Consider the following 57,671-nt stretch of genomic DNA (forward strand, 5'->3'; position numbering starts at 1 on the left):
AAATGTAACTATATATGATAAATTGCATAACGAAATTTATTCTGAGGTTGCTACCGGTAAAGCTGGTATTATGAAAACCTATAGTCTTGAGGAATTTCCTGATGGTGTTTATTTTTTGGAAGTGGAAACAAACTTAAAAAAAGTAACACACGAGATTGTGATCTCAAAAGATGTGCCTTCATTATCTAGAAAAGCTATTGCAGAAGTGTATAAAGGTAATCTAAAAATGAAAAATCAAAATGTAGTAACTTTGAATTAATAAAGTCATACGTTAAGAACACTATTTACTTCGAATTTATGAAAAACAGCTCTTATATGGAGCTGTTTTTTGTTTTAGTATATTTATTTTAAAACCAATAAAAAGGTTATGAAAACTAATTTGCATGAGGGATGGAAATGGCATCTCCCGATTTAGAAAAACAAGGCTTTTTGCCGTAGTTTTTGTTAATCGGGAATACAATGGACAGCCCGACCTTGTTGTTTGAAAATGATGTTATTTGCCCAAAATGATCTGCAACAAGGACATGCCCAAATTTTATTTTTTGATTGTAAAGAAAAGCCACCTAAAATAATTTGATGGCTTTTAAAACTATACTTTTTAAAATAACTTTCACGAAATATTTATTTAAAATTTAATAAAAATTCTTCGCTTGAATCTTTAAAAAAATTATATAGAGAACTAATTTTAGAATTATACCATAGTAATGCAAGCGTATCTAAAGTAGAAAAAGATGAATAATTTAATTGGATAACATATAATAAAAAGAGATAGTCAAATGCCGGGGATTTGAGTATTACTGCGAAAATTGATGCAGTTGATTATCAAAAAATAAAATCTGAATATAGGAAAATTAAAAATTTACTAAAGATAATACTCAAATATTTTTTAGATGATATGCAAAGTGCTGAAAAGAGGATTTTCAATCACCCAAAAAACACATTTCCAACAAACCTTAACTGTGATGTATTTGGGACTGATTCGGCCGATCAGTTCTTAATTTCAGAAGTCTAAAGCTAATATTTTTTTTAAAAATGTATTTTAGATTATATATTTCAGTATGAAAAGAGTGGTAATTAATTTAATTTATAATCATATTTTTGCGTCATAAATATCATTTTAGAGATTAATTCAAGACTATTAGTCAAGGATAACATATTGAATTTAGAATAGATTTACCTTTTAGAAATATATTTCTTTACCGTCACAAGAGTAATAAAAAAAAGCCCTTCAGAATTTCCGAAGGGCTTTACATTGAAATCTTATTTTTTTGATTCTTCAACAGAAACTTTTCTAAATTCTTTTAAAAGTTTTTCCAATTCCAAAGTCGATTTACGGGCTCTTGGTCCAGCTGCTTTGGTTCCTTTTTCAAGTAGTGATTCAGATTCGGTTTTGAATGTTTCGAATTCGGCGTTGATTTTTGCAACTAATTCTTTCATGATAGTACGGTTTAAATTAGGGTGCAAAAATAGAAGTTTACTGATGGGATTGGAATAAATTGCTGTTAAAATTGATATAAATGAACGAAGATTTTATTTTTTATTATGCTAAAACGAACTCATATAATTGTAAGTAGTTGGTGCATTTAGGCTTACTTATTTCTTAGTCCATAAAAAAACATGAAGTTGGTATAGCTATTATGTTAAAAAGCATTCGCAAACCGATGGGTATTGCTAAATACTGCTACTTCTGAAAGCGTTTTTATAATTTTATTTATATATACAACACGTTGTATTTTAAGTGATTAATAACTTTAGGGATTAAAACCAAAATTATAAAACGGGATGTTTTTCATTTTTAATATTTTTTTTAGGTCCTCTAATACCAATAATTCGTTAATGAAATATTTACTTAAAATAGCACTTTTTTAGGATTTCAGTATGTTTGTAATTATTGAGGAAGCCATTTTATCAACCTCAATAATATATACCTTACTATTATTCATGTCTAATTGTTTCCTTCTTTCCAATAAGGATTGACAATTTTCTTTTTACTTAATTGTATTAAAATGAACGCTGCCAGTAAGCAAAAAACAATTGCTTGTACTGTTCCTTCCGGACCAAATTCTCCACCAGTAATTAAATCACTTCCTGAGATTTTAGTAGTTAATAGGCTAGATGTTTTTTCATTACCAGAGGTAATTGCCCCAAAAATTCCTGATTGCATAAAATTCCAAGAAAAATGTATAGCAATCGGGAACCATAGATTTCTTGCATAAATATAAGCAGCTCCCATTAAGAATCCAGCTTCGATACCCACACACAACCCGGATTGTAACGTACTATTTGGGTTGGCTAAATGCAATGCTCCAAAAATTATTGCTGTAATTAGCAAGGAGATGTAACTACCTAATTTTTCTTCCAGTATTCTAAAAATGATACCTCTAATTAAAATTTCTTCAAAAATGGCAACTGAAAAAGCTACCGTGAACGGAATGATCATATTAGAAATAGGATTAATAGAAACTATTTCAAAACCACCACTAAGGGTAATAACCAATATTGTCAAGCATTGTAATACTATCCCTATTAGAGTTCCAATGATGATATATTTGGCTATTCCTTTTTTTGAAAATTCTGTTATTTCCCTTTTTTCATATTTTTTATAAAAATAACTGTAGGCTCCAATGACTGCTGCAGATGAGATTATACCTTTTATCAGATTTCTATAATTCTTATCTAAAGTGGTTAAATCAAGTAATTTTCCAGTCAATTGCTGTGCAAGAATAAAAGCTATAAAACAGACTAAAAGCCCGAATAGGATTCTGGTTATTGGTGCATTTAAAATTCGTTGTTTGGTGGTAATTGCTTTCATAAGTTTATTTTTTTTAGTTAATGTTTGATTACAAATAAATGTTAAAAGTACTTTAAGAAGTAAAGTGACAGATAGGATAAAAATGAAATTGTATAGGACTTATGTGGAATTAAATATGAATTTCCATTACAATTATTGAATGGTGTAATTTGTCACATCGGCTTCGCTTAACCTGAAATAGCCCAGTGGATAGTTGTCAAAATTTGTTTCGTTTTTAATATTTCCTTTGACAGTAGCTGGTGGGGTCTGAAATGGTCCGCCTCCTGAACTTCCTGACACGCTCAATAGTATGGTCATGTAATTGAAATAGGCCTTTGAAATACCGTAGTGTGTAATTTCAACCTTTTCACCTGGTTTTGTATCTTCTTCAAGTACCAAACTATAAAATGTATTCCCCTGAAAAAAGAGATCATCATCTAACGAGTACTCCGGTTTTAGGTTTTTTGTAAATTTATATTTATAGAGATAATAATTATTGGCGTCTGCAGGATCATTAAAAAAAGTTTTGATTTTTAAGAAGTCTGTTCCTAATCCTGTTTGAATTTCTTGCGTTACCGACGTTATTGCCGCAACTGATTTTAAGGTTTCTGCGGCAGTATACTTCTGTCCGTTATGGATCACTGTCAAAGTGTAGGTTTGGTCAATAACTGGAACAAAATTGGAACAAACATACATTCCAGTATTGGGTGTTTCAATAAAATTAAAAATGATATTTGAACTGTTTGTTATAAAAACGGTTGCGCCTGAAACCACTGGTATCACGTTTGTATAAAAATCGGTTGTTGTAGACAGTTTTATGGTTTGGTTATTGCCGAGTGATCCTTTTATCCAATTAATGTTGGCATCAATTACTAATCTTGGTTTGTCCGTATTTAAAGGAATGTCGACCACATCCTGACAGCTGTTAAAAAAGAAGACTGTTAGTATTCCTATTATGAAATAAAATTTATTTTTCATTTTTGTTTATTTTTAAAATTTGAAGTTATAACTGACTGCTGGAACTATACCGAAAATGGAGGTTCTTAACGCTTCATTATTTCCAGTATCAGCATTTTGCTGAAAGCCAATCGAAGCGGCGTTTTTACGATTGTACACATTATAAATACTGAATACCCATTCTGAATTCCAGCTTCGGTTGTCGTTTTTATGAGGTGTTAGAGTTGCCGAAAGGTCCAAATGGTTATAAATTGGCAATCTATTTTCGTTTCTTAAGCCATAGCTGGGTACTAAAATGTCTTGATAGGTGTATTGGCCGTTTGGATAGGTTACGGGTTGTCCCGATTGAAGAATAAAATTGGCTCCAAAACTCCATTTTTTGTTTAAATTATAACTGCTTGTAACGGCGAGGTTGTGTAATTTATCGTAAGCGGAGCTGTACCATTTTCCATTATTGATTCCAATTTCTGAACTGTTTCGTCCTGGAGTTTGCTGCTCTGATTTTGATAAGGTATAGGAAATCCAACCGGTAAATTTCCCTTCGTTTTTGCGAAACATCAGTTCTAGGCCATAAGAACGCATTTGTCCATTGAGGATTACCTGTTCAATGGCTTCGTTTGCTATCAAATCTGCGCCGTCTATGTAATCCATTCTGTTTTGGATTTTTTTGTAAAAAGCTTCCGCCTCGAAGGAATACATTTCCTCGTTGAAATTCCTGAAATAACCCAAAGCTACTTGGTCTGCAATTTGTGGTTTGATTAAGTTGTCACTAGGCATCCAAATATCAAGTGGTGTCGGTGATGAAGTATTGGAAACCAATTGTAAATACTGAACCATTCTATTGTAACTTGCTTTTAGAGACTGATTTTTATCTATACCATAAGCGACAGAAAACCGAGGCTCTAAGTAATTATAGTGCTGAATTACTTTGTTTTTATCATAAAATTTAGAGCCAATAGGAGTTGCTTTTTCATAAATCTGTAGCTCTTGATTGAAAGTTACAGGTTCATTATTGGCATAAACATTTGTAGTTGATTGACCTAGCCTATAAAACAGGCTGTATCGTAAGCCATAATAAAGGGACACTTTTTTGGAAATTTCCTGTTCGGCTTCAATATATAGTGCAGGTTCAAAAGCATATTTTTTATCCAATTGACTAAAATTTATTCCTGAATTTGGATTTGTCGGATTTATTGTTCCAGGATTGAAATCATAATAAATGCTATTTACACCAAAATTCAATTTGAATTTATCCGAAATATAATTCTTGAAATCATATTTTATATTGTAATTTTTAATTCCGGAATCCCATTTGAAACCAGCTAAATCTAGATCTAAACCAAAATAATAATCGCTATAGATTACAGATAGATTTGAAAATAATTTGTCATTAAATAAGTGATTCCAACGCAAGTTTAAAGTTGAATTGCCATAAGTGTTTGTGAAACTTTTGTCTAAACTAAAGACATCCCGACCAAAATACCCCGATAGAAACAAATTATTGTTTGGGTTTAGCTTATAAGATAATTTAGTATTCAAATCATAGAAATAGGCAGCATTATTCTTCTGTTCTTGTGATAGTTTTAAAAATAGATGTGCATAAGAGGCACGACCACCGATAAGAAAAGAACCTTTGTCTTTCACTATTGGTCCTTCAGCCAATAACCTACTGGAAATTAATCCAATTCCACCATTCATGTGAAAACCAGTGCTGCTTCCATCTTTCTGATAAATATCCAGAACCGAAGAAGCTCTTCCTCCGTATCGTGCAGGTATTCCGCCTTTATAAAGTTTCAAATCCTTAATTGCATCAGGGTTAAATACCGAAAAGAATCCAAAAACATGCGAAGAATTAAATATGGTGGCTTCATCCAATAGAATCAAATTTTGATCCGCACCACCGCCTCGAACATTAAAACCAGACGCACCTTCGCCCGCGTTGGTGACTCCCGGCAATAGTAAAATAGACTTCAGGACATCAACTTCTCCCAATACTACAGGCATTTTTTTTATTGTAGCAATAGATAGTTTATTGATACTCATTTCTGCTTTTGCAATATTGGTCGCCTTTTTATCAGTTGTAATAACTACTTCTTGTAATTGCTCTCCAATGCTTGAAAGTTTGAAATTATTTTTAGTGTTTTTCTCCAAATTGACATTTTCGGTTACCGTTTGAAAACTTACGTAACTTACTTGAACTTCATAATTGCCTTTAGGTATCGTGATGGAATAAAAACCATATTCGTTCGTAATTGTTCCTGTTTTTAATTCAGGGAAATATACGTTAACGCCAATTATGCTTTCATTGCTTTTAGCATCAGAAATGGTTCCGCTTAAAGTATATTTTTTCTTCGCCAGTTCGTTTCCGCTCTTGTCTTGCGAATAGATACTACTAAAAAAGAGTAGCAATATTAGCGTTAATAGATAAATTATTTTTGTGTTCATTTTTTAGTTTTTTATATAAGATTGTTTTAATGCTAAACTTGATCATGTGCTTTTGTAATCAATTGTTTAGTGATACTATTTAGTTATTCTATTTTACCATTTTCTCTATTTGGTTCTGGGTTAATTTTTTCAGATTCAAGGGAAAAAAGCACACTTGTTATTTTCCATTTTCCGTTTATTTTGACAAGCCCCCAACTTTCTTTACCCCAATTTGTTTTTATTTTGCTTTTCCAAAAACTATAATCAAATGTTACTGCTGCAATACAACCGTCTTCATTAATTGTTATGTTGTAAAACTTTTCTTCATCGGTACCCGTATCTGAAATAAGTCTATAGAATTCTTGATAGGTACTTTCAAAATAATTTTTCCTGGTGCTGTCTTTTTTCAGCATGACTTCATGCGTTTTGTTTTTAATAACTCCAATCCAAACTATTGGATCATTATGAAAGAGATTATAAAACTGTATGCTGTCCTTTTTTATAATACAGGTCATAAATGTGTTTATAATCTGCTTTATTTCTTTTGGATCATTTGTTGCTTTGTTTTGGCTAAAAGATATATTTGAAAGAAGTACTGCGGTAAAAAGGAGTGCTATTTTTTTCATTGATTTTCGGGATTAAAAGGGTTTATACGTCCTCATTATTTTGACGTGATTGTACAAGAATAGTATGCTAATTGTCTTTTGGATACTATATTTCCACTGTAGGGTAAGTTAGAAATGGGGTGACAGTTTTGGTTTTTACATTTTTATCCATAGTGATTAGGCTGAGGCAATACATCAGTATAGATAAAATAACAATAAGGGAATAGGGGTAGATAAGCTTTTCCATAATGGTTCCTTTTGTATAAATTGATATTATTTTATACAAAAGTCTAGGAATAAGGTTAGGGCTACAATTTTATTATGCGAAGTAGGTGAAGATGTCTGCAAACTATAATTTTAGGTCTGCAAGGCAATTGCTGAATATTTAAATTCTATTGTTTATTATCTTAAAAAACAGCTCTTTATACGTTTCAGAAATTGGGATTATCTGATTGGAAATTTTTATTCTCATTCGTTCAATAGAATCTATTTTGTTAATTCCAACCATATAGGATTTATGAACTCTACAAACCAAATTGGAGGGGATAATTTGTTCTAGTTCACTAAAATTTTGTAGCGTCATAATCTTTTTACTTATCGTATGAATTCTGCGGTAATCGCGCATACCTTCAATAAATAAAATTTCACTTAAATTTATTTTCTCCAAGCGATTTTCCGTCTTCACAAATATAAAATCTTGTTGAGGGTTCGAAATGGGCTGGACTATGTTTTCCTGAGCTTTGTTTACTGCTTTTAGAAACCGATCAAACGTAAAAGGTTTTAATAAATAATCCGTTACATTGAGTTCATAGCCTTTTATGGCATATTCTTGATAGGCTGTGGTTATGATAACTTGGCTTTCAATTTTGGAACTTTCAAGCAATTCAATTCCAGACAATTCATCCATATTGATATCTAAAAAAAGCAAATCGACTTTATTTGATTTTAAATAGGACAAACCATCTAGTGCATTTTCAAAAGTACCACATAAATTCAAAAAGGGTATTTTGCATACAAAACTCTTGGTTCTTTCCAGCGCCAAGGGTTCGTCTTCTATTATAATACAAGAATATCTATCCATTTTTGATTGTTAATTTTACGCTGTAAAGATTAATTTGTTTGTCTAATTCCAACAGATGGTGCTCTGGATATATCAAATGTAGCCGTTTCTGAATAAGATCATTGCCTAAACCGTTGCTTTCTTGTATTATTTTTCGATTGGGATCGAACTTGTTTTCACATACAAACTGGATATTTTCTTCATTAATAAATAGCTGAACAGTAATGGCATTGTCTATTTTCTTATTGGTACTGTGCTTAAAGGCATTTTCAATAAATGGAATAAAAACCATTGGTGCTATTGTTATACTGGCCGGATTACCTAGTACCTCAAAGCTTACATAATTTGCATTTGCCGTTCTTATTTTTTGCAATTCTATGTATTTCTCTATGTATTCAATCTCTTTTTTAAGCAAAATTTCATCTGTTTTCGTTTCGTAGAGCATAAAACGCAAGATATCCGATAGCTTATTTAAATAATTGGAAGCCACTGTCGCATCTTTTAAAATTAACACATCGATATTATTCAGTGTATTAAATAGAAAATGGGGATCCAATTGGGATTTGATCAAAGCCATTTCTGTTTCATGATTTTTTTGTTTCAACTCTTCTTTCAATTTTATTTCTTTTACCCAAGTAATAAAACCTTTAAGAATGAATGCTGCTAAACCAGCTATTGAAGCAATAAAGCTCATAAATAATATTGTTCGAACAGCAGTAGACCTTCCATTTACGCCTCCTTTATCCATGTCAATAAGTTGTCCTGATTCTATTAAATAGCGCATCAGGATATAGGCTATTGTCGAAGCAGCAATTGAAATTAGTATGCCGAAAAAAAAGGAAAGTAGAAACTTTTTTTGTTGTAAGTATTTTGTAAATAGTATTAAATAGCAACCATAAAATGTTAGAAACGAGGGGAGAAAAGCAAACAGAAAAAGGGATTTGAATGCATTTAATATTCGTTCTGTTTGATCTATTGCAGGATTACTACTTCTGTAAAAGACGGCTAATAGGATTCCTATTAACAGTAAATAGCAAAACCAAAAACCAATATGCAACAAAATAACGATTGATTTTTTCATAACTTCAAATTTAGGGATTTAGAAGAACAATATTCGATGATTTTAAAGGCATTAGAAAATATAGTATTCCAACTGGGAATATTCGTCTGCAAGATTGGGGAAGATTGCTGTAGATGGTTTCGAAAAATAGGCTTGCAATAGTATTACTAAAAAAGCCGAAACTATTTTCGGCTTTTTATAAAATATGTATCGTCCTAAAATCAGTAGAACATTTTCTATGGATGTTATTGTATCAAATGATATTTTAAAAAGTTTGACTGTTTTTTTTTACTTTTTTCATAATTTCCTTTGGGACAGCATTTTTATTGATCATCACCGAAATTGTTTTTAAAAGTAAATATTCTTTGGACATATAAAGATATCCTCCGCAATCCTTTGCATCGCCTGAATTTTTAACAATATAAAATCTATTGCCTTTTTCGTTCTCTGCAATACCAATAATGTGCATATTATGGATGTCTTCAGTGGTGCGATTATCAAATGCTGCCTGTCTAATCTGTTGCGTAATAATTTTAGTTTCACCCAGAACTGCAAATCCATCGTTAAAACCTTCATATATATCCCCATCCCAACAAACGGAATAATTATGCATTAGGGCATCATCAATTACAGTACTGAAATCATCGATTGGTAGATTTAAATAGTAATTGTTATTCCAGTTAGCCTCAATCTCCAATGCAAATTTTGAATAAAATGGATGGTGGTTGAAAGAGGTAATTTCTACATAATCATCTGGATTGATTCCAATCCTTTCTTTTGCAAAAGATTTAGCTGTAAATTGTTTGCCATCGTAAACAAAAGTATCAGGAATTTTTCCCAAAGTTTGTGTCAGTATTTCATCCATGTCTCTTCTGTAAATCTCAGGTGTCAGATCTCCATGTGAGTTTTTATAGAATTTAACTTTCTCCATTAATGCATTATTCATGTCCGCATGATCGTGTTTAGCATCCGAATCCAATTTTCCAGAATAGACATTTTCAGGAATGGCACCGAATTCTCTGTATGCTTTCAGTACACTAAAAGTTAAATCACCTTCGCCAAAAAAACTACTTCCATTCCTTCTTATATAATTCTCTGCTTTATTGATATAAGTAGGTCTAACAAAAAACATTGGAGTGAGTACTACTGGCTTTTTTCCTAGTCTTATGGCTTCTGTTTCAATAAAGGAAGTGGTGGCAAAACTCCAGCAATCACCAGTTGCTTGCTGGTCTTTAAGAGGGGTGGTTTCAATTAATTTAATTATTTTATAACCTGCTACTTGGGGGTTTGTATTTGTTTTGAGTTTAAATACATAGTTTGTTCGGCTTAATTGTAAAGGTGTACTGCCACCCCAGACACCGTCTATAACGGAGTCTCCTGGCATCATTACTCCTTTGAAAATTAATGGAGCCGTCTCAGGCCATCCTAGTGACTTTCTTGCATCTGCAAATACGCTATCCTTAACGCTCCAAACTTTATCTAGTGAGATGTCTTTTAATCTTTTATCCGGAAAATCCATATAGCCTTTGATTGCCTTTTTTTTCAATTCAAATCTAAATAGAACTAGTTCTGACATTGATAAGTCTTTGGTATTTGTTTTCCCCATCCAAGAACCTTCTAGTGAAGTTTCCTTTTTATTCTGCCCATTGATTATCATTCCGATACATAATAGGGTAATTGTAATTGAAATTTTTATTTTCATAGTACGATTGTTTAAAATATTTTTTTCATTTTGTAAAATAATTTTTGCTTAAAATTTATCTTGGTATTTTTCTTTTGAAAAATATTATTTATTCAGCAAAGGTATTTTAACGTAAAAACCACTTATTATAAAGAACTTCGTCAAAAGCTATTTTTTTTCTTCAATTAGCTGTATCAAAGATGCTCCAGTAATAGTTTTGCTGATTGATCCAATATTCATGATTGTATTTGGAGTAAAGGGTATTTTGCCCTCCAAATCAGCATATTCGTATCCTTTAGTCTAAACTAAGCTTTTGTTAATGATTTTAGCTGCTGCAAGTCCTACAATTCCCGATTCAATCCTTTTTTTTCGACGAAACTGTTAATAGAATCTCCTCTATTTTGGACAGTTTTGTTTGTTGCTAGGAATTTCAAATGTTGTGAGTATACGGTAGTCATCAGAAAAATGGTGATTATTACTGATGATTTCATTTTTTATTTTTTATTAATGAATTTAGTTTCTCTCTAGTTTCACTGATTTCTTTTTTTGCTAATGTTTTTTGATACCATACAATAGCATTCTTTGTGTCGCCGATAGTGTTATAATAATCACCAAAAGAATCCAGTAGGTTTGCATCTTCAGGAAAATTTAAAACATTCATTTCAAACAATTCTTTAGCTAATGCAAATTGTTTTTCATGTAGAGCACGATATCCAAAGTTGTTTACCAATGATTTTTCAGGCAGGACTTTGTAGCCCATTTGTTTAGAAATCGTATTATAATGGTCTGTAATTAGTGCTTTTAATTGAGGGTTCTCAGTAGTATAATTGGCATACTTGGGGAGTTCATAATAATCAAATAGAAAACGAAGTGCATCATATGCAGCAATAAATGTAACAGTGCTATGACTCTCATTTTCGTAATACTTATACTTAAAGCGCAATTTATTCTTTGGATGTTGTTTTATGTTATGTATTAACTCCAAATTATAGCGAATCAATTCTGTTTTTTCAGAAGTGTCCGATTGAACTGCTGTAGTGTCTATTCCTTTTTCCATTCGATTAGCTATCGCTAAAAACATTATTTTATTTTTATAATCGTTTTTTTCAAGAGCGACCTTAGCTTCTTTTAGTATTTTATGATCATCCCACCAAATAGCAGCATCAATGGGGATATAAGCGTTAAATAAATCGGTATGATGAATTAGTGTGTGCATTACCATTAATCCGCCCAGTGAATGCCCCATAAGAATTTTATAGGGTGCAGTAGGGTAGTACGATTCTATATAAGGCATCAATTCTTTTTCTAAAAAGGATATAAATTTTTCACCACCTCCCGTGTTTTTTAACCCATCGCTATTATTTTCAGATGCTGTAGGGGTTAAATCTCTGGTTCTATTCGTATTTGATATGCCAACGACAATCATTGGTGGACAAACGCCACTGTTTACTATGCGTTCCACGATTGCAGCTACAGAACGGAAATGATTTTCACCATCCAATACATATAGTACAGGATAGGTTTCCTTTATTGAAGGTTTTATCTTTTTATTGGCATATGAAGTGTAAATTAATAACTGACGCTGCTCGTTAAGAACAGTAGATTTTATACTGTCAGCAAAGCCCAGTGTAAAATCGGGTTGCGATTGTGCAATGGCTCCTTGAGCCAAAAGAATAAAAAAACAAAGATAAATGAGATGTTTCATAGTTTTTGCTAATTTTAATTAATGATGAAGCCGTCTTATTTAAATTGTTTTTTATGTAAAGATAATTTATATAAGAATCTAAATAGTTTAATTAAATTGTGTTTGATATTTAAATAGTTACATAAAAGCAGTAATTAGTCGTAAATCTGCTTTTCTAAAATTGTTTATTAAGTATAAATTGATAATTAATTTATACAAAAGTCTAAGGATAAAGTTAGAAGTACAATATTAATATGCTAAGTAACTGAAGATGTCTGCAAATTACTGCTTTAAGTCTGCAAGACATTAATTAAAAAACAATGCATAAATCTTGATTTGGTTAATAGACTATGAAATTTTGATTTAGTCAATTAACTTGAATAGCATTAAATGCAAGTAGGTGTTTTTTTTTATGTTATAAATCTAAAATTTGAATGTGGATTTAAAAGATAGATACGTTACATCTTTGCCTTTTCCGGTGGTTTTCGGATAACTTCCAGCGTCAAAATAAGAGGCATCAAAAGCGAAGGAAAGATTCTTTGTTTGTTGATAATTGGTTTCCAAAAGATAGAATTTACCCAGTGTTTTTTTGTCTGAAGCAAAAAGAGCAGTAGGTCTTGGTCTGTTTTCTATCATTCCAGGCGAATAGGTTCCGTCTTGATTGCTATTTCTAGACATAAAGAATACTTGTGCTAGAATGTTTAGTTTTTGGATAGGGTTTATTTTAATGTAAGGTGACAAACTAATGATATTGGTTGCACCAATAGGAATTGCTAGACCATAAGCAGGTTTTGCATATATTAAATTGTAGGTATTTAATTGGTTATCACCATTGTTTTTGTCCCCTGAAGCTACATTAGTTGCAAAACCAATTATTCCTTTTTTATTAGGCAATACATTCATATTTACATCAGCCAAAACACTATAGGCACTTATATTTAAATCATTAAACTTACCTGATTGATAACCGCCTTCGAATTCAAAATTGACTTTCTTATAGTTTGAAAATAGGCGTAAGCCGTAGGTTTGTCTGTTTTCAAATCCGCTTACATAATTATACTTTCTAGCTTTGGATTGAAAATCAACAACAAAATAATCCATTCCCATTTTGTGATTAGAAAAATACTGCGTTCCATATATTCCATATAATCCGTCATGCATGCTTTCGTCATCAAAAACATATTGTTTGGAAACTACTTTAGAAACTGCAAATAAATCGATTGCACCATTTTTGAATTTATGTTTTACGACAAGTCCGTCAAAAGCCTGTCTTGTGTTTGGTCCTTCTCGAACAGTAATCAGTCGATGATTGCCATAGTACATCTCTTGATAGCCTAACCTGAAATTCCAATTGGTCAATTTTAATTCTGCAAAAGCTTGATGAAGGCTTAATTGATTTTCGTCGATTTCGGGAACAATCGGGTTGTCATTCAAAAAGCGAAGCGTACTATTAAGTTGCACAAAAAAGCGAAAATGATTGCCTAATTCAATATTGGAATGCACCATTAATCGGTGCCAAAGTTGATTGGTTGAAATATCTTGAAAAGTGGGAGGGACATCTCCAAAGTTAATACTATTATAAACCTGAAATTGTTCGCGCAATTCACCTCCAAAAGAAATAAAATTGTTTTTTCCAATAGGAATATATTTTAGTTGATTGAACCCTTTTTTGACACTGTCTTTTTTTACCAGCGAAAAGTCATCTTCATAGCGCATTAGGCTGATTTTATTTTGAGCCTGTATTGATGAAACTGTCATTGAGACCAAAAAAGTCATTATAAAAATTAAATTTTTCATGAGTATTGTAATACGTTGGTACTAGTACCAACAATTATTTGATTAAATTTTGATTGTATCTCCAGTTACTGAAGCTCGATTGAAACTCATCCATAAACCGAAGGCCATTACCATTGCAAAATAATGACCCACGGATGCTTTCGCTTTCGCGAATAATAAGATTACGGTTTAATGATATGCCCTGTACCAGCTCCGAAAACACTTTTGCGGAACATAAACTCCAGTTGTTTCATAGTAGTTGGAATTTCTCCTGGGAAATATGGAAAATAATGAGGAGAATTTTCAATCACTGTTGGACTAACCGCATTAATACGAATTCCATTTTCAAGTTCAATGGCTGCTCCACGAACAAATGCTTCCACTGCTCCGTTGGCAGCTGATGCATTGGCGAAGTTTATTTGCGGTTCCTCTGTCAAAGCACCGGTAATTAAAGTAAAAGACCCTTTAGGATTGATATAATGTTGTCCGATTAGTACCAAATTAATTTGTCCCATCATTTTTCCTTCAACCCCTTTTCGGAATGTCTCGTCATTTAATTTCTTCCATGGTCCAACAAAAGTGGGTCCAGCTGTCGAAATAAGAGCGTCAAATGGACCTACCGCTTGAAAGAATTTTTCAATTTCTTCAGGCGAAGTAATGTCCACTTGAAAGTCTCCTCCTTGAGAAGCTACTCTGATGATTTCATGTTCATTTTCAAATGCACTTGATAAGTACGTTCCCATAGTGCCTGTTGCACCTACGATGATAATTTTCATTTGTTTGAATTTTAATTGATTATTTATTCAGCAAAGATATTTCAAGGGCTAAGGCACATGATAGGATAAAAATGAAGTTGAATAGGACTTATTTTAAATAGTACTTGAACGCTTTTAAAGAACAGCATTGGATGTGAATATTTTTGTAATAGTCTATCTCTATATTATTATCTTAAGTGATTTGTAAAATTTTAGAGCGCACTTTTTTTTATTTCTTAACTAAAGTCAATGGATGAGGAAAACAATGCTATTACATTTGTGCCGTTAAATAATTAACCCTAACATGAAAGCAATAGTTTACACACAATATGGTTCTCCAGAAGTTCTTGAATTGAAAGATGTCGAAAAACCAATTCCAAAGGACAATGAAATTCTGATACGAATTAGGGCAACAGCAGTCAATTCGGGTGATGTGAGATTGCGAAAAGCAGATCCTTTTGCCGTTCGATTATTTTTTGGACTTTTTAAACCAAAAACAAGCATACTTGGTAGTGTTTTTTCAGGTGAAATTGAAAGTATCGGTTCAAGTGTGCAACATTTTAAAGTTGGTGATGAAGTTTTTGGCCATACCGATATGAGTTTTGGCACGTATGCCTCCTATAAATGTTTTCCAGAAGATGGTTCTATAGCATTAAAACCTAATACTATTACACATCAAGAAGTAGCGGTAATTCCATTTGGAGGAACAACAGCTTTGCATTTTTTGAAAAAAGCTTCTGTTCAAAAAGATCAAAAAGTGCTTGTTTTTGGTGCTTCAGGAGCCGTTGGGACTGCTGCTGTTCAACTGGCAAAATATTTTGGAGCAAATGTCACAGGAGTTTGCAGCACTGCCAATATTGATTTAGTGAAATCATTAGGAGCAGATAAAGTAATTGATTATTCCAAAGAGGATTTTACTAAAAATGGAGAAACTTATGATTTGATTTTTGATTCGGTAAATAAAATGTCTATTTCAGATAGTTTGGACTCTCTGAAAATTTATGGAACCTTGATTTTAAGTGCAGCAGGATTATCGGAAACTTTACAAGGTTCATGGATATCAATGACTAATAGCAGAAAGATAAAAGTTATGACTGGTATAATTAGCCATAAAGCGGAGGATATCAATTTTCTTAAAACGCTTATTGAGGCTGGTCAATTAAAACCGGTTATTGATCGAACGTATTCATTAGAACAAATGGCAGAAGCACATACTTATGTTGAAAAAGGGCATAAAAAAGGGAATATAGCAATCGAGATTCATTAAATTGCCAATAAAATTTGAAATGAATAAAACGCTAAATTCGATACAAATATTGCTAGGAATGCTATTAATGGTGACTGTTTTTCACTTTTTCATAATGCTAAAACTTATTCCTTATGACATTGCTTGGGGAGGTCGTCTTACAAATGATACTGAAATGTATATATTCGAAGCAATTTCGATCTTGATCAATCTATTTTTAATTTCCATTGTATCAATTAAAGGAAACTATTTAAAATTGCGAGTCAATGAAAAAGTAATAAATAGCATATTGTGGATTTTCTTTATCCTTTTTCTTCTTAATACTCTTGGAAACCTATTAGCCAAGACAAACTTTGAAAAAATATTTTCTGTTTTGACGTTAATTTTAGCCTTATTGATTTGGAATATTCTGAAAAAAAATAAATACCATTGTTAAACGATACTTTATAAAAATATGGAATCATTATTCAATGAAACAATCAAAATTCAATTAGTAAGAACTTGAATTTTGATTGTTTTGAGCTATCCGCTTTCTTATTCTGCTCAATGATTCCGGTTTGACACCTATATAACTGGCAATTTGGTATTGCGGTATTATTTGAAATAATTCAGGTCTTGAATTTAAGAGTTTCACGTAACGTTGTTCAGGAGTATCAGTGGTATAAGATGACATTATTTCCTGTTGTTCTGTAAATACTTTTTCCATTACTTTTCTGGAAACGGTTTCTAGTTTTGGAAATCGACGGTATAAATCTTCTTCTTTTTCTCTATTACCAACCACAAGAATACAGTCTGTAGAACAAGCCATATAATGATTTGAAGGAAGGTTATTACTAAAACTGTTTAAAGAAATTACCCATTGTTCTTCGGTGAAAAAATTACCCGTTTTTTCTTCTGCATCAACAATAAAATACTGCCTCACACAGCCTTCTAAAACAAAATAAGCCTCTGTTGAAATCTGTCCCTCTTTAAGTAATACAGTACCTTTTTCATATTTTTTAATCACCATAGTGGCTGCAATAGCATCAGCTTCTTCCTTTGAAATAGACATTATTCTAGAAAAATAATTTAAGAGTTTGTCTTCCATCGTTTTGTTGTCATTAGATTTGTGGCAAAGTTGAGTCGCTTTTTTTAATTCCGATGGCTAATTTACAATAAAGATTTTATAGCCAAAGGGATGTTCAATTAAACACTAGTTGTCTTTTATTGTAAAACATAATTGATAGTACGACAAACTTTTAAATTATATAGGAATAAAAGGATTTATTCTATGATTAACAGCATTAAATTTTAACCATATAAGCCATATAAGATATTTTTTACTGTGCTTTAAACGAGCACCCTAAAGAGAATATAAGTTAAAACCCTTGATCCGACTACGAGCTTTGACTTAAATGAACTTAATTTTATGCGCTTTCTTAAAAAAGAAAACTTATATGACTTATATGGTCGAAAAATAGTAAACAAATGCTGTTGTTTATAGAATTAAGCGGAATAAAACTAAAATCTCTAAAATTCTATTAAAGAGAGCTATTTTTTCCTTCCAACAAACCGAATCACGGAACCTTTTCCGATATGATATTTGCCTTCTTCTAATGTGATTTCTTTTTCTTCTAATAGTAGGATCTCATAATTTTCGAAGTCGGCTGCTATTTCAGCAGTAGAAAATAGCATATTAAAATCTTTGGGGCCTCCCACTTTTGGATCACGTTCATTATAAACTAAGTGCAATTTACTAAAAGCCTCGAAAATAATAATACCTCCTGGTTTGACATACTCATTTAATTTTTTGTGCAAAAATGATTTCTTTTCTGCAGCAAAGTGGGCATAGATTAGTCCAATAGCATCAAATGATGCTGCTTCAAAATGAAGTTGCTCGATATCACCAACTCTATATTCTAGTGAGACATTCTTTTCTTTGGCCAATGCAAATGCTTTTGATTTCCCCTCTTCACTTAAATCAGTTGAAGTTACTTTCCAACCCAATTTTGCTGCAAAGACACCATTACGTCCCTCGCCATCAGCAGGCATTAATAGAGTACCAGGCTCAAATTTTTGAACCCATTCTTTAAAAAATAGATTGGGTTCTTTGCCGTACACAAATTCGTTTTCTTTGTAACGCTCGTCCCACATATTTTTATATTCATTATCCCAAGATGTATTCATAATTGTATTTTTAAAATTGTTCTAAAATCATTTTTTTACTAGCCATCATACCTGCAGCTGTTCCCATTGCTACAGAATTTGCGACTGAACGCATACGTGTTGTATTGTCACCGCAGGCAAAAACGCCATCGATAGTAGTTTCTTGAAAAGGATTTACTTTGATATAGCCTTCGTCATTTAATTCACAACCCAAAGATTCAGGAATAGTGCAATGTTGTTCAAATGAGTTGCGGGAATACATAGCCTTGACTTCTGCTTTTGTTCCGTCTTTGAAAATGATATTTTTAAGGTAACCATTATTGTGTTCCAATTTTTCAATTTCTGTATCAACTATTTTTATTTGATGTTTCTTCAGCTTTTCTGTTTGCTCCTCGGTCAAAGTTGATTTCCCATTGGTATATAACGTTAAATCATTTGTCCAATTTGAAATCAACTTGGCTAATTCATTGCCGTGTTCACCATTGCCTAGTATACCCGTTTTTTGATTTCGGACTTCGTATCCATGGCAATAGGGACAGTGCAACATTGATATTCCCCAACAATCTGAAAACCCTTCAATTTTTGGCATTTCATCTTTTATACCTGTTGCAAAAATTAATTGATCTGCTTGAAATAGTTCTCCAGAAGCCACTTGAATTTCAAATCCATTATCCGTTTTGCTTCCATTTGTTGCCAAACCATCAAAAAACGAAACGGTATCATACATTTCGACTTGTTGTTTGGCGAGAGTTGCAATTTCTCCTGGAGTTTTTCCATCTTGGGTAAGGAAATTATGGGAATGGGGTGTTGGCGCATTACAAGGTTTACCACTATCAATAATTAAAACTTGTTTCAAAGCTCGGCCTAAAGCCATACCAGCAGCAAGGCCTGAATAACTGCCTCCAACTATAATTACATCGAATTTTGTAATATTTTTCATTTTAGTGTCGTTTGAAATTTTTGTTTTGGGGAATGGCAATGTAAGTGCTACAATTGCCAGCCCACTTTGTCTAATGAATTTTCGTCTAGAAGAAAAGTGTAAAGTTTTCTTGCTAACTTTCATGCTAGATTATTTTTTGTTGACTTCAGTTGAAAGTTGACGCAGAATAAAATCTACAAAAGGAACACCTGCAAAAACGACCCAAGGCACGAGTATAAGAGTTAGAAATAATGTCTTAAGAAACAAAGGTAATTCCAATGACGATTTACTCAATAAATAAAGAAATAATGTGATAGAGGGATATATTACAATCCAGATTTTTAAGGCCGCTGTTAATTTCATTTTTGTTTTCATGTCGATATACTTTTTTTGAATATTTATATTATTTATTCAGCAAAGGTATAAGTAACAGTAAGCTGGTAGATAGGACAAAAATGAAGTTGGATAGGACTTATTTAAAGTTGTTTCGGAAAGCTTCCGGTGTATAATCAGTATGTTTTTTAAAAAAACGTATGAAATAGGAAATATCATCATATCCAAGCTGATCCGCTATTTGGTTCACTTGATTGGATGTTGCCAGAAGTTGTCTTTTTGATTCTAAAACAATGTGCTCATTAATAAGTTCAGAAGGTGTTTTATTTAGCGATGTCTTTGTAATAGCATTCAGTTGATAGGTTGAGATATTCAGCATATCGGCATATTGAGATACTTGTTTGTTTTTAGTAATGTTTGTTTCTAAAAGTTCTAGAAATTTCTCCAGTTGTTCCTGCAAATAGGGATTATTCTCTTTAGACGCCATTTTTTTGTTTTGACGATGTCTAACTAATTCGATAAAGAAAATACTCAAATTGGATTTAATAACCTCTTGATAGCCTTCTTGTTTTTCGCTGTACTCTTTTAATATATAAGACAAAATAGTCTCCAGCTTATTAAATCCATCACTATCAATGCTACAAAAGTTGATGTGACTAACCTTGCGTAAAAGCTCCTGTGCTAATTTGTTTTGAGAGTTAAAAAAATCTGTTTTAAATTGAAGCAAATACCCTGAACTGCCCGTTTTTAAAGTAAGTTGATGTACCTGTCCCGGGCGCATCAGGAATATAGTATGATTGCGAACTTCATATGGTTTAAAGTCTATCTCATGAGAGCCACTTCCTTTTTTTAAAACCAGTATATAGTAAAAATCATGCCTATGCAGCTCTTGAACCATATCTTTCTCCAATAGCAAGTTTTGAATATCTCTTACGCTAAAACTTCCAGACAAGTTTGGTTCTTTTGGGCCTTCATGAATATGTCTTATTGGAATAGTTTCCATTTTTTTTAGGTCTCTACTTATTTAAGCGTTGGTAAAACTTAGTTGGAATATTACTTTTTGTTTTGAAATTAGATAAATTATTAAATATGAATCTATTTCGGTATAAATTACATTTTATTTATTTAACGCTGTAAGTATTTATTTAATGAAATATTATATTTGGTTGTCTAAATATTTGTGTAAAGTTAATAATAAAAACTTTGTGCATTTGCTATTTAGTTTCTGTTTAATTTTTGGTCTTTGTTCAAAACTTTTGCACCTGATCCGTTTTTTTTAAAATAGTCGATGTGTTAGTAGTAAAATAGATAATAAAAAAAAACGGGACAAAAGAAGATTTTCTTCTTTGTCCCGTAGAGTGACCTTGACTGGATTCAAACCAGTAACCTCTTGAGCCGTAATCAAGTGCGCTATTCAGTTGCGCCACAAGGCCATTTTGCTTACTTATTCATTGTTTTCAAAGTTGTACATTGAACGTGTTTGCGGGTGCAAATATAGGAATAAATATGTATCTTGCAAGCATGAAATTACATAAAAATTAAAAAAAATGAGTTTAAAAGATTATATACGTGATATTCAGGGATTTCCAAAAGAGGGAATTGTGTTTAAAGACATCACTCCGTTATTAATTGATCCAAATGCAAGAAAAGAATGCCTCGAAATCTTGGTTTCATCGGTAAAAGGCAAAAAAATTGATAAAGTAATTGGTGTAGAAAGCCGTGGTTTTTTTTTCGGGATGCTTTTAGCGCAGGAATTGAACGTAGGTTTTGTTCCGGTTCGTAAACCCAATAAATTGCCTTTTGATACGATTTCGGCTTCTTATGATTTAGAGTATGGTACCGATACACTCGAGATTCATACCGATGCGATTCAAAAAGGGGATAGAGTTTTGATTCATGATGATGTTTTGGCCACTGGCGGAACGGCAAAAGCAGTTTGTGAATTGGTAGAACGATTAGGAGGTGTAATTGTACAATGCAATTTTCTGATGGAAATCACTTTCTTGAACGGAAGGGAAAAGATTGCTGGGAATGAGATTTTTGCGGCAATAACATACTAAATGCTTTTGGTCTAATATTGTTTAAGCAGAAGTAGTCAAAACAACATTAAACTTTAAACCATCCAATCAATTTTAAACTATTCAGGAATTTTTATCCAAGCGCTCTGGTAGTTACATAATAACGATATCCAATTATTGCCATTTGCCATTTTTTAGCTTTGGAAACATCCAATCTTTGTTTGGTGAAGCTTGGAAAAATAAGTTTGTTGATTTGGGCAAGGATTTTAAACATTGTTTAATTTTTTTCAAAGATATAAAAAAAGACGGTTTTGATGAGAAACCGTCTTTTTTTTGAATTTTAATAGAATTAATTATTTTCTTGATCCATTTTTGACTGATATTCCTCCATTTGTTTTTCGTAAACTTTCATTTTCTCTTCAAAAATTTCCATTTGTTCGTTGAAAGGCTCCATTTGTTTGTCAAATTCTGCCATTTGTTTGTCGAAAGCTTCCATTTGAGGTTCTAGTTTTTTCATTTTGGCATCATATTCTTCCATTTTCTTTTCAAACTCTTTCCAAGCTTTTTTATCTCCATTTATTGGGTCTCCTTTTGGACTTTTAGGTGCTTTTGGGAATGCAGGAGGAGCAGGAGTTTTAATTTTCATAACCGGCGGAGTAGGAGGTACAGGCGGAACAGGCATGTTTTTGTCTTGGTTATAGTTTCTGTTTTTTGTTATAATTCGGATTGTTTTCCCCTCCTTATTCACATCCATAGTTTCGATTGTTCCTTGATCTAAATTGTCTAAATCATTTTGTTCGACTTTTTTGCCATTGATATAAATGTCATTCTCGCTGCCTATTTTTGCGAATTTTTTTGTAGTAATTCTGATTTCTTGTTTTTCATTATTTTTATTGACATTTACTGTAGCAATTTCGTTTGGATCTAATTTGTCCATTTCGACTTTGTCTGATTTTGATCCGTTTATATAAATTTGAGTATCAGCTGAAATAGGTGTATCCGCCGAAACAATATTATTTACAACAACTAACTTGTCAACTGATTTATCCTCTTCGACAAAATCGATTCCCAGTATTCCTTTTGAATCTTTTGAAATAGCTATGCCAAAAGGTTTTATTGCCTCCGAACTAGCAACATTTCTATTACTGGAAATCTCTTTTCCTTTTTTCAATTCAACAGTTATAGCCGTGAGTTCGTTATTGGAGTTTCTTTTTGTATTTGAAAAAAGAACGGTTATGCCATAGTTTTTAGTGATTGTTTCTGCTTTTTCTTTTAATTCAGCTTCGGAGGTGTTCTTGGTAATTTTATAAACATCTTCATCATTTGAAGTTGAAGTCAGTTTTTCTGCTTTTGGAATCTGATTTTTCTCTTTTGCAATTACTTCCATTTGGAATAAAATTACAAACGCGACTAGAGCCGGAAGTACCAAAACATACTTCCAAGAATTCCATTTTTTTGATTGATTTTTGTTTAACATAACGATTCGTTTTTTGATTAATGATTGATAAAAATGATTGGTAAGCACAACACAATTTTCGTGCGCTGTTATTTTTAAAAGCGTGAGTTGATACGCTTTTTTATCGGATAAATTTTTGGTTGCTTCACTGTCTGCAATAAACTCCAAGTTTTGCAAAATGGCTTTTTTGTACAGCCAAACAAATGGATTGAACCAGAAAAGAATACAAAATAAACGCGTGATTAAGACGTCTATGGTGTGGTATTGTTCGCTGTGTACTTTTTCATGCTCCAGTATACTTTCCAGTTCGGACTGAGTATATAAAGTGGAGTTATAAACAATAGTATTGAAATAGGAAAAAGGAGCAATATTTTCTTTTAAGTCAATGAATTTATGGTCGGCTTGTTGTTGAATGGTTTTGCCTTTTAAAACGCGATTAAGGCTGTAAAAGTCAAAAGCAAATTGGATTAAAAACAACACCGTTCCAATACCATAAGCAGCAACCAAAACAAGTTGCCAATTGATTTCAAAACTTTCTTTTTGTACTGGAACACTATGAGGGATTTTGGACCAATCAAAATTGTTTGGTGTTGGTTCTACCCAAACAATAGTGGTAAAAACGATCCAAGGCAAAATTACAGAGGTGACCAATCCTGCCAAAAGATACCAACGATTTGCACTGAAGAAAGTTTCTTTTCGCAATAGGAAATAATAAGCGATATAGAACATTGCTATCAGTCCACTGGATTTTGCTATATTTAGGAATAGTGTTTCCATATTTGTTATTGTTTTTGCTCAATCATGGCAAGAATTTCTCTCAGTTCATCGGCGGTTATTTTTTCTTCTTTGGCAAAAAAGGAAACCATATTTTTATACGAACTGTTGAAATAATTATCAATGGCAGTATTCATAAAGCGTTTTCTGTAATCTTCTAATGTCACTATTGGGTAATATTGATGGGTATTTCCAAAGGCATTATACGAAACATATCCTTTTTCTTCAAGATTGCGAATAATAGTCGATAAAGTATTATAATGCGGTTGATCCTCTGTGATTTCGGCCATTACTTCTTTTACAAATGCTTTTTTGAGCTTCCATAAAATGTGCATGATTTCTTCTTCTTTGTTTGTTAGTTTTTGCATGATGATTTAATTTGAAACAAACTTACAACTATATTTCTAGTTTGTAAACTATAAATATAGTTATTTAACTAAAATTTTAGTTTTATATTGGTTTTGTTGGGATTGGGATTGGGATGTATAATTGTCCTAACAGGTTTCCAAAACCTGTTAGGTATTTTTATCAGATTATTTTAATATTTAAGCAATGTTTTTAAAATCTAAAAGTCCTGAAAAGTTATTGGAACTTATTAATGCTTATAGAATACAACAAGGAATACCTAACAGGTTCTGAAAACCTGTTAGGATACGTGTATAAAAGCGATATAATTACAAAATATCAAATGGAACACAACTTTTTTTTGCGTGAGTGATAGAAGCTAGCTACCGAAGTAGCGCGGATAGCACGACCCCATTAAGAAAAAGAGCCGAATAAGCGTTGCTATAAGTTGGCTCTTTTTCTTAATGGGGTCACGCCCAAATATAGCTTAAATTGTCGCTGAAGTAGGTTATTATTTTTGCTCGTGCTGTATCATTTTGTTGAGCCAAATGCCGCAAAGTAATGCTAAGATTCCAAGGCTTCCCATTATAAACCAATTGACAAAATAACCAAAATGAGCAATGATTTCGAGTCCCGTTTTTGAACTGGCAATGTGTGCCAAACTGAAACTCATGGTGTAAAGTCCCATATATTGACCTTCTTGCCCTTTTGGTGCTCGGTTGATGGCAACAGCATTGGCGAAAGGGAAGGAAAATATTTCGCCCAAAGTAAGTAATACAATGCTGATGACTAAAATACCTACCCAAGAATCGAATAACAAAATGTAATATCCTGCCGCAATGCATAAGGAGCCATAGCCGATGTTCTTGATTTTGTTGGCTTTTTTGCGTTCCAATCTACTGACGATAGGCATTTCTAAAAGGAAAACCAATAGTCCGTTGACGGAAAGGAGCAGACCGGTTTGGAATTCGCTTAAGCCAAATTTCTCATGATGGTATAAAGGAAGTGTGGTGAATATTTGGAAAAAAACCATCGCGGTGATAAAACTGATGAACAACAGCAACCAAAAAGGTTTGTCTTTGTAAATGGGTTTTGGGATGGTTTTGGTCGCAGCATCCTCTATGGCAATTGGGATTCTCTTTTTCTCTTTGATGTAAAAGGCAAATATCAAAATCGCAATGATGCAGGAACTTCCATCGACCCAAAAGAGACCGCGATATCCCATCCCTAAAATAATCAACCCGCCTAATGTGGGACCGGCCGTAAAACCCAGATTGACTGCCAATCGTACTAGGGATAGGGCTCGAACTCTGTTTTCGGGTTTTGCATACACGCTCAGGGAAACGAACATGGCGGGGCGAAACATATCAGAAATGGCCATGATGATAAACATACCAATACACAATCCCCAAAAAGAGGTGATGTATTGCAGGATAAAAAACAGTATTCCGCTCGTAAAAAGGCTGAAAATCATGATTTTATAAAATCCAATCTTATCGGTCAATTTACCTCCTAGCCAAGAACCCAGCATAGATCCCAAGCCAAAGGCGACCATAATCCATCCCACTTCGCCATAGGTAAAGTGTAAATTTTCTTTTAAATATTTGGATAAAAACGGCAGCACCATCGTACCCGCTCTGTTGACAAAAGTGATTAAAGCCAGTATCCAGACTTCACGTGTGAATCCTTTGAAATTGTTGATGTAGCGACCGAGAGCAGTTTTGAGCATGTAGTAAATTATTATATAGCAAATCTACAAAGTTTTTTAGGAGCTATTTCCAGCTATACACTGCAAATGTATTCACTGAACACAAAAAAAAATAAAAGCAAGTGAAGTAATCTTTTTATTTTTAAAGAAAAAATAAAAAGGATTTTCGTTTCAAACGAAGTTCACTGAACTCCAATGAAAATAAATTTTAAGTGAAGTAATCTGGGCTAGAGAGATATTTATTGTATTTCAAGATATTTGTTTCTCTAAATATAAACTTTGTAGCTTTCCAACTTTAAACTATTTTTGTTTAAAATTTTAAAATATGAGAGTTATACTGACTTTGGTTCTATTGACATTATTTAATGTAGACTTTGCCCAAGAAAAATTTGATGTGGCGGTTGTCGAAAAATTTCAAAAAGAGCTGAATGCTGAATATGCAGATGCCAAGACAAGTCCACTGTTAGCTGAAGATTTAGCTCGTTTCAAGGCGCTGGATTTTTATCCTATAAATGAAAAAGCTTTTGTGGTTGCTCAATTCATCAGAACTGAGAACGAAAAACCGTTTGAAATGCCAACTTCAACAACCAGAAAGCCAATGTATGTGAAATATGGGGAAGCTCGTTTTCAGATGGAAGGAAAAGAGTTCAAACTGAATATTTATCGTAATATTGAACTCTCCAAAAAAGAGGAATACAAAGACTATTTGTTTTTACCCTTTTCGGATTTGACCTCCGGTAAAGAGAGTTACATAGGAGGAAAGTATATTGACTTGAAAATACCATCTGGAAACACGATTGTTATTGATTTTAATTTATCCTACAATCCTTATTGTGCTTACAGCCCTAAATATTCTTGTCCAAAAGTACCTTTGGAAAACGATTTAGGAATCGAAATCAAAGCGGGAGTAAAGAAGTTCCATGATTAATGAAATATTTTAATTTACATACTCATCATTTTACGAATCAGGACACGGTTTTAGAACTCGTTAATCAATATCCGCATGAATTTGATGCAACTATTCCGTTTTATTCAATTGGGATACATCCTTGGTATATCGATGAACAAAGATTGGAGGCTGATTTGGAAATCATTGAAAATAAATTGCAGGAACCCAATTGTCTCGCTCTAGGCGAATGTGGATTGGACAAGCGCGTAGAGATTCCGCTTGAATTGCAACAAATGGTTTTTGAAAAACAATTGCTTTTAGCACAAAAACAGAATAAACCTGTTGTAATCCATTGTGTGGCGGCATTTCAAGAAGTAATTGCTACCAAGAAACGTTTGAAAATTACAGTTCCGATGATTATTCATGGTTTTTCAAAAAACAAACAAGTGGCTAAGGAAATGATTGATAATGGATTTTATATTTCGTTTGGTAAATATTTAATGCGCAATCCAGAATTGAAAGAAGTTTTCGAAACTATACCCAATGATCGATTTTTTCTCGAAACCGATACTTTGGAAGAAGGAATCGAAGAAGTGTATGCGTTGGCAGCCCGATATAAAAAATGGGACATAGATGAAATACAACAACAAATACAACGTAATTTTGCAGCAGTTTTTAAAAAGCAACTTTAAGAAATAAAATAAAAAGAATTAATATGGCAGAGTGGACAGAAAGAGCCGAACTATTATTTAAAAAAGAAGGATTACAAAATTTACAGAATGCCCACGTAATGGTCGTAGGGCTTGGCGGAGTGGGGTCTTTTGCAGCCGAATTTTTGGCTAGAGCAGGAGTGGGAACAATGACCATTGTAGACGGAGATGTGGTTGATATTACCAATATCAACAGACAATTACCCGCTTTGCATTCAACAGTGGGACAACCTAAAGTGGACGTTGTAGGAGATCGATTGATGGATATCAATCCCAAATTGAATTTGATACGAATAAAAGAGTTTCTTTCGCCAGAGCGCGCTTTTGAAATTGTTACGGATGAATATGATTATGTTTTAGATTGTATAGATAGCGTTACGCCAAAATTAAATTTAATCATTGCAGCCAAAAGAAAACGTGTAAGAATTTTAAGCAGTATGGGAGCGGGAGGAAAAATGGAAGCTTCTAAAGTAAAAGTTACTGATATTTCTAAAACAATCAATTGTTATTTTGCCAAAACCATCAGAAAGCGTTTGAAAAAAGAAAAAATTAATAAAGTGAAAGTGGTTTTTTCGTCTGAAATTCAAGATGAATCCAGTCTAAAAATGACTGATGGTTCCAATTTTAAAAAATCTTTCTACGGAACCAATAGCTATATGCCAGGTTTATTTGGTTTATATGCTGCAGAAACGGTAATTCGCTATTTGCTTAAGAAAGAATAAAAAGTTTACATTGTTTAAGAGTTTAAAAAGTTTAAGGTTGGGCTAAAACTAAATTTCAGAGAATGTTTTACCAATGTTAAACGACTTTCATTAAACAATTTGAAACTAAATAAAACTTTAAACAATTTAAACTAAAATTTTAATGATACAAACCGTAATTTTCGACATGGATGGTGTAATTGTTGATACAGAACTCGTACATCGTTATGCGTATTACCAACAATTTGGCGAACTCAATATTGAAGTTCCAGAAGAAATGTACACATCTTTCACAGGATTATCAACTCGCAATACTTTTCAGAAATTGAAAGAGCATTTTCAGCTAGAAAAAGATGTAGAAGATTTGATTTTGAGAAAAAGATCTATTTTTAATAATGCTTTCGATAGCAAAGAAGACTTGGCTTTACTGGAAGGGGTGGAGCATTTAATTAAAGATTTTCATCAAAACGGGATGCAGTTGATTGTGGCTTCATCGGCTTCTAAAGTGACTATTGATCGGGTTTTTCGTCGATTTGATTTACACCAATATTTTACCCATATCGTAAGTGGTGAAGATTTTCCAAAATCAAAACCACATCCTGCTATTTTTGAGCATGCGGCTTCATTATCTATTGCACCAAAAGAAAATTGTATCGTAATTGAGGATAGTACCAATGGTGTAAAAGCAGCTAAAGCTGCTGGTATATTCTGCGTTGGATACAATAGTTTTCATTCAAAAGATCAAGATTTAGTATTGGCTGATGTGGTAGTAAATCATTTTAATGAATTGAATTTTGAAATTGTTTCGAAATACTAAATCTGAATTAAGATATAATTAACATTTGGCACTTTCTGAATTTGTAAATTTGAGCAATTACTTAAACCAATAACATGAAAAAAATATGTATTGCTATAGCTTTTATTATAGCTCCTTTTATTTCTGAGGCTCAATTGAAAACACCTCAAGCAAGTCCAAAAGCCACTGTTTTCCAAACTGTAGGATTAACAGATGTTGAAATTGTTTATTGTAGACCGGCCGCAAGAGGTAGAGCCGTTTTTGGAAACTTAGTCCCATTTGGGAAAATTTGGAGAACTGGAGCCAATGAAAATACAACGATTTCATTTAGTGAAGATGTTGTCATCGATGGTAAAACCTTGCCAAAAGGGAAGTATGCTTTGTACACGATTCCCAAAATTGAAAGTTGGGAAGTAATTTTTTATTCCACTACAAACAATTGGGGAAATCCAGAAGTTTGGAATGAAGCAAATGTTGTACTTAGAACTACTGTGAAAGAAGAATCTTTGCCAAAAGCGGTAGAAAGTTTTACTATTGGTATAAATAGTCTGGATGCTAATTTCGCTTATTTGGATATGGCGTGGGAGAATTCTTCAGTTTCTATGAAATTTGAAGTTCCAACTCAAAAAGTAACTCTTGCCAATATCGAAAAAGCTCTAGCAGGGCCTACATCTGGAGATTTCTTTTCGGCAGCACAATATATTTTTCAATCGAATGGAGATAATACAAAAGCTTTATCTTATGTGAATAAAGCATTAGATATGAGCTCTGATAAACCATTTTGGTATAACAGATTGAAATCATTGATTCAAGCCAAATTGGGAGACAAAAAAGGGGCTATTGAAACAGCTAATCTTTCTCTTGCAGCTGCTGAAGTGGCAAAAAATCAAGATTATGTAAAAATGAATAGAGAAAGTATCGCTGAATGGAGTAAAAAATAGTTATTTTTTCAATGTAGAATGAATAGTTAGTAAGTTTGTTTTGAAACTTTACGATTGTTATTAAACTGAAATACCCCCAAAAAGGAAGATGCTTTTGGGGGTATTTTTATGAATAAAAATCAAGTATAAGGTATTAGAGCATGTATCGGGTATCCAATCAATATAATAGATTATTTCATTTATTTTTATGAAAGATTTTAATTATGCTTTTTAGAAAAGTATGAAATGATAAATTGTATTATTTGTATATACTATATTCTATTTTAATAAATTATAGCCTCTTTACTATAAATGGTATTAAAGAACTTTTTGTATTGAATATGAAAAGAAGTTTTTAACTTTATATTCAAAATAATAAACCAAAAATGGGTTTGATTGCTCAAACCCATTTTTGGTATAAAATTATAATGATACTATTTCATAGTTCTCATATAGGCAACAACAGCCCAAATTTCTGAATCACTTAATTTTTCTTTAAATGAAGGCATTGGTTTTCTACCTATTTTTGTTTTGTAGAACAATTCTCCATCAGACAATGATTGAAATTCTTTTGAAGAAAAATTACCACAACTAATATCAATTTTGTCCGCTTTTGTTCCATCACCAAGTCCTTTAACACCATGGCAAGATTTACAATCTTTTCCCCAAATGGCTTTTCCATCACTTATAGCTGTTGCATCTCCAGCTTTTACTGTACTTTTCTTGCTTGCATCAGCAGCAGGAACTTTCCATTCTTTACCTTTTGGTTTTGCTTGTGCATTACTAGTTTGAGTAAACATTAATACTGTTACTACGGCTATACCTAAAAGGATTTGTTTCAAATTTTTCATAATTGTAAATTTAATAGTTGTTTTAAAATTAATTTTTATACTCTGTACCTAATCTTTTTATTCTAAACACTTGTATTACGGAGTAAATTAAATATCCCCATACTAGACCAATAGCTAATAAAGAGGAAACAATAAAATAGATTGGAGCTTCATCTCTTCCGGCTGAGATTGAACGTTCTTGTACATTTGAGTTATCACTCACAACAATTTTACCCCAATTTACTTCAGCTCTTGCTTCAGTATTCATATAGTTTTCGTCGTCAGCTATTTTAGCAAATATAATCAATTTTCCGTTTCTAGATGGAATATCTTGAGGAATTTCAAAAGAAGCCACACCTGTAGAATCTGTAGCTACCTCTTCGCCTATGGGTAAATTACTGAATAAGCGCTTTACAGATAAATTTACAGGTACTTCAGAAACTGGCTGTCCTTCAGATGTTACTAAAGCTTTGCAAATGTAAAGAGAATCCGCTTTTTCAAAAGTTAAGGTGATTTTTGCTACTTTATCTTGTGCATTTGAAATTGTTATAGCAAACAAAATCAATAAGCAAGTTGTCATAAAATATCTATATTTTTCCATTTGGGAATTATTTATAATTAATGATTTCTTCTTTTCCTTCTAATTTTCCTTCCGCAACTTCCCATACAGATATGATTGGGAAAAATCTTGAGAACAAGGTTGTAATAAGCATGGTCCCGGCAATTGTTGCTGCTACTATAGTCATTTCAATCAAACTCGGTGTGTAATGTTTCCATGACGCTGGAACATCTTGTATAGGCAATAAAGGATGAGAGAGACCAGGTATTACAATCAAATAAAATTTAAACCAGCCTGCAATTAATACAGCGAGTGCTATAATTGTTAGCGGTAATGGTTTTCTCATTTTTTTGAACATCGGCAAAACACTTGGTACCAAAATTCCAAAAAACACAACTGACCAATAAAAAAAGGCATTATTACCAACAAATAAATCCAATAAGTGATTGGCATGCAAACCTGACATTTTATATGCAGGAACAAGATATTCATTGATGTTAAAGTAGGCATAAATTAATCCCATCAGTACCATTGCTTGACCTAATTTGTCAAAGTGCATTTCTGTTAAATATTTTTCTAAATGGTATAATTTTCTAAAGGAAGAAATAGCGATAATCATTACTGCAACTGTTAATAAAGCAGAACCTGAAACAAAGTAGGCACCAAAATTAGTACTATCCCATTCTGGTCTTAAGGTTGTTGAGAAAAGCCATGCGCTTACTGTTCTTAATGCAATTCCTAAAGGAATTAGTAAAACGGTCAAAATAAGAACTGTTTTTTTAAGTATTTTCCATTGTTCTGCCGTGCCGTGCCAACCAAAAGAAAGAATGTCATACATTTTTAATTGCCATTTCGGAAGATTTTTCAAATGATTTTTGCAAGTTGATAGAGATGGTATTAATGCAATAAAAAGGACCAATACACAGGTTACAAAATAAGTCGCTACAACTATAATGTCCCAAACAATAGGAGATTGTATTCGTCCATATATAAATAAATGATGCAGTCTATCTGGACGTCCCATTGAAATCATTATGCAGATTCCAGCCATGGTTATACTAGATAATGAAATCACATCTGCAATTCTAGAAAGAGGTCTGTACCATTCAAAATTCGTCAATTTTAATATTGCAGACATAAATACAGATGATAAACTTAAGGCTACTAAAAACAAAAAGTTGGAGATATAGATCCCCCACATGGTATAATCTCTTAAGCCAGTAGTAACATATTTACCCCTTGATTCTTGTAAATAATAGGCAACAACTCCTGCCAAGAATACTGCTGTTAGAAATGCAATCCATATTTTACCTGCTTTTCCAATCTTTTCAATTGGTCTGAGCAAGTCGTCTTTCATAATCATATACTCTTCCTGGGTAAAGGTTTCGTATTTTGTTGATTCGGGTATATTTTTTTCTTCAGACATAATTTTCTTTTTAAAGATTATTCTTTTGTGTTATGTGCTTCGGTTGCATCTTCAAACGGGAAATTACGAGCAACTGGAGGAAGGTAGTATACACGTGGTTTTGTACCTAATTCTTCAAATTCACGATAAGCTCCTCTATCTTGTAGAAGTTTTTTCAGTCTGAAAGTGTCTTCACCATTGGTAACTACATCTTCTAATTCGTCACCATGAAGTATGGCACCATTTGGACATTCTACTACACAAGCAGGCAATAGCCCTTTAGAAGATCTGTCAGTACAGAAATCACATTTTGCAACAGTTCCTTCTTGTGCAAAAGGCGTAGTACAGTGGTTTGGATCCGAAGTGTCGTTTTTATGTTCTTCGGTAAATTTTAATTGTTCTGGTCTTCCAAAATTAAAAGTACGGGCAGAATATGGACAAGCAGCCATACAGAATTTACATCCTATGCAACGATCATAATCCATGGCAACTATTCCGTCAGAACGTTTATAGGTTGCGTCAACTGGACATACTTTTGTACAAGGTGGATTGTCACAATGGTAACACATAGTAGGGAACCAGTATGGAGATGTTAATTCTGAATCTTGCATCTTTTTTACCTTGATATACTCAATAGGCGCTAATATGTTATGCGCTTTTTGACAGCCTTCAATACATTTTCTTTCATTAGCACATTTTGCTAAATCAATAACACGTATGAATTTTTTACCTTCAACCCCTTGGCGAATTTCTTCTTTGGAAAAGTTATCATTTGAAGCATGATGATCAACATGTGAGCTATCAACCTCGATTAATTTTCCATCAGCTGTAAGTACTTTTACTTTTTTCCCGGTTTTTTCTTTATCATCACATGAAATAGTACTTACTACTGCTGTTCCTGCTAAAGCTACACTACCTAAAGCGCCAAGTTTTAGGAAATTCCTGCGGGACGATTTGTTGTCTTCTTTTTCCATCTTATTTCTATTTATATGTAAATAATTATTTCAAAACATTTGAAGATTTATGTTTTTGAAAAGGGATAATGATGCGGAGTTTTATAAATAAAAAAGAGGATTACATATCGGGATGATATAAACCCTCTTTTATTAATAGTATTTTTAAAAACTGCCTACCAAGATTTTGTAATATTAAATCCTATCATGAATTCTCCATCAAAGAAATCATTAGAATTATACATAATGTTTTGTTGGTTAACAATTCCTTTAGAATTGCTTATAAACAATTGGAATGCATGCTGAACAGCACTGTATTCCAACCCAATACCAAAACCTGGTTTTGGGGTACTTTGCTCATACTTCATCAAAGGAGTAGTAGCATCAACAATAAGTGATATGTCTGGGATAAACATATATCTACCACCTGCACTAAAGGCTGCCATATCGTTTTTTATTGCCTTATCTACTCGATTATAGTGAGAATAGCTTGGAGCAATTTGAAAAGAAATTGTTTTGCTTACCTTTCTAGAAATTATTAATTGATTGTAAAAGGACCAACGATCTGAGGTGTGATAAAAACCCTCTTTCGGTGATGCATTAACAGTCCAGTTTCCATAATAAGTTAAATTAAAAGGCATTTTGTCATTTTTAGTTTGTTTAAAAATAGCTGCTTTTAAATTAAAATCTTGTAGTCTACTGTCTTTTGTAGAACCAAATCCAACGGTAATTCTATCTGTAACTGCATAACTTAAGGCTATGCGAATGTTGGTAGCTCCCCAAACTCCTATCATGTCATTTGTGCCAGTTACCAAACCAAAACGGTGATTCATAATAAATTCTATAGTACCTTTTGAAAAAACGCGATCAGTTTGGTTGTCTATCAAACCAGTACTTTCGAAAGCTGGTTTTTCATATTCAATCTCTACGGGTGCAATAGTATCTGTTTCCTCTTGCGCCAATAGCGAAAGGGGGAAAACAAACAGCGCTATATATATTAATTTATATAATTTCATTTCTGTTCTTTTTAAATTAGTTATTAAGAGCGCCATCATTAATCCATTTTTTGACCAATTCAATTTTTGAATCACTTAATTTTCCTGCAGGAGGCATTAGTGGTGCTCCCACACCAATTAAACATTTATATAAAATGCTATTTGCTGCGTCTGCTGGAACTACATATTTGTTGTTTTTTGTTAAAGCAGAATAGGAATTTGCAGCCGTTAAATCCGGTGCCGTTGATCCAGTCGAATGGCAATTTACACAATTTTGATTCCACAATGGTTGAACATCTTTTGCATATGAAACAGTGTCTGGAAGAGGAGTAATTGCTTCTGGTGGCACTTCGTCATAGTAACAGGATGTGGCCATCAAACTCACTGTTAGCATCATTATATATTGAATTATTTTTTTCATCTTTTTATTTTTTAATTGAATAATTGTTTTATAAAGTTTTATTCAACAATTTTCATTGTCAAAAGATTTAAAATTTCGTAAACAATCGCTATGTAACTAAAGAAAGAGTGTTATGCCAAATTTTATTTCTTTTACAAATTTCAAATTTTGTTACTCATACAGTATAATTGTTTGCTAACTTCCAAGTAATATTTACATTCTCGATTTGTTCAATTTACTGTTTTGATTTTGATATTGTTTCTAGAATTATTTTCTACATAATAACTACTTTCATTAATAGTTTCAGTAGCAACTACCATTATAAAGAAGTGTTCAATAAAAAGAACTCTAGCAATCAATGGAATAACGCATCTTGCTGATTAAGATTCCTATATTCAATAGTTATATTAGAATGTAGTACTGTTTTATTAATACCTCCGGGTTTTTGCCCAGAGGTATTTTTATTATTATATTTTTTTATTTTAAAGCTTCAATAGAATTTTGGATTAAAGCCATTGAGTAAAGTGGATTGTGAACTCCTTTACCTTCATCTCCTGTTACTAGTTTGTAATTCCAATAAGCTTGTACATATTTTAAAGGAAAATCTGTTCTTGATTGATACCAAGTTGTTGCAGTTGTTGTTCCTGAAGCTGGTGTTGTTGGGAACGGAGTATTGCCATTAGCGCTATCATATGCTATTATACTTACACTAGATCCAGAAACTTTAAAATAAGTTGGTTTTGATGCGAATGCAGCTACTAATTTAGAAACTTCAGTATCAAATTTTGCATGGAAAGTTTCTAATGTGGCTTCTGGAGTAGGATGACATGATACGCAAACATTAAAAGCAAGTTTCATTGTGTGTGAACCCGTATTTGTAGTTCCAGTTTTTGGAGTATCCATGTGGCATTTTACACATGAAACAGATTTGAAGTGAGCAGCCGTTTTAGAAGCAGGTAAGTGTGTAGTTGTTCCTTCAATATCAATACCGTTGATTCCCATCCATAAATCTCCTTGTTCTGAAGCGTGTACTCCAGTACCAGTATTAGAGTAATTTTTGTAATAGGTAGTACCTGCTGGATAAGGAGCAATTGCATCTGCCAGTTTTCTTTGAGACCAAAATCTATATAAAGGACCTTTTACAGGATCATTAGTTATGACAACATTCCCAGAAGCATCTTTTTCTGCCATTTCAATAACGGGTCTTTTGTAATATCCATTTGAATCTGGTCTTGCTTGGTGACATCCAATACAAGTGTTTGCAGAACTAACACCATCAGTTGGAGATGCATTTAAAAAGAAACCTGGATTCGTTTTTTGAGGTACAGCATCTATATTTCTTAAACCATAATCATTTCCGTCGGTTGTAAAATTAAGGGATCTGTGGGTAGTTCCATGACAACCAGTACAAGAGATTGAGGTATAATTGTCATATCCTCTAGGATTTGGTTTTCCATACATTTTTGTGTCTATATATCCTTCTTGTGAGTGACATTGAGAACAAAATGCTCGATTGCTATTTAAAGATCCATCAGCAAAAGTAGTATTTGTTCCATAAGTATGTTGAGAATATACACCAGTTGCTTCGTTTAAAACCCCTTTTGCGTGCACTGATTCTCCATAAGCTGCAATAATAGGCGCTTTGTGAGCTACAGAGTGACAAGATTCACAAGAGGCAGTTCCAGCAATTCCGTCTGTTCCGTTTGTTCCTGCAGGACCTGGAACCGGTACATAGTCATCATGGCTACAACCTTGCAACACAAAGACAACTGAAAAAAGTAGGAATATTCCTTTTTTTAATGTTTTCATAATAGTGGTGGTTTTAGTTTTTAAAAATTTTGATTTATTTTATTGTAAAAGTCTTAAATATCTTTTATTTAGAGTATGACATTTATCATATTCTTAATGTTATCATAATTTATGTTAAATTTAATAAAAATAAATGTATGAGAGAGGAAAAGTTAAATATTTTTTTTAAAAAACTGTTTTAAATTATAAAAAGTTAGGTTAATTCTAAAAAAATATTTAAAAATTAGATTCAGCAGGGTTGTATCTCTTCATATTTTACTGCTTTAATTGTGATTTATTGATGTTAAGTAATTTAATATCAGAAGCTTTATGGTGTGTGATTTGGTTGTTTGTTTTGTGCTCTTAATTTAAGATTTTTAATTAAAAAAGGTAAATTCCTTAAATATTTAGTCAAAATTCTATTAGTTGTGTAACTTTTATTTTGTCTTTTTAAGTGCTTTTTTAATAAAAACAGAATGTATTGAATAAACGGTACCTAAAAATTATACAAATACAAAAAGGATGAGCCCGAAACAATATCGAGCTCATTTTTGTTGCAATTACTTTAATATTTACTTGCTTATTTGTTGACTTTTCAGAAATTGAAATTCTTTTCAGAATAAAAAATTAAAAATGATTTAATTTGCTCCAACACAAATTGTTTTTAGTACGATAGAATAATCAGGATTTAGAGGTTCATTGGTTTGTGCTAATCTTTGTGATCCTGTATTTGCAGGACATGCAATGTCATTTGTAGCATCATAGATAAGTGGTTTTCCATTTAAACCAACAATTAGTTCTTTGGGAACATATATTTGTACTTTTGTTACGGAATAACCAGAAGGGATATAACGAATAAAATATCCATCTGGGTGTAATGTCCATATTCCGCTAGGATAATCAGTTCTAGGCTGCGCAATACCTGCTATAATTGCATACTTTTCTATTTCTTGATAGGAATAACTTCCAGAAGTGATTAAACCACGAATATTGTTTTCGGCCTCAAAAATTGTTTGTATGCTTTCTGGAAGTTTTGATTTGGCTTCATTAATAATTTCATCTGGTAAAAAGCCTAATGCTCCATCTTCAAGTTGGGATAATTGTTTTTTGGTGAGTAACTTGACTGCTGTTAGTTTTATTTCAGTATTAAAATTAATAAATTTAGTTTTGGCGATAATAGCCCATAACAAAACTTGAATATCATGTTGATTTATTTCAGGGTGTTTTTCTGCACTTTTTAGGATAGCACTCACAATTTCTTTTTTAGAACCATTTGTTTGAGCGTACATATAACCATCTCCTGATGAAGGTGCAAATGTACCAGCGTGGAGACAGTAGCTTTTATTGGTCATTTCAAAATAACCTGCGCAAAGTATAAAACCTCCATCATGTGCTTTGGGTAATAAATATAAGGGTTGAACATCTCCCAACTTAAAGAAATTTGGCATTTTGGAACCTTCTTTTTTGACATCTTCAAATGAAGTTGTTATCGCTGCAGGTTTCTTAAATAATTTTTCAATTCCAAGTGTTGATGCACCTAGTTTTAAAAGGTCTGTAGAAATTCCAAATTGAGAATAGGTTACATTGCTACAGATTATTTGAAATAAAAATGTTAATCCAATAATTTTGATTGTTTTCATCTATAAAAATAGGTTAGGAAATAGTTTCTTCAAAATTAGATTTTAATTTTATATATTAACACTATTTTTATTATTTATAGAAATAAATTCATGTGAAATTTAAATTATAATTCTTATTTTTTAGCTTATTGGTTAAAAAAGATGTACCTAAATTATTTTAATTTTGAATATTTTCTGTACTTGGAATTTCATCTTTATCATCAAAAATAGTCGTTTGTAAAATATACGATACTACTAAAGTAAGTAATGCCCCTATAAAATTTAGCCATAAATAGCCTAGTTTTTCTGCACCACTTGGGTAAATAAAATTGGTAAAATAATATATAATTATGATAGTAATTTGACTGATTATTGCGGCATAATAAATTGATTTGCCATGTATTTTTTTGGTATAAAAGCCAACTAAGAAAATCCCTAAAACAGTACCATAAAATATGGAACCAATTATGTTTACTAGTTGGATTAAATTTTCAAAAAGTGTTGCAATACAAGCAAAAGCGATTGCTATAATTCCCCACATAAGGGTAAAAAGTTTTGTTGCATTTAGATAATGTTTTTCTGTTTTTTCCTTTTTTACATTACGTTTATAGATATCAATAGCAGTTGTCGAAGCCAATGCATTTAGTCCAGAAGCAGTGGAGGACATTGCTGCAGAAATGATTACGGCTAGCAATAAACCAATTAAGCCTTTGGGTAGGTAGTGTAATATAAAATAGAAAAAGACATAATCTTTGTCATTGGTTTCACTGTTTGAATCTGCTTTTGATATAATTTCTCTTGCGTGTGCTCTTAATTCCTTTTCCTTGAGAGCAAGATCAACTAACTCTTTTCGCAATGTTGGATTATCATAATCTTGATTGAGTTGGTCTATATAGAGTAAATTGATTACTTTTTCATCTTCGGAAAGTTTATTTAAATCTTTCTGTAAATTTTTATATTCCTGTTTGTATTTTGAGTTTTCAACTATTATTTTATTGTTTGGGTTAAAATTTAAGGGTGTTTCATTAAATTGAAAAAACACAAACACCATTACTCCAGTAAGTAAGATTAGGAATTGCATAGGAACTTTTAGTAGGCCATTCATAATCAAACCCATTTGGCTTTCACGAACTGATTTTCCAGACAAATAGCGCCCCACTTGTGATTGATCAGTACCAAAATAAGCAAGTGCTAGAAAAAAACCACCTGTTATCCCACTCCAAAAAGTATATTTTTCATCCAAGTCAAATGAAAAATTTACAATATTCATTTTTTGATTGGCACCTGCAATATGAAGCGCATTGTCAAACGTCATATCGTTTGGTAGGTATTCTAGAATAAGACAAAAAGTTATGACCATTCCGGAAAGTATCACAAACATTTGCTGTTTTTGAGTAACATTCACGGCTTTGGTGCCTCCAGAAAAGGTATAAATGATCACCAAAATTCCAATAATGATATTCATATAGGTAAGATTCCAACCTAACAAAGCCGATAATATTATTGAAGGTGCATAAATTGTTATTCCTGTTCCTAAGCCTCGCTGTACCAAAAAGAGGATAGCTGCTAGGGAGCGTGTTTTAAGGTCGAATCTTTTTTCTAAATATTCATATGCTGTAAAAACTTTATACTTGTGGTAAATAGGGATAAATGTGAGGCATATAATTACCATTGCAATAGGTAAACCAAAATAGAATTGTACAAATCCCATTCCATCATGATAGGCTTGTCCGGGAGTTGACAGAAAAGTAATGGCACTTGCTTGGGTAGCCATAACGGAAAGGCCCACAGTGAACCATGGGGTTTCATTGTTGCCTAAAATATATTCTTCAACGTTTTTACTTCCTCTTGTTTTCCAAGCACCGTAAATTACAATAAATAATAATGTTACTATTAAAACAATCCAGTCAAATAATTGCATAGGTTACGAGTATAATTTCATGATTAAATAAAAAATAATAATATATAAAGCATTGGCAACTAAAACCAATGAATAGCTTTTTGACCAAATTTTAGAATTTTTAGATTTCATGTTTTTTACTTTTATTAATTTTTAACTTTTTGGTTTGGGACGCTAATAGTAGGTTTTATCGAAATCATATTCGATATTAATTTAAAAGCTCCAGGAACACCTTCCGGTAATTCTCGAAACAGACTTAATCCTGTATAAATGTAATTGCCTTTTCCATAGGGAGCGATTAATAACGCCCCTTCCTTGGCACTTTCGCCTTTGTCATTTGAAGATAGAATAGGAGTAAAGGCTTTGTCATACTCTTTTGGATAATATAATCCTTGTTCCTGTTTCCATCCCTTAAAATCATTTGGTGTAATTATATTTGGGTAATTCAAAACAGGATGATTAAGTGTAAGAAAACGAACCTCGGCATTTTCTTCGGTTACTCTGTCTTTTGAAATTTTTAATGGAAATGGTGCAATATTTGTGGTAACCAAATCATCGGTAGTGTTATATTGTACAATCATAGTTTTTCCTCCTTTTACAAAATCGAATAAAATTTCTTGTTTGTTTGCCAAAGCTTGAATAGTATTGTACGCACGTATACCCGTCATAACTACATCATACGACTCTAATTTTTCTGGAGTTATTTCTTCTGTTTTCAAAAGGGAAACTTTGTATCCCATTTGAGTCAAACTTTTGGGAACGTCATCTCCAGCTCCCATGATATATGCAATGCTTTCTACATTGGTTTTTAAATCCAATCGAATGCATTTTAATTCGGATGCTTTTAAAACCTGCTGTTTTGTAATATGATCGTAATTAATGTTGATTTGTTCTTTGTCATATTGTATCCCGTCAATGGTTGCAATGCTTTTTCCCATTATTTCACTCATTTGGGCCGGTGGAGTAACTTCAAAATAAACGGTTTGTTCTGTCCCTTTTTTACTTATTTGAAAAGGAATGGATGGGGGAAAAACTTTCCAATCTTTGGGTAAATCCAATTTTAATTCCCCTTTTATATCATTTTTTCCTGCTTTTATACTTACACCAACATATTTGGGTTTGGTGTTTGGAAAAAGCAATACTTTATCTTGAATTGTTGTCGTTACTTCAGGTACTATGTCTAGGAAATTATACATTTCACCTTTTACATCATCATTGTATTTGTAAACAATCGTCCTTTCGAACGGTATTTCTACACCATTGATTTTTATATTAAAAATTATTTTTACTTCTCTTATAATATCAGGAATTCCAATGTTTTGTTGATCATTTACAGCATATAGTCCTTCAGTTCCTTTTTCGTTTAACCAATAGGGTTGTGTATAATTTATAGATTTTGGTAATTGTAGGTCAAGGCTATTATTTTGCAAAATATTATACCTTAAATCAGTGTTCAATACTGTGGTTTTTTGTTCTGGTAAAGTAGTAACACTGATGAGTTGCATTACTACTGTACTTCGATTTATTGTTTCTAAATTAAGTTTAACAATACTGCCAGGAGTCGCTTCTTGAGAGTTTGAAACTGCTTCAAGATACAATCCAGAACAACCTGTAATTATTTTTTTTAATTCATCCGTTTTTATGATTTTCCAATGATTTTCCTCCAATGCTTGAATCATGGAATATGCTTTTACTAAATTTGGAATACTAGCAGATGGGTTTTTAAAATCGTACTGTTTCGTAATAAGACTTATCAATTCTCCAATTGGTTTGCCTCCTTTTATGCGATTCCAGCTTGTATCGATTCCATCAAAAAGAGAAGATTTATCTTTTAGGGGTTCCCCTTTTAAAAATTCTAAATATTCGGTGTCCTCTCCTCGAACCCCAGTACTACCAAAACCCTGTGATTTATGAGAGCTTCGACTTAATGCTGCTATTTCTTGATTGGATTTTCCGAGAGTTGGAAAAAACACACCTGTAGAAATACTAAATAAATTGGTTTTATCGGCTGAGTCAAATTTTTCTTTACTTCCATAAAACCACCAAGAAGTATTGAAAAATAGACGTTTAGGCTGCCAAGTTTTTACGAGTTTCAATTGTTCTGGAAACGAAGTGGAATTATTGGCTAAATCAAATCCTTCTACACTAAGCATTGCTGACGAAGTGTGATGACCATGAGTAGTTCCAGGTGAGCGATGGTCAAATCGATTAATGATCACATCGGGTTGGAATTTTCGGATTGTCCAAACAAGATCAGCAAGTACTTTTTCTTTGTCCCAAATTGCAAGTGTTTCATCAGGATTTTTGGAAAATCCAAAGTCATTGGCTCTGGAAAAAAATTGTTCTCCTCCATCTATTTTTCTTGCTTCAAGGAGTTCTTGAGTCCTAATAACCCCAAGTAATTCCCTTAATTGTGGACCAATTAAATTCTGACCGCCATCACCTCTCGTTAATGATAAATAACCCGTTCTAGCATGAACTTCATTTGCCATATAAGATATTAAACGAGTGTTTTCATCATCTGGATGTGCCGCTATATATAAAACGCTACCAAGAAAATTTAGTTTCTCAATTTGATTGTATATTTCAGCAGCATTTGGTTTTTGAGGTTTTTGAGCGTTTATTATTTGTATGGAGAGAAGAAAATAGAGAATTGATTTTATAAAAATCTTTTGCATAGAAAGAATATTTGTAGTTCTAAATTAATTTTTAGAATAAATTTAAATGGATTAGCTTCAAAAATACTAATTTAATTATGGGATTTTTTAACAACAAATACAAAAGTTATGTTAATGTTTTTTGTCCATTTTCAAGAGTATATTTTTAAATCATTGAAAAATCATTAAAAAAATTAAATTTTATAATTGATATTATTTAAAATTAGAATAGTAAATTTAGAGTATTGAAAACAGTATTTTAACAGGTATAACAATAGATGTATTTTGAAATAAAGTAACTTAACCTAATTACGATGCGTATGAAATACATCGAAGATATCTTAAAAAATGGATTTGAACAAACTACAATTATTCATGCCGACGATTATGAAGGTGCTGTTGTTTCTACTTTAATTCGGAAAAAGAATCCAAATCAATCAAAAAAAGCTGTTTTATGTATTCATGGATTTAATGATTATTTTTTTCAAACAATTATTGCTGAAAAATTCTTGGATGAAGATTATAATTTTTATGCTTTAGATTTAAGGAAATATGGCAGGTCTATTCTGCCCAATCACAAACCCAATAACGTCAGAAATTTATCAGAATATTATGAAGATTTGGATTCCGCTTTAACAATCATCAAAAATGAAGGTAATACAGAAATTGCTCTTTATGGCCATTCAACTGGAGGACTTATCATATCATTGTATGCGGCGGATCGAAATAGAATCGAGCTCTTTGATGTATTGATTTGTAACAGTCCTTTTTATGATTTTAACGTTCCTTGGATTCAAAAAAAGACTGTAATTCCGTTGCTTGCTTTTTTGGGTAGACTAAATCCAAATATTGCTCTGCCTATTGGTTTTTCTAAGTTTTATGGCAAAAGTTTGCATAAAAATGATTTTGGAGAATGGGATTATAATTTAAAATGGAAACCTCACGCAGCTCCTTCTATTAATGCGGGTTGGGTAAATGCTATACATCAGGGGCATTCTAGTATTGCAAAAGGAATTTCTATTTATAAATCAATTTTGATATTACACTCTTTAAAATCAGTTTATCCAAAAATATGGAGTGAAAAAATGTTTGAGGGAGATGCTATTCTGAATGTAAATGATATAGTAAAAAGAGCGAAATTAATTGAGTCACCTAATAAAGCTATTATTGAATTTGAGGGTGCTATACACGATTTAGTGTTGTCGAGAAAACCGATTCGAAATTTTGTATTTGCAGCTATTTCTGAATGGTTAGAGGCGCATTTGTAAATATAATTTTATTGGCATACAGATTGAAGCAAAAAAGCTGCAACAGTTGTAAATGTTGCAGCTTTTTTTTAATCCAGATTATACTTTAGTGACCTACTATGTCTGGTTTTGATTCTATAAATAAATTCATAACATTATAAATTGGTTCCGGTATATTTTCCAGTAATCGTAACGCCAGAATTTTTAGTCACTTTGCCATAAACTGTAATTGAAGAATCATTTCCTAAGAATGAAATTTTAGCACCGCTATTCATTACGAGGTCACCCCAAATAACAACAGAACCTTCAATTTGTAATTCACCATTAACAGTAAAACGAGTTGGATTTGCTTGTTGGTATTTACCTTGACTTAAGGTTCCGTACATTTTAAAAATTCCACCCGAATTGATATTTACGTCATTTTGGATAGAAATGGCACCACAATGTGTAAAACTTGCATTGATATTAGCTTTATTAATAGCAGTAGATCCTGAATATCCTACTGTTTGTCCAGAATTAATATTTAATTCCTGACCACCATTGTAAACTGGTAAGCCAGAACAATTAATAGAAGGTGTTGTAACCGGTTTTTCCATTTTGATGATTTTTAATCCACCTTTACCGCTGGCAACATAAATATAATTACCACTTGTTTTAACATAATTAGAGGATCCGTTGATTCCTACGGTTCCTATTAATGCTAATTGATCTGATGATTTGTATACATTAAGTCCATTTCCTCCATTGGCAACAAAAACATAATCGCCATTTACTGATACGGCATTTGTCACAACATCATCAGGTTCTGTAGTTGCGGTTGGAATTAATGCTATAGTTTGAATTTTTGTTCCCGAAGTCATATTATAAACTCCCAATCCTTGATAACCTTCGGAGACAAAAAGTTTATCACCAATAAAATCTATGGTTCTTTTAGCACCTTGTACTTCATCTTTCCAAGTAGAAAATGATTTAACCAATTCTAAATTTAATGTATTGTATATGTTAATCCCTTTTGTACCGCTTAAAGTGACTATTTTGTCATTGATAACTGCTACAGATCTTAGATCTTCAATAGCTTTACTGCCCAATATTTGTTTAGTAGTATTGTCAAATTTATATAAGCTTCCTGTGTCTCCCGAAACAGCAAAATAATTAGAGCTATTTGCTGTAACATCTGTAGCTGCGAAACTTGAAATATCATTTGTACTATAGTTGTTTGTTAGCGCTCCACTCGATGTTAGTTCCATATACATTACAATAGCAGGTGATTGAATTGCAGTATTTTTATCAGAGTTGGTAGCGCCACCAATAACTAATTTACCATTTGTATAGACTAGGGAAGTAATATCGGTATCTGCAATTAAAGCTGACATAACTAATTTTGGTAGGTACGGATCAGATACATCAATCATATCTATAGCTCCAGAATACTCATTTCCTTGCAATGTATATGCAACGTATGCGTAATTTCCATTCACGGCTACGTGATTTGCTTGTAGTGATCTGCCTTGACTGTCTTTTGGCGCATTGAATTCAGCAATTTGTGTTAAAGGAAATTGTTCCGATTCAGTGACCAAATTTTTTCTTGTTGATGGATTGATAATTGAGATAACTCCTGAGTTGGTTAAATCCAAACGTTGATTCAATTGCGTTTGATTGTTATTGATTACAATAGCATTTTTAACTGTATTTATTTCTGAATTTAAATTTTCCTGATCTGTACAAGAAGTAGCAAAAGCTAGTGTAATGATTGATAATAAAAAAATACCTTTTTTCATGTTTATTAAAAATATATTTATAGTTTGAAGTATTTAAAAAAATAACCCTAAAGTTTTTTATAAATACTTTGTTGTGATTTATTTTAGTCCATTTATCAATAACTATGCCATTATAAGGTTTTGTTTTATTTTTTTTTTTAAAACAATTATAATGGTGAAAAATATAATTTTTAAAACCAAAAAAGAGCGCTTTAGATTAGCGCTCTTTTGATTAAAATTGGGAAATGAATTTAATGTTTTTCTTTTCCTTCATGTTTACCGTGTTTTTCACGATTGTTTTCACGATTGTTTTCACGATTTTCGTAATTACGATTGTCATTATCATGATCTTGTTTATTACGGGCATTATATTCGCCTCTACATTTTTGAGGTTTTCCTTTATAACCCTTATAGTACTTCACTTTGTGGTTGTGAAAAAAGGTGTAAGGAGAACGGCCGTGGTAATCTGTCAATACTACTTTATACCCGTTGTATAAATCATAGTTTCTGCAATGACTTGGTAGATTTCTACTACGAATCCATTTTCCATTTCCAAAATAAATGTATTGTGCCAATCGGATATCATAATAGATTTGTATGTCTGGCAAATAGTAATATTCTACCTCATCATAGCCTACAGGACCCCAAACAGGAGGAGTGCCTATATTTACATTGACATTAGGTGTGCCAATGTTTACATTAACCGATACCTGTGCTTGCGTTGAACTTGCTGCAAGAAACAGTAATCCGATAATAAATAATTTAATTGTTTTCATTGTATTTAAATTTAGATTTGGGGTTTATTTATAAATTAAGTTGATATTTAATGTTTTGCGTGAGTGATGGCAGTGGAGCTCTTTTTTTGATTCCGTTTTTGCGGAATCAAAAAAAAGCGGGAACGTACAGCACGACCCTTGGTCTCGTCTTTTTTGACGAGGCAAAGGGACACGCCCAAATTGATATTATGAATTGATGAAGATATTAAAAACCACAAATTTGTATTTTTCTTCATCTAATTAATCGGTGAACTCTTCATTGTTGTGTAAAGGTTTCTTGATAACTGAAATTCCTTTTTGGAAAAATAAATTATTGGGATAAATTACGGTTTCACCAGTATTGGTTTTCATGGTTACGTGAAAGGCACCAATGTCTTCAATTTCGCCTTCTTCGGGGAAATCTTTATCGTGAATTAAGATGATGTCACCGATTTTAAAAGGAAATGAAAAATATAAAATAATTCCAGAAGTAATATTACTTAAAATAGACCATTGAGCAAACATTGCCACTCCAATTACAGTGGCAACTGAGGAAAGTGTGATAAAAATGTCTTCGGCTTTCACCCCCCAAATTAATATCAGAGTGATTAGGGCTAAAATAGTGATAAGGATATTGATGTATTTGATGACTAAATTGGTTCTTCGCTCTATTATCTGACTGGTTTTGGCATATTTTTGCACAACTTTGTAAACAATTGTGCGAGCAATAAAAACAAACAGCAGCAAAACTCCTGTACTGATTTCCTCTTTTAGATAATAGTTAAAAAAATTCATTATGTGTTTTTTATAAATTGACCAAATAATCAAATACTTTATCTGTTGGCATTCCCATTACGTTGGCATATGATCCTTCAATTTTGGAAACGCCTATAAAGCCAATCCATTCCTGAATTCCATAGGCTCCTGCTTTGTCATAAGGCTTATAGTTTTCTAAATAATAAAGAATGGCATCATCAGTTAACGCATTGAAAGTGACTTTTGTTGTTTCGAATAGTACATTAGTTGATGAATTAGTCTTGAAACATACCGATGTTATGACTTCGTGCGTGGCGTTTGATAATGATTTTAAAATATCAAAAGCGTCTTGATGGTCTTTTGGTTTGCCTAAAGCCTTATTATTATGCCAAACAATTGTGTCACTTGTAATCAGAATTTCATTGGGCTGTAATTCGCCTTCAAAAGCACTGGCTTTCAATTGTGCAAGATAGTTTGTGATTTCCTCTGCTTTTAATTCTGTAGGAAATATCTCTTCTATTTCTTTTAAGCGAATTTCAAAATCCAAGTCTAAATCTTTAAAAAATTGTTGTCTTCTTGGAGATCCAGATGCTAATATGAGTTTGTAGTTTTTAAGTTTTTCTTTAAGCATGGTGCAATATGTTATAGGTAACAATAGCTATAGAAAATAGCCCAAAAAAAATGATTATTTTTAAAACAGCGCTCAAATGATGAAAATCTTGGCTCTTTTTGGCATCAGCCATTTTTATTGCAAAATAAATTAATGGAGCAACTATAGTGATTAGTGCATAAGTGGTAGCTAAATATAAATCATATGCAAAAAAGTATTTTTTGATGTAAAATAGCACCATTACCAATGGAATTAAACTCAAAACCATTACTAATTTTGTTGTTCTACTATTGCCCAAAATAATAGGTAAGGTTTTCATTCCTTGATTATAATCCCCATTTACATCTTCTAAATCTTTTACAATTTCTCTTATAAAATTTATAACAAAAGCAAATAGTGCATAGTCTAGAATAATGGAGAACAAATCGGCCAAAACGACTTGGTTTCCGGGGTTAATGATGGGTAAAAGATCAAATATTGGAATGATGAGTACGCTGATAGCCAACAATAGCGCCACGACAAAATTCCCGATTAGAAACATTTGCTTAAGACTTGTTGCATAAAGATACAAAGTAGCCGAAATGATAATAAAAATGGATGCAAATCCGGGCTTCTCAATCACATTCGATAAATAAAAACCAGCACCAACTCCCAATATATTCAATGCAAAATAAATATTGTAGGCTAGCGTTTCTGTTATGCTTTTGCCTACAACAACCTGACTAGGCTTGTTATCTGTATCAGTTGCCTGATCCATTATGTTGTTGATCACATATCCGCCAGCAGCAATAAGGACTGTTGCGAAAACTAATAAACAGTATTGCCAATCTGTAAGGGCTAAAGGAATGCTTTGAAAATTTAAAAAACCATACCGAAATAGCAATTGCATCAAGGCAAGCATCAGTAGGTTTTGGTAACGAATGAGTTTAAGGTACTTCATGTTGAGTGTTGAGTGTTCCGTTTTTTAGTGTTCAAATTGTAGAATCTAGTATTTAATAATCAGTTGTGGGTTATCAGATTTTAGTGTTCAGTTTGTTAGTGTTCAGATTAAAAAAATCTAGTATTCAGTTTTTAGTTCTTAAACATACTGCATGTGGTATACATTTTTTGATTTCTGGATACTAACAAGCTGAACAATGCCCCATTAATTAAGTATTACAATTGATTACTAACAAACTGATTACTTATTACTAATCAATCGTGTTTTCCATCAAAATAAGTCATCCATTTTCCTTGTACTTTCATCACTTGCTCGATTACATCACGAGCAGCGCCTTTTCCACCATTTTTATGTGAAATATAATTTGAAATTGCTTTGATTTCTGGACTTGCATCCTGCGGACACGTTGGTAATCCTACTAATTTCATCACATGATAATCGGGAATGTCATCACCCATGTACAAAACGTGTTCTGGGTTTATGGAGTAAACGTCGGTATATTCTTTGAAGGTTTCTACTTTATCAGGAGTGCCCAAATGGATGTCGGTTATACCCAAATTTCGAAGTCTTACTCGAACGCCTTCATTGCTTCCGCCTGAGATGATGCAAACATGGTAACCGCTTTCAACAGCTGCTTTCATGGCATAACCATCACGAATATTCATTGTTCTAAGAATTTCTCCTTCGTTGGTAACAAAGACAGAACTGTCTGTAAGTACGCCATCTACGTCAAAGACAAACGTAGTAATATCATTCATTATTTCTTTATAGCTTTTTGCCATGATTTTGTATAGATTGGGTTAATATTTTATAAATAGTAGATTGATTTTCATTGGATAAAAAAGATTCGTGCGCTTCAATTGTTGAAATATCATTGCGTTTGGCTGGGCCTGTTTGCGCTTCTTTGGGAGAAAGCGTCAAGAGTTTTTGGGCCGTTTCAAGAATTAAAGGCTTCAAAATATCGAACGGAACGTGGTTTTCTTGGCAAATATCATTACCCAATTGGTATAAATAATTGGTAAAGTTATTGACAAAAACTGCAGCTACATGCAATGCTTTGCGTTGGTGCGAGTCAATTTTGTAAACACTTTGAGATATGGATTTGGCTACTTTTTCCAGGATTTCATAATCGCTTTCGTTTTGGGTTTCAAGACAAAATGGAATTGCATTAAAATCGATAGTTTTCCCTTTGGTGAAAGTTTGCAAAGGGTAAAAAACACCTTTTCTATTTTTGTTATCCAAAATTGTCAATGGAGCACTCCCCGAAGTGTGAACAACTAAACGATTCTCGAAAGGCAATTGCGAAGAAACACTTGCAATGGCATCATCAGAAACAGCAATGATATATAAATCAGTTTCTATCAAAGCATTCCAGTCATTAGTGATTTTATTCGAATCAAGAAGTGAGGAAATTTGCTTTTGGGTTCTAGAAAAAACCTGCATGATTTCTACCGCTCCGCTTTTTGCGAAAGCATCAATAAGATGTTGTGCTACATTTCCTGAACCGATAATCGTTATTTTAATCATTTGGCAAAATTAACAAAAAAAAATGAAGAGATTAAAGGTATTTTTTATCGACTAAATAACATTAAAAGATATGATTTATTGTTTTTTATTTAAAAAATCATCCTTAAATTTTGATTAAATTAACAATTCTCTCCTTATACAAATGGATAATTTTAAGTATTTTTGCGACACATAAATAAAACTAAATTCAATTCCAAATGAATAAAAAATTATTCTCTGTCTTGTTTTCTACCCGATTAATGTCTTTATTGTTTTTAACTTTTGCAATAGCAATGGGAGCGGGTACTTTTATAGAAAGTAAATACAATACTGACACAGCTCGAATTTTAGTTTATAATACTTGGTGGTTTGAAGCTATTATGCTGTTTTTTATGATTAATTTCATCGGGAACATCAAACGCTATCAATTACTCAAAAAAGAAAAATGGGCTACTTTAATGCTTCATTTGGCTTTTATTTTTATCATTGCGGGTGCTTTTATAACACGTTATATAAGTTTTGAAGGTATGATGCCAATACGAGAAGGCGCAACTGAAAATCAATTCTACTCGGATAAAACATATTTGACTCTTTATATCGATGGGGATTATAAGGGGGAGATGAAACGTAGAGTTTTTGAAAAAGCTCTTTTACTTTCGCCTGTAACCAATAATGATTTTTCTATAAAAGGAGATTTTGACAATAAAGACTTTGAAGTAGAATATAAAAATTTCATTATGGGTGCCAAACAATACATAAAACCGGATCCCAAAGGGAGTTTGTATTTTAAATTGGTAGAAGCGGGTGATGGTGGACGAGAAGAACATTTTTTAAAAGAGGGTGAAGTACAAAATATTCATAACATTCTTTTTTCTTTAAATAAATATACTGAAGGCGCCATAAATATCAATACAACAGGAGATAGTTATACGATTCAAATGCCATTTGAAGGTGAATTTATGCGAATGGCAGATAAGTTACAAGGAAAAGTAGTGAAAGATATTACTCAACCCTTGATGATGCGTTCTTTATACAGTATTGGAGATATTCGTTTTGTTTGTCCTGAACCAGCTACAAAAGGAGTGCTTGATTATGAATCTAAAAATGATTTTAAAGAAAAAAATCTTGAGGATTTATTGGTTTTAAATCTCAAAACTGATGGACAAGTAAAGGAAGTGAAAATTATGGGATCCAAAGGGAAATCAGGAAAACCAATAAATGTGAAAATTGGAAAACTTGAGTATACATTTATATATGGAACTAAAACATATACTTTGCCTTTCAAGATTAAGCTTAATGATTTTGTAGCCCAAAAATATCCTGGAACGGAGAAAAGCTTTTCTTCTTTTGAAAGCCATGTTACAGTTCAAGATTCAACAACCTCATTTGATTATAAAATATTCATGAATCATGTTTTGGATCACGAGGGATACCGCTTTTTTCAATCTTCATTCGATCCAGACGAGCAAGGAACTGTTTTGTCTGTAAATCATGATTATTGGGGTACAACCATAACTTATATTGGCTATTTTATGTTGTTTTTTTCAATGATGGCTATAATGTTTACTAAGCATTCTCGTTTTGCAGATTTAAAAAGAAAGTTGGAAGTTGTGAAAAATAAAAAAGCCAAATTAGTATCTATTTTTGTACTATTGTTTAGTTTGAATGGCTTTGCACAAGAACACAATCATGCTGCTGATGGAGCTAATCCTGATCAAGCTGCTCATCAAGTACGGGTAAAACCTACTAAAAAACAGTTAGATTCTTTATTGACCATTTATACCGTAGACGAAAAGCATGCTGCAAAATTTGGTAGATTGGTTATTCAAGATGCAGGGGGAAGAATGAAACCTATCAATACCTTCTCTTCGGAGTTGTTGAGAAAAGTAAGTCATTCTGATACATACAACGGAATGAACTCTGATCAAGTATTTATTTCAATGACTCAAAGTGCTCAACTTTGGATCGAAATACCACTGATTTATATCAAATCAGGAAATGATAGCATTCGTAAAATTATCGGAATTGATCCCAAAGATAAGTATGCTCCTTTTATTGCTTTCTTTGATGAAAAAGGAAACTATAAATTATCTCCTTTTTTAGATGGAGCCTACAAAGCAGGAAATCCAAATCAATTTGAAAAAGATTTCATAGAAACGGATAAGAAAGTAAACTTAATGGAATCTGCTTTAAGTGGAAGTATATTAAGGATTTTTCCAATACCAAATGATCCAGGGAATAAGTGGATTTCATACTTGGAACTTGGAAATGCCGGTTTAAAAGGAATGGATTCTACTTATACCAAAAGTATTTTACCTCTTTATTTTGGAACTTTGGCAAATGCGATTGAAAGTAAAAATTACAAAACTGCCGATGAACTATTGGGAAGTATTAATGATTTTCAAAAGAAGTTTGGAAGCAAAGTAAGGCCGAGTGATGATAAAATTAATTTGGAAATCACATATAATAAATATGATTTGCTTCAAAAACTGCCTTATGCCTATTTGTTAGCAGCAATTTTAATGCTAATGTTTACTATTCTTAAGATTTTTAAAGAATCTAAAGTTTTAAATGTTTTAGTCAATTCAATGCATGTTCTCATAGGAATATTATTTGTTTTGCATACCATAACATTAGTAGCTCGTTGGTATATTTCTGGTCATGCGCCTTGGAGTAATGCATATGAAGCCATTGTTTATGTAGCATGGGCAACAATGTTTTTTGGTTTGGCTTTTGATATAAAATCAAAATTGACTGTTGCTTCAGCCGCTTTTGTAACTGCTATGATTTTATCTGCAGCTTATGCCAATTGGGTTGATCCAGAAATTGCCAATTTGCAACCCGTATTAAATTCCTATTGGTTAATGATTCACGTAGCTGTTATTGTGGCGAGCTATGGGCCATTTGCATTGGGTATGATTTTAGGTTTTGTGTCTTTAGTTTTAATATTTTTTACAAATGAAAAGAACAAAGCCAAAATGGATTTGAATATTCAAGAAATTACTTATATAAACGAAATGGCTTTGACTATTGGTTTAATTATGTTGACCATTGGTAATTTTCTTGGAGGGCAATGGGCCAATGAAAGCTGGGGTCGTTACTGGGGATGGGATCCAAAAGAAACATGGGCATTGATTAGTATAATGGTTTATGCTTTTGTGATTCACGCTCGTTTTGTTCCTTCTTTAAGAGGAAAATGGATCTTTAATTTAATGAGTATGTTTGCCTTTGTTTCTATTTTGTTTACTTATTATGGAGTAAATTTTCACTTGGTAGGATTGCATTCCTATGCTAGTGGTGAGGCACATTCTTTAGCATGGATCTGGTATACACTGGGATCAATATCTTTAATTGGAGCTTTGGCTTATCCAAAATATAGAAAATATTACAAGAAGTAATTCGGTATTGTATTATATAAAAAAAGGTTTCGATAGTTTTATTGGAACCTTTTTTTATATAAAATAAATCTTATTTTTTTAAATTTAAAATTGCTTTTATCGATAAAAATGGCTTTTAATTGGGTTTTGGCATGGTATTTGAAATGTCTAATACTAGATAATTGTATTAGGTTTATATTTTTTAAAATGCAAAATGGTTGGTTAGTATTTTGGTTAAAGAATACCTTGTAGATTATCATTTACAATTAGTTAATGAGATGCTCCTTTTGGAGCATCTTTTTTTTTTGATGGAATATTTTAAACCAAATGTTGGTATAACTTTTTCAAATGAACAGAAAATAAATATAAGCTTTCCATTTATTTTTATAAAAAATTAATTTAATAATAACAGTTGTTGAACTATAATATTTTCTAACAAGACAAATAAATGTTTAATTTTATATCAAAATTTTAAAACATGAAAAAATTAGTAGTAGCGATTTGCGCATTGTTCTTTTTTAGTATCCAAATTCAAGCACAAGTGAAACAAAACATCTATCAATTTAAAGTAGAAGATTTATCAGGCAAGACTTTTGATTTTGCCTCGCTAAAAGGTAAAAAAGTATTAATTGTTAATACTGCTTCAGAGTGTGGATACACACCACAATATAAAGAATTGGAAGCTTTGTATAAACAGTACAAAGACAAAGGTTTTGTAATTGTTGGATTCCCTGCCAACAACTTTGGTGGTCAAGAGCCAGGAACCAATGCAGAGATTAAAACATTTTGTCAAGCCAATTATGGTGTAACTTTCCCTATGATGAGTAAAGTTTCTGTAAAAGGCGATGATATGTGTGAGATGTATAAATTTTTGACACAAAAATCCAAAAATGGTGTTCAAGATTCCAAAGTAGAATGGAATTTTCAAAAATACCTTATCAATGAAAAAGGTGAATTAGTCAAAGTATATCTTTCTAAAGTAAAACCAATGGATGAAAACATTGTAAATTGGGTAAAAGGATAGTTTTTTAAGTGGTCAGTGATCAGTTTCTTAGTAATAAGTTCCGATAGCGTTAAAAAAAAGAGTTTGCTAATTTTAGCAAACTCTTTTTTTATATCCATAACCCAAAACTACCCTTTTGCAATAACTTCCTTAACAGTAGCTTCGTAATTTCGGATACTTTTTGATTTTTTGATGTTTTTATGAACCTTATGTGGATCTGAAAATATGGCCGAGAAATATTCCCATAAATGATGCATTTTCAGTAGTATGTGTGTTTGACCAGATAATGACTCGCTGTATCCTTGGTAAAGCGTATCATGGAATTCGCTGAACAATTCCATTTTGTTTTTTGGATATTCTGTAGTATTACTTTTAATCATACTTGGTAAAAAAGGATCTGCAATCAATCCTCTACCAATCATCCAATGATCAATAGAAGGAAAGCGTTCTTGCATTTCGTGGAATTTAGTTACCGAAGTAATATCGCCGTTGTAATACAGTTTGTGCTTAGTGTTGTCAATACATTGTTGGAACGCATCCAGATGCACACCACCTTTGTACAGTTGTTTTCCTAAGCGGGCATGTATGGCAATGTTTTTTATTGGGTATTTGTCTAAAATTGGTAAAACATCAAGAATTTCTTGTGTTGTATCATATCCCAAACGCATTTTCATCGACACAATGATGTCAGTTTCATTATGCGCTCTTTCAAGTATATGATTGATTTTTTCGGTATTACTGATTAGACCAGAGCCCATACCCGATTTGGTAACCATTGGATAGGGACAACCCAGATTCCAGTTTAGTTCTTTATATCCAAGTTCTCTAACATATTTTGCCACAAATATAAATTCATCTGCATCATTCGTAATCACTTGCGGAATGACTTCTAGACCAATGTTGTTTTCTGGAAGCAAATCACGCTCGTAAGATGATTTTATAGCCAATTTACCATTCAAACGAATGTAAGGTGAATAAAAAGTATCTATTCCTCCAAAATATTTATTTTGAGCATTTCTAAAACGAAAATCGGTAAATCCTTGCAAAGGGGAAGAAAGCAGTGTAAAACTCATAGTATGTATAAAAAGGCAAAGATACTATTCTTTATGGGGTTATGGTTTGTCGGTGGGGTTATGTTTTGAAGCTATTTATACCGAACAGGTTTAAAAAAAACTATTGGGAAACCGCAAACCTAACAGTTTTTTTTTAACCTGTTAGGTATCATATTTTAATGATATAAATAGTAAAGTGAGAGATCAAAGCTAATTACCAAAAAATCACTCCAAAATCAATTGCATAAAAACCGAATGCAACCAACGATCAAATTTATAACCAGATTCTTTGATGATTCCAACGGTTTTGAATCCAAATTTCTCATGAAAATCAATACTGCTTTGGTTTTCGGCATCGATTACTGCAATCATAGTATGCAATTTTTGGTTTTTGGCCAATTGTATTAATTCGTATAATAGCAATTTTCCAATCCCTTGTCCATGATGTTCATTATCTACATAAACGGAATGTTCTACAGTGTATTTGTAAGCTTCTCTGAAACGAAATTCGCTATACATACCAAAACCAACGACTTTACCATCCTGTTTTGCAACAATTACAGGGAAATGTTTGTTGGTTTTATCTTCTAAAATGGCTTTTTGTTGTTCGTAAGTTCGAATGTTGTAATCGTATAAGGCAGTTGAATTTAGAATGTTATAATTAATAATATCCAATATGGCTTGCGCGTCCTCGGTTTGGTAAGGTCTTATTTTGATTTTCATTTCTTTATTTATTTCTCATCAAAAATAGTAAAAAGTTGTTCTATTTGAAGGTATTCGATGGTCAAGTTTGTAACTTTGCTTTTTAGGTTGTAGTTGTAAAACTTCTAACTTCTAACTTCTAATTTCTAACTTTAAAAATGGTTTACCCCAAAATACCTTTAGCACAAAGTATTATTCAAATTTTATTAGCCAAAGGGATCACTAATATTATCATTTCACCTGGTTCTCGAAATGCACCACTTACAATAGGTTTTGCCAGTAATCCCGCTTTTCAATGTTACAGTATTGCCGATGAGCGCTCAGCAGCTTTTTTTGCACTGGGAATTGCGCAGCAAACTGGTAAACCTACCGTACTTGTTTGTACTTCGGGATCGGCATTGTTAAACTATTATCCTGCTTTTGCCGAAGCGTTTTACAGTCAGATTCCACTGATTGTACTTTCAGCAGATCGTCCGCAAAGTAAGATAGACATTGGCGATGGGCAAACCATTCGACAGGAAAACGTATATGCCAACCATTCTTTGTATAATGCTAATTTATTGGAAGCAGTTTCAGACGAAAATGATCTTAAAATAAACGAAGCCATCAATACGGCAATCGATAAAAAAGGTCCTGTGCATATCAATGCTCCGTTTGAAGAACCTTTGTATGAAACAGTTTCGGAACTAAGTGTAAACAGTTTCGTTTTCGCTTCCGCTAAAATTATACAGGAAATTAATAGCCAAGAGTTGCAGGAATATGCTACTCTATGGAACAAGGCTACCCGAAAACTGATATTAGTAGGTGTAAACGATCCTGAAAGCATTTCCAATAAGACTATCGAGGCTTTCGCCAATGATGAATCGGTAGTAGTGATGACAGAAACAACATCGAATGTGCATCACGCTAGTTTTATAAATAACATTGATACTATAATAACACCTTTTACAGCGGAAGATTTCGAAGCTTTTCAACCTGAAATTCTTATCACTTTTGGTGGAATGGTAGTATCCAAACGAATCAAGGCTTTTTTGAGAAAATACCAACCCAAACACCATTGGCATATCGATACATTGCGAGCCTATGATACTTTTGGATGCTTGACAA

General features: G+C 32.4%; 53 protein-coding genes, 1 tRNA gene and 1 pseudogene (2 of these 55 only partly in view). 13 read left to right on the forward strand and 42 right to left on the reverse strand.

Annotated features, from left to right (window positions below):
* On the forward strand, positions 1–259 hold the 3' portion of the coding sequence (locus OYT91_RS03485) for a T9SS type A sorting domain-containing protein (protein ID WP_269223018.1). Its footprint begins 146 nt before the window's first position; 259 of the gene's 405 nt are visible here — the last part of the coding sequence; the start codon falls outside the window, past its left edge; the stop codon is at positions 257–259.
* Positions 260–1,260: 1,001 nt separating this feature from the next.
* Here the strand turns inward: OYT91_RS03485 and OYT91_RS03490 are convergent.
* The 13 genes and pseudogenes from OYT91_RS03490 to OYT91_RS03545 form a co-directional block, all read right to left on the reverse strand.
* Positions 1,261–1,437, reverse strand: a complete 177-nt coding sequence (locus tag OYT91_RS03490) for a BF3379 family histone-like protein (protein ID WP_269223017.1) — start codon at positions 1,435–1,437, stop codon at positions 1,261–1,263.
* Positions 1,438–1,945: 508 nt separating this feature from the next.
* On the reverse strand, positions 1,946–2,812 hold the full coding sequence (locus tag OYT91_RS03495; protein ID WP_281239526.1) for a CPBP family intramembrane glutamic endopeptidase: 867 nt from the start codon (positions 2,810–2,812) through the stop codon (positions 1,946–1,948).
* Positions 2,813–2,944: 132 nt separating this feature from the next.
* On the reverse strand, positions 2,945–3,769 hold the full coding sequence (locus OYT91_RS03500) for a DUF4249 domain-containing protein (RefSeq protein ID WP_281239527.1): 825 nt from the start codon (positions 3,767–3,769) through the stop codon (positions 2,945–2,947).
* Between the two features lie 12 nt (positions 3,770–3,781).
* Positions 3,782–6,193, reverse strand: coding sequence for a TonB-dependent receptor (locus OYT91_RS03505; RefSeq protein ID WP_281239528.1), 2,412 nt, complete (start codon positions 6,191–6,193; stop codon positions 3,782–3,784).
* A gap of 83 nt (positions 6,194–6,276) precedes the next feature.
* Positions 6,277–6,798: a hypothetical protein gene (locus OYT91_RS03510; protein ID WP_281239529.1), complete on the reverse strand. Its 522-nt coding sequence runs from the start codon at positions 6,796–6,798 to the stop codon at positions 6,277–6,279.
* Positions 6,799–7,162: 364 nt separating this feature from the next.
* Positions 7,163–7,858, reverse strand: a complete 696-nt coding sequence (locus OYT91_RS03515; RefSeq protein ID WP_281239530.1) for a LytR/AlgR family response regulator transcription factor — start codon at positions 7,856–7,858, stop codon at positions 7,163–7,165.
* Entirely contained in the window at positions 7,851–8,918 is a 1,068-nt protein-coding gene (locus OYT91_RS03520; protein ID WP_281239531.1) for a sensor histidine kinase, read from the reverse strand. Before OYT91_RS03520 ends, OYT91_RS03515 begins: the two co-directional genes overlap by 8 nt.
* Positions 8,919–9,162: 244 nt before the next feature.
* Positions 9,163–10,599, reverse strand: a complete 1,437-nt coding sequence (locus tag OYT91_RS03525) for a C1 family peptidase (protein ID WP_281239532.1) — start codon at positions 10,597–10,599, stop codon at positions 9,163–9,165.
* A 147-nt stretch (positions 10,600–10,746) separates the two neighbouring features.
* Positions 10,747–10,863 (reverse strand): annotated as a pseudogene (locus OYT91_RS17770) (serine hydrolase); the annotation flags it as partial.
* A 56-nt stretch (positions 10,864–10,919) separates the two neighbouring features.
* Complete coding sequence (locus tag OYT91_RS03530) at positions 10,920–11,069, reverse strand: hypothetical protein (protein WP_281239533.1); 150 nt, start codon at positions 11,067–11,069, stop codon at positions 10,920–10,922.
* The gene (locus OYT91_RS03535) at positions 11,066–12,283 is read right to left on the reverse strand and encodes an alpha/beta hydrolase (protein WP_281239534.1); all 1,218 of its coding nucleotides are present in this window, start codon (positions 12,281–12,283) and stop codon (positions 11,066–11,068) included. Before OYT91_RS03535 ends, OYT91_RS03530 begins: the two co-directional genes overlap by 4 nt.
* Before the next feature lie 402 nt (positions 12,284–12,685).
* Positions 12,686–14,059, reverse strand: coding sequence for an alginate export family protein (locus tag OYT91_RS03540; RefSeq protein ID WP_281239535.1), 1,374 nt, complete (start codon positions 14,057–14,059; stop codon positions 12,686–12,688).
* A 161-nt stretch (positions 14,060–14,220) separates the two neighbouring features.
* Positions 14,221–14,814 carry a short chain dehydrogenase gene (locus tag OYT91_RS03545; protein WP_281239536.1) on the reverse strand — a complete coding sequence of 198 codons (594 nt, stop codon included), beginning with the start codon at positions 14,812–14,814 and terminating at the stop codon, positions 14,221–14,223.
* Positions 14,815–15,097: 283 nt separating this feature from the next.
* Between OYT91_RS03545 and OYT91_RS03550 the strand changes: the two genes are divergently transcribed.
* Both OYT91_RS03550 and OYT91_RS03555 read left to right on the forward strand, forming a co-directional pair.
* A complete protein-coding gene (locus OYT91_RS03550; protein ID WP_281239537.1) occupies positions 15,098–16,060 on the forward strand; it encodes an NAD(P)-dependent alcohol dehydrogenase in 963 nt (320 codons plus the stop codon).
* A 19-nt stretch (positions 16,061–16,079) separates the two neighbouring features.
* Positions 16,080–16,475, forward strand: a complete 396-nt coding sequence (locus OYT91_RS03555; protein WP_281239538.1) for a hypothetical protein — start codon at positions 16,080–16,082, stop codon at positions 16,473–16,475.
* A gap of 54 nt (positions 16,476–16,529) precedes the next feature.
* Here OYT91_RS03555 and OYT91_RS03560 read toward each other — a convergent pair whose 3' ends face one another.
* The 6 genes from OYT91_RS03560 to OYT91_RS03585 form a co-directional block, all read right to left on the reverse strand.
* The gene (locus tag OYT91_RS03560; protein ID WP_269223002.1) at positions 16,530–17,126 is read right to left on the reverse strand and encodes a Crp/Fnr family transcriptional regulator; all 597 of its coding nucleotides are present in this window, start codon (positions 17,124–17,126) and stop codon (positions 16,530–16,532) included.
* A gap of 443 nt (positions 17,127–17,569) precedes the next feature.
* Positions 17,570–18,205 carry a class I SAM-dependent methyltransferase gene (locus OYT91_RS03565; protein WP_281239539.1) on the reverse strand — a complete coding sequence of 212 codons (636 nt, stop codon included), beginning with the start codon at positions 18,203–18,205 and terminating at the stop codon, positions 17,570–17,572.
* A gap of 10 nt (positions 18,206–18,215) precedes the next feature.
* Positions 18,216–19,124 carry an NAD(P)/FAD-dependent oxidoreductase gene (locus OYT91_RS03570; protein WP_281239540.1) on the reverse strand — a complete coding sequence of 303 codons (909 nt, stop codon included), beginning with the start codon at positions 19,122–19,124 and terminating at the stop codon, positions 18,216–18,218.
* A gap of 129 nt (positions 19,125–19,253) precedes the next feature.
* The gene (locus OYT91_RS03575) at positions 19,254–19,478 is read right to left on the reverse strand and encodes a putative antibiotic biosynthesis monooxygenase (protein ID WP_281239541.1); all 225 of its coding nucleotides are present in this window, start codon (positions 19,476–19,478) and stop codon (positions 19,254–19,256) included.
* Positions 19,479–19,575: 97 nt separating this feature from the next.
* On the reverse strand, positions 19,576–20,439 hold the full coding sequence (locus OYT91_RS03580) for a helix-turn-helix domain-containing protein (RefSeq protein ID WP_281239542.1): 864 nt from the start codon (positions 20,437–20,439) through the stop codon (positions 19,576–19,578).
* A gap of 356 nt (positions 20,440–20,795) precedes the next feature.
* A tRNA-Arg gene (locus tag OYT91_RS03585) sits at positions 20,796–20,869 on the reverse strand.
* 114 nt (positions 20,870–20,983) lie between these two features.
* Between OYT91_RS03585 and OYT91_RS03590 the strand changes: the two genes are divergently transcribed.
* Positions 20,984–21,496 carry an adenine phosphoribosyltransferase gene (locus tag OYT91_RS03590; protein WP_281239543.1) on the forward strand — a complete coding sequence of 171 codons (513 nt, stop codon included), beginning with the start codon at positions 20,984–20,986 and terminating at the stop codon, positions 21,494–21,496.
* A gap of 91 nt (positions 21,497–21,587) precedes the next feature.
* Here the strand turns inward: OYT91_RS03590 and OYT91_RS03595 are convergent, their stop codons facing one another.
* From OYT91_RS03595 to OYT91_RS03610, 4 genes are all read right to left on the reverse strand, one after another.
* Positions 21,588–21,728: an SsrA-binding protein gene (locus tag OYT91_RS03595; protein WP_281239544.1), complete on the reverse strand. Its 141-nt coding sequence runs from the start codon at positions 21,726–21,728 to the stop codon at positions 21,588–21,590.
* Between the two features lie 75 nt (positions 21,729–21,803).
* Positions 21,804–23,687 (reverse strand): M56 family metallopeptidase, encoded by a 1,884-nt coding sequence (locus tag OYT91_RS03600; RefSeq protein ID WP_281239545.1) that lies wholly within the window; start codon positions 23,685–23,687, stop codon positions 21,804–21,806.
* Between the two features lie 5 nt (positions 23,688–23,692).
* Entirely contained in the window at positions 23,693–24,052 is a 360-nt protein-coding gene (locus OYT91_RS03605; protein WP_281239546.1) for a BlaI/MecI/CopY family transcriptional regulator, read from the reverse strand.
* Positions 24,053–24,540: 488 nt separating this feature from the next.
* A complete protein-coding gene (locus tag OYT91_RS03610; protein ID WP_281239547.1) occupies positions 24,541–25,758 on the reverse strand; it encodes an MDR family MFS transporter in 1,218 nt (405 codons plus the stop codon).
* A gap of 304 nt (positions 25,759–26,062) precedes the next feature.
* Here OYT91_RS03610 and OYT91_RS03615 point away from each other — a divergent pair, with 304 nt between their 5' ends.
* From OYT91_RS03615 to OYT91_RS03635, 5 genes are all read left to right on the forward strand, one after another.
* The gene (locus OYT91_RS03615; RefSeq protein ID WP_281239548.1) at positions 26,063–26,665 is read left to right on the forward strand and encodes a DUF1684 domain-containing protein; all 603 of its coding nucleotides are present in this window, start codon (positions 26,063–26,065) and stop codon (positions 26,663–26,665) included.
* Positions 26,665–27,318 (forward strand): TatD family hydrolase, encoded by a 654-nt coding sequence (locus OYT91_RS03620; RefSeq protein WP_281239549.1) that lies wholly within the window; start codon positions 26,665–26,667, stop codon positions 27,316–27,318. The genes OYT91_RS03615 and OYT91_RS03620 overlap by 1 nt, the downstream gene beginning before the upstream one ends.
* Before the next feature lie 23 nt (positions 27,319–27,341).
* The gene (locus OYT91_RS03625) at positions 27,342–28,058 is read left to right on the forward strand and encodes a tRNA threonylcarbamoyladenosine dehydratase (protein WP_281239550.1); all 717 of its coding nucleotides are present in this window, start codon (positions 27,342–27,344) and stop codon (positions 28,056–28,058) included.
* 142 nt (positions 28,059–28,200) lie between these two features.
* On the forward strand, positions 28,201–28,854 hold the full coding sequence (locus OYT91_RS03630; protein WP_281239551.1) for an HAD family hydrolase: 654 nt from the start codon (positions 28,201–28,203) through the stop codon (positions 28,852–28,854).
* A gap of 74 nt (positions 28,855–28,928) precedes the next feature.
* A complete protein-coding gene (locus tag OYT91_RS03635; RefSeq protein WP_269222991.1) occupies positions 28,929–29,774 on the forward strand; it encodes a DUF2911 domain-containing protein in 846 nt (281 codons plus the stop codon).
* Between the two features lie 413 nt (positions 29,775–30,187).
* Here the strand turns inward: OYT91_RS03635 and OYT91_RS03640 are convergent, their stop codons facing one another.
* The 10 genes from OYT91_RS03640 to OYT91_RS03685 form a co-directional block, all read right to left on the reverse strand.
* Positions 30,188–30,604, reverse strand: coding sequence for a c-type cytochrome (locus OYT91_RS03640; RefSeq protein WP_281239552.1), 417 nt, complete (start codon positions 30,602–30,604; stop codon positions 30,188–30,190).
* A 28-nt stretch (positions 30,605–30,632) separates the two neighbouring features.
* The gene (locus OYT91_RS03645; protein WP_281239553.1) at positions 30,633–31,184 is read right to left on the reverse strand and encodes a hypothetical protein; all 552 of its coding nucleotides are present in this window, start codon (positions 31,182–31,184) and stop codon (positions 30,633–30,635) included.
* Positions 31,185–31,191: 7 nt separating this feature from the next.
* Positions 31,192–32,568 (reverse strand): NrfD/PsrC family molybdoenzyme membrane anchor subunit, encoded by a 1,377-nt coding sequence (gene nrfD, locus OYT91_RS03650; RefSeq protein WP_281239554.1) that lies wholly within the window; start codon positions 32,566–32,568, stop codon positions 31,192–31,194.
* Between the two features lie 17 nt (positions 32,569–32,585).
* Entirely contained in the window at positions 32,586–33,521 is a 936-nt protein-coding gene (locus OYT91_RS03655; protein ID WP_281239555.1) for a 4Fe-4S dicluster domain-containing protein, read from the reverse strand.
* 155 nt (positions 33,522–33,676) lie between these two features.
* On the reverse strand, positions 33,677–34,516 hold the full coding sequence (locus tag OYT91_RS03660) for a DUF5777 family beta-barrel protein (RefSeq protein WP_281239556.1): 840 nt from the start codon (positions 34,514–34,516) through the stop codon (positions 33,677–33,679).
* Positions 34,517–34,532: 16 nt separating this feature from the next.
* Entirely contained in the window at positions 34,533–34,916 is a 384-nt protein-coding gene (locus OYT91_RS03665; RefSeq protein WP_269222983.1) for a c-type cytochrome, read from the reverse strand.
* A 456-nt stretch (positions 34,917–35,372) separates the two neighbouring features.
* Positions 35,373–36,704 (reverse strand): hypothetical protein, encoded by a 1,332-nt coding sequence (locus OYT91_RS03670; RefSeq protein WP_281239557.1) that lies wholly within the window; start codon positions 36,702–36,704, stop codon positions 35,373–35,375.
* Between the two features lie 617 nt (positions 36,705–37,321).
* The gene (locus OYT91_RS03675) at positions 37,322–38,323 is read right to left on the reverse strand and encodes a hypothetical protein (protein ID WP_281239558.1); all 1,002 of its coding nucleotides are present in this window, start codon (positions 38,321–38,323) and stop codon (positions 37,322–37,324) included.
* Between the two features lie 157 nt (positions 38,324–38,480).
* Positions 38,481–40,223 carry a sodium:solute symporter family protein gene (locus OYT91_RS03680; protein WP_281239559.1) on the reverse strand — a complete coding sequence of 581 codons (1,743 nt, stop codon included), beginning with the start codon at positions 40,221–40,223 and terminating at the stop codon, positions 38,481–38,483.
* 125 nt (positions 40,224–40,348) lie between these two features.
* Positions 40,349–42,880, reverse strand: coding sequence for a PIG-L family deacetylase (locus OYT91_RS03685; RefSeq protein ID WP_281239560.1), 2,532 nt, complete (start codon positions 42,878–42,880; stop codon positions 40,349–40,351).
* Positions 42,881–43,179: 299 nt separating this feature from the next.
* Here OYT91_RS03685 and OYT91_RS03690 point away from each other — a divergent pair, with 299 nt between their 5' ends.
* Complete coding sequence (locus OYT91_RS03690) at positions 43,180–44,127, forward strand: alpha/beta hydrolase (protein WP_281239561.1); 948 nt, start codon at positions 43,180–43,182, stop codon at positions 44,125–44,127.
* Between the two features lie 134 nt (positions 44,128–44,261).
* On the opposite strand, the gene OYT91_RS03695 is transcribed toward OYT91_RS03690, so the two are convergent.
* From OYT91_RS03695 to OYT91_RS03725, 7 genes are all read right to left on the reverse strand, one after another.
* Complete coding sequence (locus OYT91_RS03695) at positions 44,262–45,884, reverse strand: LVIVD repeat-containing protein (RefSeq protein ID WP_281239562.1); 1,623 nt, start codon at positions 45,882–45,884, stop codon at positions 44,262–44,264.
* A 230-nt stretch (positions 45,885–46,114) separates the two neighbouring features.
* Positions 46,115–46,639, reverse strand: coding sequence for a hypothetical protein (locus tag OYT91_RS03700; protein ID WP_281239563.1), 525 nt, complete (start codon positions 46,637–46,639; stop codon positions 46,115–46,117).
* A gap of 240 nt (positions 46,640–46,879) precedes the next feature.
* Positions 46,880–47,413 (reverse strand): mechanosensitive ion channel domain-containing protein, encoded by a 534-nt coding sequence (locus OYT91_RS03705; protein WP_281239564.1) that lies wholly within the window; start codon positions 47,411–47,413, stop codon positions 46,880–46,882.
* A gap of 10 nt (positions 47,414–47,423) precedes the next feature.
* The gene (locus OYT91_RS03710; RefSeq protein WP_269222976.1) at positions 47,424–48,005 is read right to left on the reverse strand and encodes a Maf-like protein; all 582 of its coding nucleotides are present in this window, start codon (positions 48,003–48,005) and stop codon (positions 47,424–47,426) included.
* Positions 47,998–48,924 carry a geranylgeranylglycerol-phosphate geranylgeranyltransferase gene (locus OYT91_RS03715; protein WP_281239565.1) on the reverse strand — a complete coding sequence of 309 codons (927 nt, stop codon included), beginning with the start codon at positions 48,922–48,924 and terminating at the stop codon, positions 47,998–48,000. Before OYT91_RS03715 ends, OYT91_RS03710 begins: the two co-directional genes overlap by 8 nt.
* A gap of 254 nt (positions 48,925–49,178) precedes the next feature.
* A complete protein-coding gene (locus tag OYT91_RS03720; protein ID WP_269222975.1) occupies positions 49,179–49,706 on the reverse strand; it encodes a KdsC family phosphatase in 528 nt (175 codons plus the stop codon).
* Positions 49,690–50,451 carry a Rossmann-like and DUF2520 domain-containing protein gene (locus tag OYT91_RS03725; protein WP_281239566.1) on the reverse strand — a complete coding sequence of 254 codons (762 nt, stop codon included), beginning with the start codon at positions 50,449–50,451 and terminating at the stop codon, positions 49,690–49,692. Before OYT91_RS03725 ends, OYT91_RS03720 begins: the two co-directional genes overlap by 17 nt.
* Before the next feature lie 197 nt (positions 50,452–50,648).
* On the opposite strand from OYT91_RS03725, the gene OYT91_RS03730 reads away from it, so the two are divergent.
* Together OYT91_RS03730 and OYT91_RS03735 are read left to right on the forward strand one after the other, a co-directional pair.
* Positions 50,649–53,828 carry a cytochrome c biogenesis protein CcsA gene (locus OYT91_RS03730; protein WP_281239567.1) on the forward strand — a complete coding sequence of 1,060 codons (3,180 nt, stop codon included), beginning with the start codon at positions 50,649–50,651 and terminating at the stop codon, positions 53,826–53,828.
* A gap of 457 nt (positions 53,829–54,285) precedes the next feature.
* The gene (locus tag OYT91_RS03735) at positions 54,286–54,831 is read left to right on the forward strand and encodes a glutathione peroxidase (protein ID WP_281239568.1); all 546 of its coding nucleotides are present in this window, start codon (positions 54,286–54,288) and stop codon (positions 54,829–54,831) included.
* Between the two features lie 107 nt (positions 54,832–54,938).
* Here OYT91_RS03735 and OYT91_RS03740 read toward each other — a convergent pair whose 3' ends face one another.
* The gene (locus OYT91_RS03740; RefSeq protein WP_281239569.1) at positions 54,939–55,883 is read right to left on the reverse strand and encodes a tRNA dihydrouridine synthase; all 945 of its coding nucleotides are present in this window, start codon (positions 55,881–55,883) and stop codon (positions 54,939–54,941) included.
* A 204-nt stretch (positions 55,884–56,087) separates the two neighbouring features.
* On the reverse strand, positions 56,088–56,585 hold the full coding sequence (locus OYT91_RS03745) for a GNAT family N-acetyltransferase (protein ID WP_281239570.1): 498 nt from the start codon (positions 56,583–56,585) through the stop codon (positions 56,088–56,090).
* A 137-nt stretch (positions 56,586–56,722) separates the two neighbouring features.
* On the opposite strand from OYT91_RS03745, the gene menD reads away from it, so the two are divergent.
* Positions 56,723–57,671, forward strand: partial view of a 2-succinyl-5-enolpyruvyl-6-hydroxy-3-cyclohexene-1-carboxylic-acid synthase gene (menD, locus tag OYT91_RS03750; protein WP_281239571.1) — the 5' portion only. It continues 713 nt past the right edge of the window; the window shows 949 of its 1,662 coding nt (coding positions 1–949); its start codon is at positions 56,723–56,725; the stop codon falls past the right edge of the window.

It is taken from the genome of Flavobacterium praedii (assembly GCF_026810365.1).
Taxonomy (GTDB): domain Bacteria; phylum Bacteroidota; class Bacteroidia; order Flavobacteriales; family Flavobacteriaceae; genus Flavobacterium; species Flavobacterium praedii.

Bases quoted from the DNA above. Each gene is read 5' to 3' on its own strand.
- OYT91_RS03550 (WP_281239537.1), top strand. From the start codon at position 15,098: ATGAAAGCAATAGTTTACACACAATATGGTTCTCCAGAAGTTCTTGAA.
- OYT91_RS03575 (WP_281239541.1), bottom strand. From the start codon at position 19,478: ATGAAAACAAAAATGAAATTAACAGCGGCCTTAAAAATCTGGATTGTA.
- OYT91_RS03530 (WP_281239533.1), bottom strand. From the start codon at position 11,069: ATGAAATCATCAGTAATAATCACCATTTTTCTGATGACTACCGTATAC.
- OYT91_RS03560 (WP_269223002.1), bottom strand. From the start codon at position 17,126: ATGGAAGACAAACTCTTAAATTATTTTTCTAGAATAATGTCTATTTCA.
- OYT91_RS03710 (WP_269222976.1), bottom strand. From the start codon at position 48,005: ATGCTTAAAGAAAAACTTAAAAACTACAAACTCATATTAGCATCTGGA.
- OYT91_RS03700 (WP_281239563.1), bottom strand. From the start codon at position 46,639: ATGAAAACAATTAAATTATTTATTATCGGATTACTGTTTCTTGCAGCA.
- OYT91_RS03680 (WP_281239559.1), bottom strand. From the start codon at position 40,223: ATGCAATTATTTGACTGGATTGTTTTAATAGTAACATTATTATTTATT.
- OYT91_RS03630 (WP_281239551.1), top strand. From the start codon at position 28,201: ATGATACAAACCGTAATTTTCGACATGGATGGTGTAATTGTTGATACA.
- OYT91_RS03615 (WP_281239548.1), top strand. From the start codon at position 26,063: ATGAGAGTTATACTGACTTTGGTTCTATTGACATTATTTAATGTAGAC.
- OYT91_RS03745 (WP_281239570.1), bottom strand. From the start codon at position 56,585: ATGAAAATCAAAATAAGACCTTACCAAACCGAGGACGCGCAAGCCATA.
- OYT91_RS03640 (WP_281239552.1), bottom strand. From the start codon at position 30,604: ATGAAAAATTTGAAACAAATCCTTTTAGGTATAGCCGTAGTAACAGTA.
- OYT91_RS03620 (WP_281239549.1), top strand. From the start codon at position 26,665: ATGAAATATTTTAATTTACATACTCATCATTTTACGAATCAGGACACG.
- OYT91_RS03720 (WP_269222975.1), bottom strand. From the start codon at position 49,706: ATGGCAAAAAGCTATAAAGAAATAATGAATGATATTACTACGTTTGTC.
- OYT91_RS03655 (WP_281239555.1), bottom strand. From the start codon at position 33,521: ATGGAAAAAGAAGACAACAAATCGTCCCGCAGGAATTTCCTAAAACTT.
- OYT91_RS03495 (WP_281239526.1), bottom strand. From the start codon at position 2,812: ATGAAAGCAATTACCACCAAACAACGAATTTTAAATGCACCAATAACC.
- OYT91_RS03605 (WP_281239546.1), bottom strand. From the start codon at position 24,052: ATGCAAAAACTAACAAACAAAGAAGAAGAAATCATGCACATTTTATGG.
- OYT91_RS03740 (WP_281239569.1), bottom strand. From the start codon at position 55,883: ATGAGTTTTACACTGCTTTCTTCCCCTTTGCAAGGATTTACCGATTTT.
- OYT91_RS03590 (WP_281239543.1), top strand. From the start codon at position 20,984: ATGAGTTTAAAAGATTATATACGTGATATTCAGGGATTTCCAAAAGAG.
- OYT91_RS03555 (WP_281239538.1), top strand. From the start codon at position 16,080: ATGAATAAAACGCTAAATTCGATACAAATATTGCTAGGAATGCTATTA.
- OYT91_RS03570 (WP_281239540.1), bottom strand. From the start codon at position 19,124: ATGAAAAATATTACAAAATTCGATGTAATTATAGTTGGAGGCAGTTAT.
- OYT91_RS03685 (WP_281239560.1), bottom strand. From the start codon at position 42,880: ATGCAAAAGATTTTTATAAAATCAATTCTCTATTTTCTTCTCTCCATA.
- OYT91_RS03535 (WP_281239534.1), bottom strand. From the start codon at position 12,283: ATGAAACATCTCATTTATCTTTGTTTTTTTATTCTTTTGGCTCAAGGA.
- OYT91_RS03545 (WP_281239536.1), bottom strand. From the start codon at position 14,814: ATGAAAATTATCATCGTAGGTGCAACAGGCACTATGGGAACGTACTTA.
- OYT91_RS03595 (WP_281239544.1), bottom strand. From the start codon at position 21,728: ATGTTTAAAATCCTTGCCCAAATCAACAAACTTATTTTTCCAAGCTTC.
- OYT91_RS03540 (WP_281239535.1), bottom strand. From the start codon at position 14,059: ATGAAAAATTTAATTTTTATAATGACTTTTTTGGTCTCAATGACAGTT.
- OYT91_RS03675 (WP_281239558.1), bottom strand. From the start codon at position 38,323: ATGAAAACAATCAAAATTATTGGATTAACATTTTTATTTCAAATAATC.
- OYT91_RS03490 (WP_269223017.1), bottom strand. From the start codon at position 1,437: ATGAAAGAATTAGTTGCAAAAATCAACGCCGAATTCGAAACATTCAAA.
- nrfD (WP_281239554.1), bottom strand. From the start codon at position 32,568: ATGTCTGAAGAAAAAAATATACCCGAATCAACAAAATACGAAACCTTT.
- OYT91_RS03660 (WP_281239556.1), bottom strand. From the start codon at position 34,516: ATGAAATTATATAAATTAATATATATAGCGCTGTTTGTTTTCCCCCTT.
- OYT91_RS03695 (WP_281239562.1), bottom strand. From the start codon at position 45,884: ATGAAAAAAGGTATTTTTTTATTATCAATCATTACACTAGCTTTTGCT.
- OYT91_RS03690 (WP_281239561.1), top strand. From the start codon at position 43,180: ATGAAATACATCGAAGATATCTTAAAAAATGGATTTGAACAAACTACA.
- OYT91_RS03625 (WP_281239550.1), top strand. From the start codon at position 27,342: ATGGCAGAGTGGACAGAAAGAGCCGAACTATTATTTAAAAAAGAAGGA.
- OYT91_RS03670 (WP_281239557.1), bottom strand. From the start codon at position 36,704: ATGAAAACATTAAAAAAAGGAATATTCCTACTTTTTTCAGTTGTCTTT.
- OYT91_RS03635 (WP_269222991.1), top strand. From the start codon at position 28,929: ATGAAAAAAATATGTATTGCTATAGCTTTTATTATAGCTCCTTTTATT.
- OYT91_RS03715 (WP_281239565.1), bottom strand. From the start codon at position 48,924: ATGAAGTACCTTAAACTCATTCGTTACCAAAACCTACTGATGCTTGCC.
- OYT91_RS03610 (WP_281239547.1), bottom strand. From the start codon at position 25,758: ATGCTCAAAACTGCTCTCGGTCGCTACATCAACAATTTCAAAGGATTC.
- OYT91_RS03565 (WP_281239539.1), bottom strand. From the start codon at position 18,205: ATGAATACATCTTGGGATAATGAATATAAAAATATGTGGGACGAGCGT.
- OYT91_RS03525 (WP_281239532.1), bottom strand. From the start codon at position 10,599: ATGAAAATAAAAATTTCAATTACAATTACCCTATTATGTATCGGAATG.
- OYT91_RS03665 (WP_269222983.1), bottom strand. From the start codon at position 34,916: ATGAAAAAAATAATTCAATATATAATGATGCTAACAGTGAGTTTGATG.
- OYT91_RS03730 (WP_281239567.1), top strand. From the start codon at position 50,649: ATGAATAAAAAATTATTCTCTGTCTTGTTTTCTACCCGATTAATGTCT.
- OYT91_RS03510 (WP_281239529.1), bottom strand. From the start codon at position 6,798: ATGAAAAAAATAGCACTCCTTTTTACCGCAGTACTTCTTTCAAATATA.
- OYT91_RS03580 (WP_281239542.1), bottom strand. From the start codon at position 20,439: ATGGAAACTATTCCAATAAGACATATTCATGAAGGCCCAAAAGAACCA.
- OYT91_RS03735 (WP_281239568.1), top strand. From the start codon at position 54,286: ATGAAAAAATTAGTAGTAGCGATTTGCGCATTGTTCTTTTTTAGTATC.
- OYT91_RS03520 (WP_281239531.1), bottom strand. From the start codon at position 8,918: ATGAAAAAATCAATCGTTATTTTGTTGCATATTGGTTTTTGGTTTTGC.
- OYT91_RS03725 (WP_281239566.1), bottom strand. From the start codon at position 50,451: ATGATTAAAATAACGATTATCGGTTCAGGAAATGTAGCACAACATCTT.
- OYT91_RS03500 (WP_281239527.1), bottom strand. From the start codon at position 3,769: ATGAAAAATAAATTTTATTTCATAATAGGAATACTAACAGTCTTCTTT.
- OYT91_RS03645 (WP_281239553.1), bottom strand. From the start codon at position 31,184: ATGGAAAAATATAGATATTTTATGACAACTTGCTTATTGATTTTGTTT.
- OYT91_RS03600 (WP_281239545.1), bottom strand. From the start codon at position 23,687: ATGGAAACACTATTCCTAAATATAGCAAAATCCAGTGGACTGATAGCA.
- OYT91_RS03515 (WP_281239530.1), bottom strand. From the start codon at position 7,858: ATGGATAGATATTCTTGTATTATAATAGAAGACGAACCCTTGGCGCTG.
- OYT91_RS03705 (WP_281239564.1), bottom strand. From the start codon at position 47,413: ATGAATTTTTTTAACTATTATCTAAAAGAGGAAATCAGTACAGGAGTT.
- OYT91_RS03505 (WP_281239528.1), bottom strand. From the start codon at position 6,193: ATGAACACAAAAATAATTTATCTATTAACGCTAATATTGCTACTCTTT.